This is a genomic window from Sanguibacter keddieii DSM 10542 (assembly GCF_000024925.1).
Taxonomy (GTDB): Bacteria; Actinomycetota; Actinomycetes; order Actinomycetales; family Cellulomonadaceae; genus Sanguibacter; species Sanguibacter keddieii.
In genome coordinates this window covers 688,032-745,702 of sequence record NC_013521.1, presented here as the reverse complement: position 1 = coordinate 745,702, position 57,671 = coordinate 688,032, and the positions used below count along the sequence as shown (strand labels likewise).

At 71.6% G+C, this 57,671-nt stretch carries 44 protein-coding genes and 1 pseudogene (2 of these 45 cut by a window edge); 19 read left to right on the top strand and 26 right to left on the bottom strand.

Annotated elements, in window-relative coordinates:
* On the top strand, positions 1 to 847 hold the 3' portion of the coding sequence (locus SKED_RS03180; RefSeq protein WP_012865682.1) for a Gfo/Idh/MocA family protein. 317 nt of this gene lie to the left of the window's left edge; the window shows 847 of its 1,164 coding nt (coding positions 318–1,164); its start codon lies off the left edge, out of view; its stop codon occupies positions 845 to 847.
* Between the two features lie 320 nt (positions 848 to 1,167).
* On the opposite strand, the gene SKED_RS03175 is transcribed toward SKED_RS03180, so the two are convergent.
* From SKED_RS03175 to SKED_RS03145, 7 genes are all read right to left on the bottom strand, one after another.
* Positions 1,168 to 3,870: an RCC1 domain-containing protein gene (locus SKED_RS03175; RefSeq protein ID WP_012865680.1), complete on the bottom strand. Its 2,703-nt coding sequence runs from the start codon at positions 3,868 to 3,870 to the stop codon at positions 1,168 to 1,170.
* A gap of 157 nt (positions 3,871 to 4,027) precedes the next feature.
* Positions 4,028 to 4,879 carry an ABC transporter ATP-binding protein gene (locus SKED_RS03170; RefSeq protein ID WP_012865679.1) on the bottom strand — a complete coding sequence of 284 codons (852 nt, stop codon included), beginning with the start codon at positions 4,877 to 4,879 and terminating at the stop codon, positions 4,028 to 4,030.
* A complete protein-coding gene (locus SKED_RS03165; protein WP_012865678.1) occupies positions 4,876 to 5,991 on the bottom strand; it encodes a FecCD family ABC transporter permease in 1,116 nt (371 codons plus the stop codon). The genes SKED_RS03170 and SKED_RS03165 overlap by 4 nt, the downstream gene beginning before the upstream one ends.
* Complete coding sequence (locus tag SKED_RS03160) at positions 5,988 to 7,028, bottom strand: FecCD family ABC transporter permease (protein ID WP_012865677.1); 1,041 nt, start codon at positions 7,026 to 7,028, stop codon at positions 5,988 to 5,990. Before SKED_RS03160 ends, SKED_RS03165 begins: the two co-directional genes overlap by 4 nt.
* Entirely contained in the window at positions 7,028 to 8,089 is a 1,062-nt protein-coding gene (locus SKED_RS03155) for an iron-siderophore ABC transporter substrate-binding protein (protein ID WP_012865676.1), read from the bottom strand. Before SKED_RS03155 ends, SKED_RS03160 begins: the two co-directional genes overlap by 1 nt.
* Positions 8,090 to 8,336: 247 nt before the next feature.
* Positions 8,337 to 10,700 (bottom strand): FAD-binding protein, encoded by a 2,364-nt coding sequence (locus SKED_RS03150; RefSeq protein ID WP_081447904.1) that lies wholly within the window; start codon positions 10,698 to 10,700, stop codon positions 8,337 to 8,339.
* Positions 10,672 to 11,460: a 3-ketoacyl-ACP reductase gene (locus SKED_RS03145; protein ID WP_012865674.1), complete on the bottom strand. Its 789-nt coding sequence runs from the start codon at positions 11,458 to 11,460 to the stop codon at positions 10,672 to 10,674. Before SKED_RS03145 ends, SKED_RS03150 begins: the two co-directional genes overlap by 29 nt.
* 313 nt (positions 11,461 to 11,773) lie before the next feature.
* Here SKED_RS03145 and SKED_RS03140 point away from each other — a divergent pair, with 313 nt between their 5' ends.
* Positions 11,774 to 12,676: a sugar phosphate isomerase/epimerase family protein gene (locus SKED_RS03140; protein WP_012865673.1), complete on the top strand. Its 903-nt coding sequence runs from the start codon at positions 11,774 to 11,776 to the stop codon at positions 12,674 to 12,676.
* A 325-nt stretch (positions 12,677 to 13,001) separates the two neighbouring features.
* Here the strand turns inward: SKED_RS03140 and SKED_RS03135 are convergent, their stop codons facing one another.
* The 8 genes from SKED_RS03135 to SKED_RS03100 form a co-directional block, all read right to left on the bottom strand.
* A complete protein-coding gene (locus SKED_RS03135) occupies positions 13,002 to 16,439 on the bottom strand; it encodes a cellobiose phosphorylase (protein WP_012865672.1) in 3,438 nt (1,145 codons plus the stop codon).
* Positions 16,440 to 16,607: 168 nt separating this feature from the next.
* Positions 16,608 to 18,356, bottom strand: coding sequence for an ABC transporter ATP-binding protein (locus SKED_RS03130; protein WP_012865671.1), 1,749 nt, complete (start codon positions 18,354 to 18,356; stop codon positions 16,608 to 16,610).
* The gene (locus SKED_RS03125; protein WP_012865670.1) at positions 18,353 to 19,315 is read right to left on the bottom strand and encodes an ABC transporter permease; all 963 of its coding nucleotides are present in this window, start codon (positions 19,313 to 19,315) and stop codon (positions 18,353 to 18,355) included. Before SKED_RS03125 ends, SKED_RS03130 begins: the two co-directional genes overlap by 4 nt.
* On the bottom strand, positions 19,312 to 20,292 hold the full coding sequence (locus SKED_RS03120; RefSeq protein WP_012865669.1) for an ABC transporter permease: 981 nt from the start codon (positions 20,290 to 20,292) through the stop codon (positions 19,312 to 19,314). The genes SKED_RS03125 and SKED_RS03120 overlap by 4 nt, the downstream gene beginning before the upstream one ends.
* Before the next feature lie 155 nt (positions 20,293 to 20,447).
* On the bottom strand, positions 20,448 to 22,106 hold the full coding sequence (locus SKED_RS03115) for an ABC transporter substrate-binding protein (RefSeq protein ID WP_012865668.1): 1,659 nt from the start codon (positions 22,104 to 22,106) through the stop codon (positions 20,448 to 20,450).
* Positions 22,107 to 22,334: 228 nt separating this feature from the next.
* Complete coding sequence (locus SKED_RS03110) at positions 22,335 to 23,444, bottom strand: LacI family DNA-binding transcriptional regulator (RefSeq protein ID WP_012865667.1); 1,110 nt, start codon at positions 23,442 to 23,444, stop codon at positions 22,335 to 22,337.
* A 141-nt stretch (positions 23,445 to 23,585) separates the two neighbouring features.
* Positions 23,586 to 25,748: an RCC1 domain-containing protein gene (locus SKED_RS19400; RefSeq protein WP_169310127.1), complete on the bottom strand. Its 2,163-nt coding sequence runs from the start codon at positions 25,746 to 25,748 to the stop codon at positions 23,586 to 23,588.
* Positions 25,749 to 25,988: 240 nt separating this feature from the next.
* Positions 25,989 to 27,926, bottom strand: coding sequence for an amylo-alpha-1,6-glucosidase (locus SKED_RS03100; protein ID WP_012865665.1), 1,938 nt, complete (start codon positions 27,924 to 27,926; stop codon positions 25,989 to 25,991).
* A 168-nt stretch (positions 27,927 to 28,094) separates the two neighbouring features.
* On the opposite strand from SKED_RS03100, the gene SKED_RS03095 reads away from it, so the two are divergent.
* From SKED_RS03095 to SKED_RS03080, 4 genes are all read left to right on the top strand, one after another.
* On the top strand, positions 28,095 to 29,150 hold the full coding sequence (locus SKED_RS03095; protein WP_012865664.1) for a LacI family DNA-binding transcriptional regulator: 1,056 nt from the start codon (positions 28,095 to 28,097) through the stop codon (positions 29,148 to 29,150).
* A gap of 41 nt (positions 29,151 to 29,191) precedes the next feature.
* Positions 29,192 to 30,421: a sugar ABC transporter substrate-binding protein gene (locus tag SKED_RS03090; protein WP_012865663.1), complete on the top strand. Its 1,230-nt coding sequence runs from the start codon at positions 29,192 to 29,194 to the stop codon at positions 30,419 to 30,421.
* A gap of 86 nt (positions 30,422 to 30,507) precedes the next feature.
* Positions 30,508 to 31,614: a carbohydrate ABC transporter permease gene (locus tag SKED_RS03085; protein ID WP_012865662.1), complete on the top strand. Its 1,107-nt coding sequence runs from the start codon at positions 30,508 to 30,510 to the stop codon at positions 31,612 to 31,614.
* Complete coding sequence (locus SKED_RS03080; RefSeq protein WP_012865661.1) at positions 31,611 to 32,507, top strand: carbohydrate ABC transporter permease; 897 nt, start codon at positions 31,611 to 31,613, stop codon at positions 32,505 to 32,507. Before SKED_RS03085 ends, SKED_RS03080 begins: the two co-directional genes overlap by 4 nt.
* A gap of 40 nt (positions 32,508 to 32,547) precedes the next feature.
* Here SKED_RS03080 and SKED_RS03075 read toward each other — a convergent pair whose 3' ends face one another.
* A complete protein-coding gene (locus SKED_RS03075; RefSeq protein WP_012865660.1) occupies positions 32,548 to 33,057 on the bottom strand; it encodes a MarR family winged helix-turn-helix transcriptional regulator in 510 nt (169 codons plus the stop codon).
* A gap of 97 nt (positions 33,058 to 33,154) precedes the next feature.
* On the opposite strand from SKED_RS03075, the gene SKED_RS03070 reads away from it, so the two are divergent.
* The 3 genes and pseudogenes from SKED_RS03070 to SKED_RS03060 all read left to right on the top strand — a co-directional run.
* The gene (locus SKED_RS03070; RefSeq protein ID WP_012865659.1) at positions 33,155 to 34,054 is read left to right on the top strand and encodes an LLM class flavin-dependent oxidoreductase; all 900 of its coding nucleotides are present in this window, start codon (positions 33,155 to 33,157) and stop codon (positions 34,052 to 34,054) included.
* A 65-nt stretch (positions 34,055 to 34,119) separates the two neighbouring features.
* Positions 34,120 to 36,324: an LLM class flavin-dependent oxidoreductase gene (locus SKED_RS03065; RefSeq protein WP_012865658.1), complete on the top strand. Its 2,205-nt coding sequence runs from the start codon at positions 34,120 to 34,122 to the stop codon at positions 36,322 to 36,324.
* A 172-nt stretch (positions 36,325 to 36,496) separates the two neighbouring features.
* Positions 36,497 to 37,342: pseudogene (locus SKED_RS03060) on the top strand (alcohol dehydrogenase catalytic domain-containing protein); the annotation flags it as partial.
* Positions 37,343 to 37,754: 412 nt separating this feature from the next.
* On the opposite strand, the gene SKED_RS03055 reads toward SKED_RS03060, so the two are convergent.
* Positions 37,755 to 39,227 carry an MDR family MFS transporter gene (locus SKED_RS03055; RefSeq protein ID WP_012865656.1) on the bottom strand — a complete coding sequence of 491 codons (1,473 nt, stop codon included), beginning with the start codon at positions 39,225 to 39,227 and terminating at the stop codon, positions 37,755 to 37,757.
* Between the two features lie 185 nt (positions 39,228 to 39,412).
* Here SKED_RS03055 and SKED_RS03050 point away from each other — a divergent pair, with 185 nt between their 5' ends.
* The gene (locus SKED_RS03050) at positions 39,413 to 40,027 is read left to right on the top strand and encodes a TetR/AcrR family transcriptional regulator (RefSeq protein ID WP_042437723.1); all 615 of its coding nucleotides are present in this window, start codon (positions 39,413 to 39,415) and stop codon (positions 40,025 to 40,027) included.
* Between the two features lie 49 nt (positions 40,028 to 40,076).
* The gene (locus tag SKED_RS03045; protein WP_012865654.1) at positions 40,077 to 40,994 is read left to right on the top strand and encodes a ketopantoate reductase family protein; all 918 of its coding nucleotides are present in this window, start codon (positions 40,077 to 40,079) and stop codon (positions 40,992 to 40,994) included.
* Positions 40,995 to 41,070: 76 nt separating this feature from the next.
* Here SKED_RS03045 and SKED_RS03040 read toward each other — a convergent pair whose 3' ends face one another.
* The gene (locus tag SKED_RS03040) at positions 41,071 to 41,721 is read right to left on the bottom strand and encodes an SGNH/GDSL hydrolase family protein (RefSeq protein WP_012865653.1); all 651 of its coding nucleotides are present in this window, start codon (positions 41,719 to 41,721) and stop codon (positions 41,071 to 41,073) included.
* 231 nt (positions 41,722 to 41,952) lie between these two features.
* Here SKED_RS03040 and SKED_RS03035 point away from each other — a divergent pair, with 231 nt between their 5' ends.
* Positions 41,953 to 42,462, top strand: a complete 510-nt coding sequence (locus SKED_RS03035; protein WP_012865651.1) for a MarR family winged helix-turn-helix transcriptional regulator — start codon at positions 41,953 to 41,955, stop codon at positions 42,460 to 42,462.
* A 103-nt stretch (positions 42,463 to 42,565) separates the two neighbouring features.
* Positions 42,566 to 42,988: an organic hydroperoxide resistance protein gene (locus SKED_RS03030; RefSeq protein ID WP_012865650.1), complete on the top strand. Its 423-nt coding sequence runs from the start codon at positions 42,566 to 42,568 to the stop codon at positions 42,986 to 42,988.
* 146 nt (positions 42,989 to 43,134) lie between these two features.
* Here the strand turns inward: SKED_RS03030 and SKED_RS03025 are convergent, their stop codons facing one another.
* On the bottom strand, positions 43,135 to 44,613 hold the full coding sequence (locus SKED_RS03025) for a xylulokinase (RefSeq protein ID WP_012865649.1): 1,479 nt from the start codon (positions 44,611 to 44,613) through the stop codon (positions 43,135 to 43,137).
* Positions 44,613 to 45,794, bottom strand: a complete 1,182-nt coding sequence (gene xylA, locus SKED_RS03020) for a xylose isomerase (protein ID WP_012865648.1) — start codon at positions 45,792 to 45,794, stop codon at positions 44,613 to 44,615. Before xylA ends, SKED_RS03025 begins: the two co-directional genes overlap by 1 nt.
* Before the next feature lie 105 nt (positions 45,795 to 45,899).
* Here xylA and SKED_RS03015 point away from each other — a divergent pair, with 105 nt between their 5' ends.
* Positions 45,900 to 47,120, top strand: a complete 1,221-nt coding sequence (locus SKED_RS03015) for an ROK family protein (RefSeq protein ID WP_012865647.1) — start codon at positions 45,900 to 45,902, stop codon at positions 47,118 to 47,120.
* An 18-nt stretch (positions 47,121 to 47,138) separates the two neighbouring features.
* Here the strand turns inward: SKED_RS03015 and SKED_RS03010 are convergent, their stop codons facing one another.
* Positions 47,139 to 47,840: a hypothetical protein gene (locus tag SKED_RS03010; RefSeq protein WP_042437719.1), complete on the bottom strand. Its 702-nt coding sequence runs from the start codon at positions 47,838 to 47,840 to the stop codon at positions 47,139 to 47,141.
* Positions 47,841 to 47,910: 70 nt separating this feature from the next.
* Here SKED_RS03010 and SKED_RS03005 point away from each other — a divergent pair, with 70 nt between their 5' ends.
* Both SKED_RS03005 and SKED_RS20830 read left to right on the top strand, forming a co-directional pair.
* Entirely contained in the window at positions 47,911 to 48,135 is a 225-nt protein-coding gene (locus SKED_RS03005) for a hypothetical protein (protein WP_012865645.1), read from the top strand.
* A gap of 239 nt (positions 48,136 to 48,374) precedes the next feature.
* Positions 48,375 to 48,503 (top strand): hypothetical protein, encoded by a 129-nt coding sequence (locus SKED_RS20830; protein ID WP_012865644.1) that lies wholly within the window; start codon positions 48,375 to 48,377, stop codon positions 48,501 to 48,503.
* A gap of 21 nt (positions 48,504 to 48,524) precedes the next feature.
* On the opposite strand, the gene SKED_RS03000 is transcribed toward SKED_RS20830, so the two are convergent.
* The 5 genes from SKED_RS03000 to SKED_RS02980 form a co-directional block, all read right to left on the bottom strand.
* Positions 48,525 to 49,895: an acetamidase/formamidase family protein gene (locus tag SKED_RS03000; RefSeq protein ID WP_012865643.1), complete on the bottom strand. Its 1,371-nt coding sequence runs from the start codon at positions 49,893 to 49,895 to the stop codon at positions 48,525 to 48,527.
* A gap of 125 nt (positions 49,896 to 50,020) precedes the next feature.
* Positions 50,021 to 50,761, bottom strand: coding sequence for a ThuA domain-containing protein (locus tag SKED_RS02995; protein ID WP_012865642.1), 741 nt, complete (start codon positions 50,759 to 50,761; stop codon positions 50,021 to 50,023).
* Positions 50,758 to 51,768, bottom strand: coding sequence for an aldo/keto reductase (locus tag SKED_RS02990; protein ID WP_042438491.1), 1,011 nt, complete (start codon positions 51,766 to 51,768; stop codon positions 50,758 to 50,760). The genes SKED_RS02995 and SKED_RS02990 overlap by 4 nt, the downstream gene beginning before the upstream one ends.
* Before the next feature lie 181 nt (positions 51,769 to 51,949).
* The gene (locus SKED_RS02985) at positions 51,950 to 53,551 is read right to left on the bottom strand and encodes a methyl-accepting chemotaxis protein (protein ID WP_012865640.1); all 1,602 of its coding nucleotides are present in this window, start codon (positions 53,549 to 53,551) and stop codon (positions 51,950 to 51,952) included.
* 104 nt (positions 53,552 to 53,655) lie between these two features.
* Positions 53,656 to 54,342, bottom strand: a complete 687-nt coding sequence (locus tag SKED_RS02980) for a class II aldolase/adducin family protein (RefSeq protein ID WP_012865639.1) — start codon at positions 54,340 to 54,342, stop codon at positions 53,656 to 53,658.
* 333 nt (positions 54,343 to 54,675) lie between these two features.
* On the opposite strand from SKED_RS02980, the gene SKED_RS02975 reads away from it, so the two are divergent.
* From SKED_RS02975 to SKED_RS02965, 3 genes are all read left to right on the top strand, one after another.
* Positions 54,676 to 55,677, top strand: a complete 1,002-nt coding sequence (locus SKED_RS02975; RefSeq protein ID WP_012865638.1) for a TerC family protein — start codon at positions 54,676 to 54,678, stop codon at positions 55,675 to 55,677.
* Between the two features lie 250 nt (positions 55,678 to 55,927).
* Positions 55,928 to 57,562: a peptide chain release factor 3 gene (locus SKED_RS02970; protein ID WP_012865637.1), complete on the top strand. Its 1,635-nt coding sequence runs from the start codon at positions 55,928 to 55,930 to the stop codon at positions 57,560 to 57,562.
* Between the two features lie 76 nt (positions 57,563 to 57,638).
* On the top strand, positions 57,639 to 57,671 hold the 5' portion of the coding sequence (locus SKED_RS02965) for a ribonuclease J (protein ID WP_012865636.1). It continues 1,638 nt past the right edge of the window; only the first 33 of its 1,671 coding nucleotides appear in the window; its start codon is at positions 57,639 to 57,641; its stop codon lies beyond the right edge, outside the window.

Genomic DNA, 57,671 nt, shown 5'->3' with positions numbered 1-57,671 from the left:
CAAGCACATCTTCACGGAGAAGCCCACGGCGGAGACCCTCGACGAGGCCGTCGAGCTGGCCAGCATCGCGCAGGAGGCGGGCATCACCGCGGGCGTCGTGCACGACAAGCTCTACCTGCCGGGGCTGGTCAAGCTCCGCCGCCTCGTCGACGAGGGCTTCTTCGGCCGCATCCTCTCGATCCGCGGTGAGTTCGGCTACTGGGTGTTCGAGGGCGAGACCCAGGCCGCGCAGCGCCCCTCGTGGAACTACCGCAAGGAGGACGGCGGTGGCATGACCACCGACATGTTCTGCCACTGGAACTACGTCCTCGAGGGCATCATCGGGACCGTGAAGTCGGTCAACGCCACGACGGTCACGCACATCCCGACCCGCTGGGACGAGCAGGGGTCGGAGTACGCCGCGACGGCCGACGACGCCGCCTACGGCATCTTCGAGCTCGAGACCCCGGGCGGCGACCAGGTCGTCGGGCAGATCAACTCGTCGTGGGCCGTGCGCGTGTACCGCGACGAGCTCGTCGAGTTCCAGGTCGACGGCACGCACGGCTCCGCTGTGGCCGGGCTCAACAAGTGCGTCGCGCAGCAGCGCGCCCACACCCCCAAGCCCGTGTGGAACCCCGACCTGCCGGTCACCGAGTCCTTCCGCGACCAGTGGCTCGAGGTCCCGGCGAACGGCGACCTCGACAACGGCTTCAAGGCCCAGTGGGAAGAGTTCCTCCGCGACGTCGTCGCCGGCCGCGAGCACCGCTTCGGGCTGCTGTCCGCCGCCCGCGGCGTCCAGCTCGCCGAGCTCGGCCTGCAGTCCTCCGCCGAGCGCCGCACCCTGGACGTCCCGACCATCTCGCTCTGACCCGCGCTGGTCGACGGCACTCGCCGAGGCCCAGACTCGGAGTCGCGCCGCACGACCGCACCGTCAGGACGCCTCACCCCAGCAGGAGTGAGGCGTCCTGCTGTGTTGCGGCGGCGCTCACACCTCGCCCGGGGCGACCGCGAAGGTGCGGGCGAGCACGATGTCGTGCACCTCTCCGTGGGTGAGTACTGACCTCTGCACTGCGGCGACCTGGTCGGCGAGGTTCACGGGAGACCTCCTCTGCGTCGGCGGTCCGCGCAGGCGCGACGGCGTCGGCGGTCTGAGACCAACCTAGACCCGTACCGCGGGCGAGGTGTCGCTCAGCCTCCGCCGTAGGTGGCCCGGGGTGTCACCTGCAGGACAGCGTCGGGTGCGCGGGAGACCACGACCGACGACTCGTGGACGGCTCCCGCGGCCGAGGTGACGACGACGGTGTGGACGCCCTCGTCCGGTCGCTCGGAGACGACGTGCGACCACCTCCCGTCGGACCCGACGGCGACCTCCGAGACCTCGGCGTCGACGTCGTCGAGAGCTCGCGAGAGCGTCACGACGGTGTCCGGAGCCGCTCTGCCGTCGACCACGAGCGGCTCCCCGGACCAGGCGAGCGCGCCGTCGGCCGGCGAGTCGACCGTGACGAGGTCGACCACCGCGAGACCACGGACCCTGCCCGCGCTCACCTGCACGACGCGCTGCAGCTCGATCGCCCCGGGCAGGTCGAGGAGACCGTGCTCGTGGGATCCCCACGCCACGACGCCCTCCTCGGCCGTGGTCACCATGGCGACGTCGAGGCCGGCTCCGACGCCCTCCACCCGTCCCTGCACCTCGTCGGGCACCGTGAGCTGACCCTGAGCCCCCTGCCCCCAGACCGCGACCCTGTCGCCCTGCAGTCGCGCCACCACGAAGTCGTCCCCCGCCTCGACGGCGACCGCCTCCCCTTGGACCTCGGTAGGCACGTCCAGCTGGCCCGCCTCGCCCGCACCCCAGGCGCGGACGAGCCCACCGGCAGTCACCGCGGCGGCGAACCGCCCACCCCCGGCGACCTGGACCACGCTCTCGACCCCGTCCGGGACACGGGCCTGCCCGTCGCCGTCCTCGCCCCAGGCGACCACCGTCCCGTCGTCGAGGAGCGCGTAAGCGGTGCGCGCGGCAGCCGCGACCTGCACGGCCCGGCGACCCCCGAGCGCGGGAGGGACCGCCAGCGACGGGTCGCCCCACGAGACCACCGTCCCCTCGCCCGTGAGCGCCAGCGCGAAGGTCTCCCCCGCGGCGACCTGCACGACACCTGCGTCGAGGTCCGGGGGTACGGCTACCTGCCCGTGGGTGTCGGTGCCACGGGCGAGCACCGCCCCGTCCCCGGTCAGCGCCACCTCGAAGTCGACGTTCACCGCGTTCTTGGCGACCTGGACCACCCGGCGGTCTCGGAGGTCCTCCAGCTCGCCGAGGACGCCCTCGTCGGCGCCCGCGCCCCACGCGGTCAGCGCGTGGCCCACCACCCCGACCTCGGTCGTCGCAGCCGAGCCGTCAGACCCCTGCGACGCGGTGATGGCCCGGTCGCCGAGCGCGAGCACGTGCGGGACCCGCAGCAACCACCGTCCGTCGCCCCCGACCCGCGCCGACCCGACGGGCACGTCGTCGACCGCGACCGTCACCGTCGACCACGCGGTCCCCTCTCCGCCGAGCAGCGGGGCGGCCTCGCTCGACGCGCGCCCCAGCACCTCGAGCGAGACGGGGACGGGCGCACCGACCACGACCGGGACGTTCGACCCTCTGCCCGTCCCGTTCCCGAGCTCGCCCGACAGGCCCTGGCCCCAGGCGTAGACCTGTCCGTCACGGCCCAGCGCGACCGTGTGCCTCTGCCCGGCGGAGACGTGTACCACCTCGACACCGTCCAGGACCCCGTCGGTGCCCACCGCGACAGCATGCCAGGACGTCGCAGACGCACCGTTCCCCAGCTGACCACCGGTCCCGTTGCCCCAGGCCGCGAGCCTGCCGTCCGCGCCGAGCACCACCGAGAAGTTCTGGCCCGACGTGATCTGCACGGGCCTGATACCGAGCTGGTCGAGCGCCTCCATGTCGGCGAGCACCGGTGTCGGTGCGTTGGCCGTGCCACCTGTCCCGAGCGCCCCGTGGTCCCCCGCACCCCAGCCGTAGGCACGACCGTCGTCATCGATCACGGCGGTGCGGCGCAGCCCGCTGCCCGCGTCGACCAGCCGTGCACCCGACAGTGCACCGCCTCCCACGACCGGGGTCGGCCCGAGCTGGACACCCGACGTCAGGCCGTCACCGACAGCGCCGTTCACGCGTGAGCCCCACGCGAAGGCGCGTCCGTCTGCCGTCAGCGCCACCCCGGTGACATGGCCGGCCGCCACACGCACCGCACGGTGGCCCTCGAGCGCACCGGCCAAGGCTGTCGGCTCGGTGAGCACCAGGTCCTCCACGGCGTGCCCGGCACGGCCGCCGAGGTTGCGCCCCCACGTGTACACGGTGCCGTCGTCGACCACGGCGAGGCTCGTCGACGCGTCGTCGGTCCCTGCCGCCTCGACCTGGACGACACGGCGCCCGTCCAGGTCCCCGGCGACGCGCACGGGGACGGTGGAGCCCTCGACGGAGCCGTGGCCGAGCTGGCCGCTCGTGCCGCTGCCCCAGGCGTAGACCGCACCGTCGTCCGCCAGCGCCAGGCTGTGCTCTGGTCCGGCTGCGACCTGGACCACGCGGACCCCGGCGAGGGCACCGTCGACCGCGACGGGGACCGGGACGAGGGACCTGCCGGTCGTGCCGTCGCCCAGCTGGCCGCTCGCGTTGGCGCCCCAGGCGTGGACGCGCCCGTGGTAGTCGACGAGGAGGCTGTGGTTCCAGCCAGCCGCGACGCGCTGCTGGGAGCCGTGGTCCCCACCAGCCGTCGGTGCGTCCCCCTGGTCACGGTGCGTCTGGCTCGCGGGGTCGGCGCCCGGGACCTGCGCCGGCGCGGCGCTCGCGACGAGAGAGAGCGAGAGGATGACGACCGTGACGGAGGCCAGGCGCACGACAGACGACCTTTCCTGAGGGTGCTGTCGTCGAAGTCTCACACCGTCCGTCGGCGCCCCCGTCGGGTTGACGGCCTTCTGCGTATGGCGCGGCTCACATCTGCGCGTCGACGGTCAGACGCGCAGCCGTCCCCCGCCGGCTCGTGCTGGCCCGGCGTCACCGGGTGACGAGCGGGACCACGAGCGGCGTCTCGCTCTCGGGGTCGGTGATGATGCGGCAGCGCAGGCCGAAGATCTCCTCGACACCCTCCGCCGTGACCACCTCGTGCGGGGTGCCGGTGGCGACGACCTCGCCGTCGCGCATCGCGATCATGTGCGTCGCGTACCGGGCAGCGAGGTTGAGGTCGTGGAGGACCGCGACCAGGGTCCGTCCCTCCCGGTGCATCTGCGCGCACAGGTCGAGGACGTCCACCTGGTGCGTGATGTCGAGGAAGGTGGTGGGCTCGTCGAGCAGCAGCAGGTCGGTGTCCTGGGCGAGCACCATCGCGATCCACACGCGCTGGCGCTGCCCGCCCGACAGCTCGGACACCTTCCGGTCGGCGAGGTCGGTGGTCCCGGTGGCCTCCATGGCGGCACGCACCGCGACACCGTCGGACGCCGACCACTGGCGCAGGAGCGTCTGGTAGGCGTAGCGGCCGCGACCCACGAGGTCGCGCACCGTGATCGCCTCGGGGGCGACCGGTGTCTGCGGGAGCAGTGCCAGCATCCTGGCGATCTGCTTGTTGCCGAGCGACGCGAGCGGTTCCCCGTAGAGGTCGACGTGCCCGGCGCGCGGGGTGAGCGTCCGGCCGAGGGCGCGCAGCAGCGTCGACTTGCCGCACCCGTTCGGGCCGACGATCACGGTGAACGACCCCGCGGGGATCTCGACGTCGAGACCGTCGACGACCACCCGCTGGTCGTAGGCGAGGCGCAGCCCGGTGCCGCGCACGGGGGCGACGGCCGGCGCAGCGCCCGACGGGGCTGCCGATGACGTCGAGTCCTCCGGGTCCGGGGTGTCGGTAGCAGTCACAGGGATCCACGTCTCCATTCACGGGTGAGCAGGACGGCGAGGTAGAGCCCGCCGATCCCGGCGGTGAGCACGCCGACGGGCAGCGAGCCGAACCACGGCTGGTGCACGGCCACGAGGTCGGCCCCGACGAGCAGCAGCGCGCCGGTGGCCCCGGCGGCGACCATGCCGGGCCCGGCCGACCCCGTCACGCGGCGCGCGACCTGCGGGGCGACGAGCGCGACGAAGGCCACCGGGCCGCAGACCACGACCGCGGCGGCGGCGAGGCCGACCCCGACGGACACGGCGAGCAGCCGCACTCGCCGGGCCGGGACACCGAGGGCGACGGCGGCGTCGTCGCCCATCTCGACCTGCTGCAGGCCTCGGCTCAGCGCGAGCGCCGCCGCGCCGAGCACCACGAGCGCGACGGCGACGATCGTCACGTGCTCCCAGCTGCGGGCGTTGAGCGAGCCGTTGAGCCACGCGGCCATCTCCTGCGCCTGCTCGCGACGGGTGCGGGTGATGGCGAACTGCACGAAGGCGAGCGACATGGCGCCCACACCGATCCCGATCACCACCATGCGCAGCGGTGCCTGCAGGCCTCGCCCGGCGCCGAGCAGCACGAGGGTGACGGCCACCGCCCCGCCGAGCAGCGCACCCACGGGCGCGGGGAGGATCCCGGGCCAGACGAGCGTCACGGCGGCGGCACCCGCGGCAGCACCAGCGTTGAGCCCGATGATGTCGGGGCTGCCGAGCGGGTTGCGGGTGACGCTCTGGAAGATCGCCCCGGAGATCCCGAGGGCCGCGCCCGCGCAGATGCCGACGAGCGCGCGCGGCAGCCGGTTGGTGAAGACCACGAAGTGCTCGGTCTTGCTGCCCTCGCCGCGCAGCACCGCGGGGAGGTCGACCAGCGCGATGCCCAGCCGTCCCAGGGTGAGGGAGAGGACCAGGGTCGTCAGGACGAGCACCAGGGCACCGGTGACGACGAGCGTCGCCCGACGGTTCCAGGGGACGACGACGCCGACCACGCTCAGGTGCCCCTCGTCGACGACGGGGAGCAGGCGGCGCGTACCACGCCGGCCCGCGCTCTCGGCCTGCTCTGCGACGGCCTCGGCGACCGTGGTGGGGCGGTTCACAGCCCGCTCCCGGACCTGCGGACGGCCACGTAGAGGAAGGGGGCGCCCACGAAGGCGGTCACCACCCCGACCATGAGCTCGCCGGGCCGGGCGACCACGCGCCCGAGGACGTCGGCGCCGAGCAGGAGCACGGGGCCGAGCGCGACGCAGTACGCGACGAGCCAGCGGTAGTCGGACCCGGTGATGGTCCGCACGATGTGCGGCACGGCGAGGCCGACGAAGGCGATGGGGCCGACGGCCGCGGTCGCGGCACCGGCGAGGAGGGTCGCCACGAGGGCCCCGAGGAGGCGGGTGCGCCCGGCGTTGCCGCCGACGGCGCGGGCTGTCTCGTCGCCGAGGGCCAGGGTGTTGAGCGGTCGCCCGAGCGCGAGCCCGGCGAGCAGGCCGACGAGGATGATCGGCCAGACCATGTCGACCGTCGAGGCCGGGCGCCCGGCGAGCGAGCCCACCACCCAGAACCTGTAGCTGTCGAACACCTCGGGGTTGGTGAGCGTGACGGCCTGGATCGCTGCCGACAGCACCGCGCCGATGGCCGCGCCCGCGAGCACCAGGCGCACCGGGGTCGGGCCGGTCCGGCCAGACCCGATCGCGTAGACGACCACGGCGACGACGAACGCGCCCGGGAGCGCGAAGAAGATGCTGCGCTGCCCGAGCGCACCGAAGGCGACGGTCCCGGCCACGATCGCGGCCGAGGCCCCGGTGTTGACCCCGAGCAGGCCCGGGTCGGCCAACGGGTTGCGGGTGATGCCCTGCATGAGCGCGCCCGACACCGCGAGGGCGGCGCCGACGAGCAGACCGAGGACGGTGCGCGGCACCCGGGACGCGATGACCGTCGCCTCGAAGGTGTCGTCGGGCGCGAACAGGCCGCGCCAGACCGTGCTCAGGGGCAGCTGGTTGCTGCCGACGGCGAGGCTCAGCCCGGCGACGAGCGCTGCGAGCGCGACCGCGAGCACGAGGCCGGCGCCCAGCCCCCAGGGCCGAGCAGGGCCGGACGCGACGGTCCGGCCCTGCTCGGGTGCGTCGACGTGCGCTGTCATCACCCGACCTGGGCGACGGCCTCGGTGATCATCGGGACGTACTTGTCGATGGCCCACGGGACGCTCAGCGGCGTGGAGACGGACACGGCCATGCCGAGCTGGCGGTCGACCATCGGCACGTAGGCGCCCGAGGCGAAGGCGGGGATCGAGGCGAAGAGCGGCTGGGCCTCGGTCGCGGCCTGCTCGGTCTCGTCGTTGAACCAGGTGAACAGGACGTCGGCGTCGGAGAGCACGTCGGAGTTCTCGAGGCCGATGTCGGCCGTGAAGAGGCCCTCGGGCGCCGTGAGGTCGGCGACGGACGGGGCCAGCTCGAAGCCGAGGCCGGTGAGCATGTCGACGCGGGGGTCGCCGGGGACGTAGGCGGCGAGGGTGCCGAGCTCCTGCGAGGCGACGTACGCGATGGTCTTGCCCGCGAACTCCGGGTGCTCGGCGGCGGCGTCGGCGAGGGTGGTGTCGATCTCGTCGAGCAGCGGCTGCGCGGCGTCGGGCACGCCGAGCGCCGTCGCGGCGATCTCGACCTGCTCGTCGAGGGGCGTGATCCACGGGCCCTCGGGGTACGCGACGACGTTCGTGAACTCGGAGAGCTGGTCGAAGGTCGCCTGGTCCAGCCCGGACTGCGGGGCGAGGATCAGGTCGGGCTCGAGCGCGATGACGGCCTCGACGTCGAGCTCGGGGTACATCTCGATGGTGGTCGGCAGCTCGGCGCCCTGGGCCTCGACGGCGTCGCGGAACCACGGCTGGTAGCCGTCCTCGTCACCGGCCCAGGCGTCCGTCTCGATGCCGACGGGCACCACGTCGAGGGACAGCGCGATGTCCGAGGCTCCCCACCCGAGGGTGACGACGCGCTCGGGCGCCTCCTCGATGGTGGTCTCGCCGAGCGCCCCGGAGATCGTCACGGGGAACGCACCGGCCTCGGCCGCAGGTGCCGTGCTGCCGGTGGCCTCGTCGGACGAGTCGTCGGAGCCGCAGGCGGCGAGGGCGAGGACGGCGGTCGCCGTGGTGGCGGCGACGAGGGCCCGGCGCAGGCGCGCGGACGGGAGTTGCAGGGGTGTCGCGGGCACGGGTGCCTCCGGAGGACGTCGGTGGGGTCGACCACCGGTCGGGAGGTCTTTGGTAAGCCTAACCTCGGCTGCGCACGCGACGAAGAGCACCGGGAGATCCCCCGCGTGACCTAGCCCACAGGCGCGCAACCCGAGACGCCCACCAGGGGCGAGCGGCCGGACGTCGCCGCCCGGGACAGCACGACGGCCCAGTCCTCCCCCTGCGGAGCCCTGAGCCGTCGTGGTCTGTGTCGTCGACGTACGAGCGTCAGACGATGTTCCTGTTCTCACGGTAGCTGCGCCAGACGTTCTCGAAGAAGTCGTCGTCCTCCGGGATCGGACGCACCGGACGCCAGGTGAAGTCGCAGGTCCCGGCTGCGCCCCGGGATCCTGCGGCAGCTGGCCGCGCCAGCCCCTCTGAGCCCTGCACAGCCTCCTCCCAGATTTCACCCGCTGCACCCTGGGAAGCGCTCTCCTGGTCCGGAGACCAGGCGGCCTCCTGGACCACGTCGTCGAGCGCACCGCCGTCGAGCGCGAAGCGGAAGATCTCCGGCAGGTCGAGCTCGGCCTCCGGGGTGTCGCCGAACCCCACCCGCGGGAGGTGCCCGGAGGCGTCCGTGTAGAGGACCGAGCCACGGCTGCGCCCGCCGTGGTCGACGTAGTCCGCCATGGCCGAGAGGTACACGTACTGCGTGGTGAGGATGTCCCGGACCAGGAAGGTCCGGTTGACCGACCGGCGGCTCGACGGGTCCGCCACCACGAGGTCCTCGTACGAGGCGAGCCACTCGGTCACCTGGGCGAGCGCCTCGGTGATCGACTGCGCCGAGCGTACCGGGCCGGCCTTCTCGCTCATGAGGGAGCTCGCGGCCCGCAGCAGCTCGCCGGTGTTGTCCGGCTCCCCCGCCGCGACGCGACCTGCGGCCCTGGCCACCAGCGCGGCAGCCTCCTCGACGAGGGGCGCGGCCGCCGCCTCGAAGGCGGCGAGGTCGACCGGCTCGTCGGTCCGACGGACGGCGATGTACTGCGCCGCACGCGTCGCACCCACCTGGCCCGAGTTGAGCGCCGCGCCTCCCGGACGGTAGATGCCGTGCGCGCCGCCGGCCTCCCCGACGGGGAAGAACCCGGCGACGTTGGACTGCCACCACGCGTCGACCACGAGCCCGCCGTTGTTGTGCTGGGCGCACACGTCGACCTCGAGCCAGTCCTTCTCGAGGTCCACGTACGGGTTCTTGCCGAGGTAGAGCTCGTAGGAGGGCATGTTCATGTGCTTGAGGCGCTCGATGGGCGTGCCGAACAGCGCACCGCCCTTCTCGAGGTAGGCGTGCGCCTCCGGCGAGATCTTCGAGGGGTCGAGCTCGGGCTGGACGGGGTTGCGCGTGAAGTCGAGGTAGACCTTGCGACCTCGCAGCACCGTCTCCTGGTAGACGAGCAGGTCGATGAGCGACGACCCGTCGAGCGCCTTGCGGATGTCGAAGGGCCACTGGTAGCCCTTAAGGAAGATCATCGAGAGCTGGCGCCCGTAGTCGGGGATGGTCTCGCTGAGGAACTCACGCTCGTCGCCGCCGTCGGTGTCGGTCGACACGAAGCGGGGCATCACCTGCATGTAGGTGCCCGAGACGTTCCACCGCGGCTTGGTCGACGCGAGGCCGAACTGCCACTCCGTGAGGTTCTTGCCGTGCACGCCGGCGCGGTACGCAGCGCCCGACGCACCCCACTGGCCGTTGGGGAACACCGAGGTCGCGTACATGCCGGCAGGCCCGCCCGTCGCGTAGACGAGGTTGCTCGCCCGGAACAGGACGAAGGGGCTCTGCGAGCCGTCGTGGACGACGTCGGTCCGCAGGCACAGCAGGCCGACGACCTCGCTCGTCGCGCCCTCGGGTGCACCGTCGGGCGCGCTTCCTTCCACCATGCCGCGCGTGACCACGTCGACCACGCGGCACTGGTCGTAGATGCGGGTGCCGTTGCGGTGCACCTTCTTCTCGAGCTGCTCGACCATCGACCGCGAGGTGTACGGACCGACGGAGGTGGCCCGGCGTCGGGGGTCGTGGTCCGTCTTGTAGCCGATGAACTCGCCGTACCGGTTCTGCGGGAAAGGCACACCGAGCTCGCAGAGCCGGAGGAACCCGCGTGCCGAGAGCGCCGCCTCGCAGAGCGCGTTGTCCCCGTCCATGGCGCCGCCGGAGAACAGCGTCTCCGCCATCTCGCGGACGGAGTCTCCGTCGCCGCCCGAGAGTGTCATCTTGTAGTAGGTCTGCTTGTCGGACCCGGCGTTGCGCGACGACCCGGCGTTGACCTTGTCGGCGACCATGACGACGTCCTCCTGGCCGAACTCCCAGAGGCGGTCGGCGGCGCAGAAGCCGGCCGAGCCGGTCCCGACGATCACGGTGTTGGCGCTGACGACCGGCACGTCGTGGCCGGCGACGCGCACGGTCTCGACGTCGAAGCTCGCGTTGACGGAGTGGTCGCCCGCGTCGCGCGCGGGCGCGGGCGTGTTCGGGTCGTTCGTCTGGGGTGTGGCGGGGGCGGTCACGGTGACTCCAGGCAGGACGGTCTCGGGCGGCCCGAGAGAGGTGAAGAGGTACGAGAGTGTGGCGGCGGTGTGGTCAGAGCCGTGGGATGTGCTGCCCGCCATCGACGTGGAACACCTCGCCGGTCGAGTAGGGCGTCTGTCCCGAGGCGAGGATCGCGACCGCTCCGGCCACGTCGCTCGGACGGCCCCAGCGCGGCATGGGCGCCAGACCGTCGGCGAAGAGCTTGTCGTACTTCTCCGTGACGCCAGCGGTCATGTCGCTCGCGATGACGCCGGGACGCACCTCGTAGACGACGATGCCCTCGGGGGCCAGGCGTGCCGCGAAGAGCTGGGTCCCCATGGACACCCCCGCCTTGGACACGCAGTACTCGCCGCGGTTGGTCGACACGGTGGTCGCCGAGATCGACGAGACGTTGACGATGGTGCCGACAGGGCGGTCGACGCCGGTCGCGTCTCCGCGGCCCGCGATCATGGCGTTGGCGACGCGCTGCGTGAGGAAGTACGGGCCACGCAGGTTGATGCCGAGCACGCGGTCGAAGCTCTCGGGCTCGGCCTCGAGCAGGTCCGCACGGACGGTCGGCGCGACGCCTGCGTTGTTGACGAGCAGGTCGATGCGTCCCCAGGCCTCCAGCGCAGCGTCGACGTAGCGGGCGTGGTCGGCGACCTCGGCGACCGAGCCCTGCACGTAGATCACCTGGGCAGCACCGCCGTCAGGCCCGCTGGCGCGGAGCTCGTCGAGCAGCTCGGTGGGCTCGGGGCGGGTGGCGAGGATGGCCACGGCGTAGCCGTCGGCGAGGAGCCGGCGCGTGATGCCGAGCCCGATCCCGCGGTTCCCGCCGGTGACAAGGGCAACCTGGGTCATGCGTGCGTCCTCCGGTCTGTCCGGGCTCCGTCGCCCGAGGGTGGGTGAGGGCGTCCGGTCACCGGACGCCCGCGCGTCCCCCGATGCTCTCAGACCCCCACCCCTCCCGGCAAGCGCTTTCCCTCTCCTTCCCCCCTCCCGCCCGACTCCCACGCCCTCATGCTCGTGGCGCGCTCGCGCAACCCTCCGCGGAGGGTTGCGCGAGCGCGCCACGAGCATGGGAGGGCGCTTGACCTTCGAGGGTGCGCTCCTTATGCTCGGCGGAAAGCGCATTCCTCAGGAGCGCGCCACGGCTCAGCGAACGGACTCGACGATGACCTCCGGTGCAGACCTCTCCCGGCTCTCCCTCAACACCGCGACCACCAAGGGGCTCACCCTGGTCGACGCGGTCGACGGTGCGGCACGTGCCGGGTACGGCGCGGTCGGGCTGTGGCGCGACCGGGTCCAGGAGATCGGTGCGGACAAGGCCGCGAAGGTCGTCGCCGACGCGGGGCTCCGCGTGTCGTCGCTGTGCCGCGGCGGGTTCCTCACCGCCGCCGACGACGCCGGCATCGCCTCCGCGCTCGAGGACAACAAGACGGCGATCGTCGAGGCGGCCACGGTCGGGACTAGCGAGCTCGTGTTCGTCGTGGGTGGTCTGGGAGCCAACCCTGGACCGGGCGAGCCGGCGCGGACGCCGACCGACGCCGCCGAGCGGGACGCCGGCAGGGACGTCGTCGCCACCCGCCAGCGCGTCGCCGACCGCATCGGCGACCTCGCACCCTTCGCCGCCGAGCACGGGGTGCGCATCGTCCTCGAGCCGCTGCACCCGATGTTCGCCGCCGACCGCGCCGTCGTGTCGACGCTCAAGCAGGCGCTCGACCTCGCCGCCCCGCACCCGGCTGACGTGGTCGGCGTCGTGGTGGACACGTACCACGTGTGGTGGGACCCAGACCTCGAGGCGCAGGTCGCCCGGGCCGGGGCCGAGGGACGCATCGCCTCGTACCAGGTGTGCGACTGGCTGCTCCCCCTCGCCGCCGACCCGCTGCTGTCCCGCGGGTACATGGGCGACGGCTACGTGGACTTCCCGACGATCACCCGGTGGGTGACCGCAGCGGGGTACACCGGTGACGTCGAGGTCGAGATCTTCAACCAGCAGATCTGGGACACCGCAGGGGACGCGGTGATCCGGACGGTCGCCGAGCGCTACGCAGCGCTCGTGCAGCCGTACCTCTGAGCCGCCTGCCGCGGCCCGGAGACACCGACGGCCCGGTGGTCACCTGCACGTCCCCTCCTCGGGCGCAGGCGGCCACCGGGCCGTCGTCATGCTGCGGCACGCACCCCGCCGAGGTCGCACACCCGCTGCCCAGGTCGTACAGACACGCCAGATCCGCCCCTCCAGGGGACCGATCTGGCGTGTCTGCACGACCTCGCGGGCTGCTGTACGACCTCGCGGGCTGCAGTACGACCTCGCGGGGTCAGGTGGTGCTGTGGGTCAGGCGCCGCTCTTGCGTCAGGCGTCAGGCGTCAGGCGTCAGGCGTCAGGCGTCAGGCGTCAGGCGTCAGGCTCCCAGCGTGCTGCGGTCGAGGCCGACGTAGACGTCGACGTCGCCCGTGAGCTGCTCGGTGGCGACGAAGAGACCGCCCGAGCGGTAGTGCGCGGGGACCTCGGAGCCCTCGACGGTCACGCCGCCGACCTCGACGCGGACCGGGGCGTCGCCGGCCACCACGTGCAGGGTCACCCGGCGGTGCACGCCGGCCAGGTCGATGCCGAGCTCCGTGCCGTCGTCCTCGGCCGCGAGCACCGGGTCGAAGACCACGCCGCCCGCACGCTCGGTGATGCCCAGCGCACCGTGCACCAGCTGGCGCAGGTAGATGCCGGGGCCCGAGGAGTACACGCGCCACCCACCCTTGACCGGGACGGACCCGTCACGGAGCTTGCCGAAGTTCTCGGCGAAGTCGTACCGGTCGGTGAAGCCGGCGTCGGAGGACGAGTAGAAGCAGTTGCGCTGACGCGGTGCGCTGTGGTCCAGGCGGCCGAACTGCCCCACGGGGCTGATGCGCAGCAGCTCGGTGACGAGGCGCTCGCGCCCCAGCGTCGCCAGGGCCTGCGTGTAGCGGACGTGGGCGTGGGTGTACATGAGGCCGATCTCTCGACCGACGTTCGCCGCCTGCTCACCGCGACGGAAGTACTTGGTGATCCCGTCCTGGAACGGCGCCGGGCGGTCCATGAGGCGCACGCCGTCGGGGAAGTGCAGGTTGTCCTCGACGAGCGCCTCGTGGCGCAGCACCTGCTCGGGCGTGAACAGCCCGGCGATGATCGAGCGCGTCATGGGGATGAGGCGGTACTGCAGCCCGGTGCGGTCGTCCGTCGGGTGGATGACCGGCCACGGGCCCTCGGGGGCGAACACCACGTAGCCGGCGAGCACGTCGTCGATCATCAGGCGGTCGGTGAACTCGGCCGCGATGACGTCGGCCTCGGCCTGGAGCTCGTCGGCCAGGGCGTCGTGCGCCCCGCCGCGCAGCAGCGCGGACAGCGTCGAGGTCGCCTGGAAGAGGAGCGCGACGGTCCACGCCGACGCCATCTCCTCCTTCATGGACTCCTGCGCGGGCTGGAGCGTGTCGTCCCAGTCGCCCTCGCCGTACGAGAGCAGCTGGGTGCCCGGCGCGCGGTGGGTGCGGATGTACTCGAGCGAGGCGCGCACGTGCTCGAGGACGGGCACCGCCTCGGTCCCGGCCTGGCGGGTCGCGTTGTCCCAGAACGGCAGCTCGACGTCGAGGACCGACGTGTCGCCCGTCGCGGACAGGTACTCGCCGAGCGCCATGAGCGGCCAGACGACGACGTCGCCGTGCGCCTCGTCCGAGTAGCGCTCGGAGTACGCGTCGAACATGAACCACTGCGGCAGGGTCCCGTCGGCATCCTGGTGGCCGAAGACTCGCAGCACGATCTCGCGGGCGGTGTCGAAGCGACCGAAGGCGAGGTTGAGCTCGAGCGGTCCCTGGCACACGTCGCGGGTGCCCCACGCGGCGCCGGAGTACTGCTCGAGGCCGTGCGGCACGAGGAAGTGGATGAGCGCGTTCTGCGTGAACCACGGGAGCAGCAGGTTGACCTCGGCGAGGCGGCCCGAGCCCTCGACGTGCAGGTTGCGCGTGAAGTCGCCGACGTAGCGGCGGTGCGCCGCGAGCTCGGCGGGGACGTCGAGCGCGGAGCCGAGGGTCTTCTCGGCGGCGGCGAGGGCCGGGGCGCGTCCCTCGAGGTCACCGGTGAGCACGACGGACGCGGAGGTCGTCGCGTCGAAGGCGACGGTGACGACGCCCGTCCGGCGCGGGGCGCCGTCGGCGAAGAGCACCGAGTCGTCGCCGATGCGTCCGGTGGAGGAGCCGAGGACGTAGGTGAGGTCAGGGCAGTGCGCCGCGACGTCGGTCCCGGCGTCGGCCGTGAAGACCAGGGCGCGGCCGTCGAGCGCGGGCTCGGCCGTCCACGCGTGGTCGCCGAGCTCGACGTCGACAGTCACGAGCAGCTCGACGGGGTTCTCGGAGTCGACACGCACCTCGAGGGCACGGTCGTCGGCGCTGGCCGTGGTGCGGACCTCGATGCGGCCGACCGGCGTCTCGTAGACCCAGCGGAGCCCGCCGAGGTCCATGACGAGCGCCGAGGGCACGCCGAGCAGCTGCCACGTGCCGTCCACCTGGACGAGGGCACGGACTCCGCTCGAGCGGAGCAGGTTGAGGTGGTTGCGCTGGACCGACACGAAGCGGTTGACCGAGGTGTTGCCGACCACCACGTGCGAGGCGAACACGCCGTAGACGTAGGAGGTCGACGAGAGGATGTTGTCCTCGGGCGCGACGTCGGTGCGTGCCTTGACCACGTGCCCGTGCGGGCGCTCGACCGCGAGCTCCTTGGCGCGCGAGACGACGTGGGTGGCGTCGGCCGTGAAGTAGGAGAGCAGCGAGCCGTCGGCCGCGCGCTCCGGCTGGAAGACCGAGCCGGCGCCGAGGGAGACGAGCTCGTCCTCGGTGAGGTCACGGCCGGCGAGCAGCGGCGCGGAGACGAGCAGCGACCGCGGTGCGGTCGAGGCGTCGGCCGTGCTGTGAGCGCCGGGGTCTCCGGCTGATGCCGCTGCCGCGACGGCGCGCCCGAGCATGTCCGGGACGGCGTCGAGGGCGTCGTCGAGGTCGCCGCGGTAGTCGGGCACGAACGCGGTCACCGCATGCACGGTGCGGGGCTCAGAGAGGTCCAGCTCCGGGCCGAGCAGCGTGGGCATCGCGAGCTCGTACTGGTAGACGAGGGAGTCCCACGCGGCGGTGTCGAGGGCGTGGGCGTGCCCGTCGAGCTTGCTGTCGAGTCCGTAGAGAGAGAACCCGTCGGTCAGGTGCGCGCGGGCGCCCTCGACGATCGCGCTCACGGCGAGCGGGAGGACCGGTGCGGTCGCCATCGTCTGGCGGCTGGCGAGCACCGAGCCGGCGCCCGACCCGTCGACCACGTGGTGCACCAGGTACTGGCTGACGTAGGGCTCGCTGCTGAGCGACATGCCCTCCGGGGCGAGGGCGAGGTCCTGCGCGACGACCACGTCGTAGGTCCCGCCGGTGCCGTCGGTCGACTCGAGGTCGACGCGCCACACCCAGAGGTCGCCCGCCGGGTCGAGCGCGAGGGTGACGACGTAGCGCGCGCCGAGGGCCTCGCCGGCCCAGCGGGCGACGCCGTCGGAGACGGTTGACGTGCCGGAGGCGTGCGCGCCGACGAGCGGTGCGCTCTGCACGCCGTGCGCGGAGTGACGGCGCAGGAAGACGCCGCCGACCATCGCGTCGTGGTCCGAGGGGCTGTACTGGCTGACGAGCGTCGACTCGCCGTGGCGGATCGAGCGGACGTCACCCGTGGCGCTCAGCGCGATGCGCGTCGGGCCGGCCTGGAGCACCTGGTCGACCGGGGCCGAGGGGCTCGACGGCGTGGTGAGCACGGCGGCGGACGAGGCGGACGGGTGGGCGGGTGAGCTGTTCACAGCGGGAGTCCCTCGGAGGTCGTGGGGTGGGTCGGTGCGTCGCGTGCGCTGCTCGCAGGGCACGGCGCGGCTGGGCCCGTGGCGTCCACGGGTCCGTCGGTCGTTCTCGGGGGGTCGTGCGGAGCGTGCGGTCCGGCCGGCACGCATGGGTGCCGGCCGGACGACGGGTCAGCGGCCCTGGCCGGCCCGGGCGGGCTGCGGGATCGCGTCGAGCAGCTCCATCGTGTAGCTGTCCTCAGGGAACCGCAGGACCTGGGCGGTGTTGCCCGACTCGACCACGCGGCCGGAGTTGAGCACCATGATCTGGTCGGTGACCAGACGCGCGGAGAGCAGGTCGTGCGTGATGTAGAGCATGGAGACGCCGAAGGTCGCACGGAGGTCGTCGAGGAGCGCGAGCACCCCGGCGCGGAGCGAGACGTCGAGCATCGAGACGGGCTCGTCCGCGATGATCACCTGCGGGTCGCAGGCGAGCGCTCGGGCGATGACGACGCGCTGGCGCTGGCCGCCCGAGAGCTGGTGCGGGAGCTTCGCCGCGAACTGCTCGACAGGCGTGAGGCCCACGGTCTCGAGCAGCTCGAGGACGCGGGTGCGCGCCGCGGTGCCCTTGAGCCCCGTGTAGTTCACGACGGGACGCATGAGCGTGTACTCGACCGAGTGCAGCGGGTTGAGCGCCGAGTACGGGTCCTGGAACACCATCTGCACCTCGCGGCGCAGGTCCTTGAGGCCCTTGCGACGGAGCTTGTCGACGCGTGCGTCACCGAAGTGCACCTCGCCCGACGTCGGGCGCTCGACACCCGTGATGAGCTTGGCGAGCGTCGACTTGCCCGAGCCGCTCGCACCCACGAGGGCCATGGACTGGCCGGGCTCGAGGGTGAACGAGACGTGGTCGACCGCGGTGACCGGGTCCTGGCCGCGGCGCGGCGGCGGGTAGACCTTCGAGACGTCCGAGACGACGACGGCCTTGTCCGCGACACGTCCCGCGCGGCGGCGGGAGCCCGAGGCCCCGCCGGCGGTGAGGGTGGCCGGCTCGCCGTCGGCAACGGCGTCGGCCGCGACGGACTCGGCGATCGAGCTCGTACCCGTGGTCTCGATGGTCGCGCCACGGACGACGAGGCCCGGGACCTCGACGACCTCGGCACGCGGGTCGGCGTAGTGGCTGAGCAGCATCTGCGTGTACTCGTGCTTCGGCGCCTGCAGGATCTGCTGCGAGGTGCCGTCCTCGACGATCACGCCCTCGCTCATCACCATGACGCGCGACGTCGACTCGAGGACGATGCCGAGGTCGTGGCTGATGAGCAGCGCGGTGAAGTTCTCGGTCTTCTGCAGGTCACGGATGGTGCCCATGACCGCGTGCTGCACGAGGACGTCGAGGGCCGTGGTCGGCTCGTCGAAGACCATGAGCTGCGGCTCGAGGGACAGCGCGAGCGCGATGGAGACGCGCTGGCGCATGCCGCCCGAGAGCTCGCCGGGGAAGCGGTCGAGGACCGTGCGGGGCAGCTCGACCTTCTCGACGAGCTCGTAGGCCCGCTGCAGGCGCTTGGCCTTGGGGACGTGGCCGTGCGCGGCGAAGATGTCGCCGAAGTGCTTGCGGATCGAGCGCACCGGGTTGAGCGCGTTCATGCCCGACTGCAGCACCATCGCGAAGCCGCCCTGGCGCTGGTGGCGCAGCTCTTCCTCTCCCATGCCGGCGATGTCGCGGCCGTCGAAGAGGATCTTGCCGTCCGAGATGCGCGCGGGTGCCTTGGCGAGGCGGGTCACGGCGAAGCCGAGGGTCGACTTGCCCGACCCGGACTCCCCCACGAGGCCGACGAACTCGCCGCGCTCGAGGGAGAAGCTCGCGTTCTTGACCGCGTAGGTCGGCTCTGCGCCGCGCGGCTCGTAGACGACCGACAGGTCTTGGACCTCGAGGAGGCTCATCGTCCCGATCCTTCCCGTAGGCGGGGGTTGGACAGTCCGTCCACCCCGAAGTTGATGAGGGTGAGCGACGTGGCGAGCAGCGCGATGCACAGACCGGGTGCGAACAGCAGCACCCACTGGCCGGTGAGCAGCGCGTTGGAGTTCGACGCCCAGAAGAGCATGGAGCCCCAGCTGACCGTCGTGGTGTCGCCGATGCCGAGGAACGACAGGCCCGACTCGGCGAGGATCGCCGAGGTCGCCGCACCGAAGAAGCTGCCGGTGATGAGCGAGGTCATGTTCGGGAGGATCTCGCGGAAGACGATGCGTGCCGCACCGTCGCCGGAGAACTGCGCCGCGGTGATGAAGTCACGACCGCGGATCGACTGGGTCTGGGACCGCAGCACGCGGGCGCCGTAGGCCCAGCCGGTGAGGACCACCACGAAGATGATCATCGTCATGCCGCCGTTCTGCAGGTACGCAGCGATGACGATCATGAGCGGCAGGCCCGGGATGACGAGCACGAGGTTGACGACGAAGTTGATGACGTCGGCGAGCGGCCCGCGGATGTAGCCCCACGACAGACCCACCACGACGGCGATGAGCGTCGAGAGGAACCCGGCGATGAAGCCGACGAGCACCGAGATCCGGGCGCCGAAGACCACCTGCGAGAAGACGTCCTCACCAGCGGCGGTCGTGCCGAACCAGTGGCTGCCCGAGGGTCCCTGGTTGCGGCCGAAGCCGTTCTCGCTCGCGCCGTAGGGCGCGATGAGCGGCGCGAAGACCGCCATGAGCACGAACAGCAGGAGCAGGACCACGCCGATGCGGGCCTTCTTGTTGCTCCAGATGGTCGAGGCCCCGCGGGACAGGACCTTGAGCGGCGAGGCCGGGCCGTGAGGAGTGGGAGCGACGGTGTCACCGCGCTCCAGCTCGTGAGGAGGTGTCGAGCCCGTGGGCTCCGGGAGGTTCGCTGCAACAGTCATCGGCGGGTCCTCGGATCCAAGAGTCCGTACAAGATGTCAACAAAGAAGTTCGCCATCAGCACGCTGATGGTGATCATGAGGAACAGCGCCTGCATGAGCGGGAAGTCCTGGTTCGTCACCGCGTTGAACAGCAGGTAGCCGACACCGGGGTAGTTGAACACCTGCTCCACGAGCAGCGACCCGCCGACCACACCACCGAGCGCCAGGCCGAAGCCGGTGAGGTTCGGGAGGATCGCGTTGCGGGCCGCGTACTTGACCGCGACGGTGCGGCTGCGCAGACCGTTCGCCTCGGCGAAGGTCACGTAGTCGTCGCCGAGGGTGTTGATCATGTTGTTGCGCATCCCGAGGATCCAGCCACCGAGGGAGGTGATGAGGATCGTCAGGGCGGGCAGCCAGGCGTGGCCGATCGCGTCGCTGATGAACGCGAGGCTGAGGTTCGGCGTCGAGTCGCGGCCGTAGGCCCCCGAGGTCGGGAACCACTTGAGCTGGTACCCGAGGAAGAAGACGAGCAGCAGGGCGGTCCAGAAGTACGGGAACGCCGAGGTGAACGTGCCACCGAGGGTGGGGAGCGTGTCGAGCCACGTCCCGCGCTTCCATGCGGCGAGGACACCGAGCAGGGTCCCGACGATGAAGGCGACGATCGTCACGAGACCGACCATGACGAGCGTCCAGGGGAGCGCGTTCATGATGAGCGTCGAGACGTTCTGGGGGAAGAACGTGTACGAGACCCCGAAGTCGAGGCGGAACACGTTGCCGAGGTACTGGACGTACTGCGACCAGGCGTCGCCGGTCGGGACGCCGAGCTGAGCCTCGATGGCTGCTCGGGTCGCGGGGTCCACGGGGCCGTTCTGCGCCAGCTTCGCGATGGCCGCGTCAGCCGGTGTGCCGGGCATGAGCCGCGGCAGCAAGAAGTTCAGCGTGATCGCGGCCCACGCAGTGAGGAGCAGCAAGCCAAGCTTGCGCAGGAGATACCACACGGGGTGCTCGCCTTCGGTCGGGAGGTTGCGGGTACAGCAAGGGCTGAGCGAGGTGCTCCGGGGGTGCGTCGCACCTCGCTCAGCCGTGAGCGGACTAGGTGAGGCCGTGACGTCTGCCGCGGCTAGCCGTCAGCGGTCTCGAGGGACCAGGCCTCTCAGCCGTCAGCCTTCGTGATGGTGGTGAGGACGACGAGCGCCGATGCTGCGTACGGCGTCGGGGTCATGTACGGGTTCTCGGCGTCCGGCCAGCCCGTGAAGCTCTTGTCGGAGAAGAGACCCCAGAGTCCTGCGTAGTAGACCGAGACGACCGGGACGTCGTTGTACATGACCTCCTGGAGCTCGCCGGCGAGCTCCTTCTGGCGGTCCTCGTCGACGGTCGTGCGGAACTCGGTGAGGAGAGCGTCGACGTCAGGGTTGGAGTACCGCTGGTAGTTGGAGGGCGCGGTCTCCCCGAGCGGACGGTTGAAGTCCGAGCTCAGCAGGTTGTAGTAGCCCTGGTAGACCGAGCCGTTGCCACCGAAGGACGTCATCGCGACGTCGAAGTCGCCGTCCTGGACCGCCTTGAAGTACGCGGCAGGCTGCGGCTGGTTGACCTTCACGTCGATGCCGATGGCCATGTACTGCTTCTGGATCTCCTGCACGGCGCGGAGCCAGTCGGTCCAGCCGTTCGGCGTGGTGATGGTCATCGTCGCCTGGTTGCCCTCGGCGTCGACGAGCTTGCCGCCCTCGAGGGTGTAGCCGGCCTCGGCGAAGGCCGCCTCGGCGGCGGCGGTGTCCTGGGTGACCATGCCCTCGTCGGGGATGGCGTCGGTGAGCCACTCCTCCTGCGTCGGGAGCAGCAGACCCTGCTGGCCCGCAGCGCCGACCGTGCCCTCCGAGGCGTTCTCGGCGATGATGCCGCGCTCGAGCGCGAGCGACATGCCCCGACGGAAGTTGACGTCGTCGTAGGGGGCCTTGGTGAGGTTCGGCGCGATGCCGACGGTGCCACCGGCGGGGAACCAGTACTCGTTGCCCTCGTCCGCGGCGTTCCAGGTGTTCTCGACGTCGGACATGAACGCGTAGGCCCAGTCGTAGCCGTTGTTGACGACGTCCAGCTGCGAGTTCGCGGCGGGGAGGACGAGCTCTTCGGCAGCGACCTTGTCGGCCTGCCAGTAGGTCTCGTTCTTCTCCATCTTGTACTGGTTGGCGTTGAAGTCGCCCAGCACGTAGGGGCCGGTGCCCACGGGGTTCTCGTTGGTGAAGGTGACCGGGTCGGCCTGGTCTGCCCAGACGTGCTCGGGGACGATCGGGACGGCGAGCACGATGATCGGCGCGGACGAGTCCTCGGACTTCAGGGTGAACGTGACGTCCTGGCCCTCAGCGGTGACGGACTCGACGCGCGACCAGATGCCGGTGGTGTCGAGAGCCGGGAACTCCTTGAGGAGGTTGTAGGTGAAGACGACGTCGTCGGCGGTGAAGTCCTCGCCGTCGCTCCACGTCACGCCCTCACGGAGGGTCGAGACGATCGTCTTCGCGTCAGGCTGCGTGTAGTCGCTCTGCAGGAAGTTGGTGGACTTGCCGTCGAGCGCGTTCACGACCATGAGGGGCTCGTTGATGATGAGCGACATGGTGCGCTTCTCGATCACGAACGGGTTGAAGTTGCGCGTGAAGGTCGGCGAGCCGTTGTCGGCCGCGAGCATCAGCGAGCTGGAGCCGGCGGTGCCGCCTCCGGTGGACTCCGGTGCCGCACAGGCGCTGAGAGCGAGGGCCGCTACGAGGCCCAGCCCGAGCGCGGAGGTCAGGCGCTTGCGCGTCCGACGGGTGCCATCGGTCATGGCTGTCTTCTCCTTCGTGTCTTCTTCGTCACGTCGACCGGGCGGTGCGCAGCTGTGCGGCTCGCGTCGGTGATCAATGCTGTCCCGAGCAATGTATGCGCATACATGACGCTGTGCAAACCCTGGACGTCGCTCGAGGTGCGACGTCGTGCAGGATGTGGCAGGACGGTCGCGGGTGCTGCACGAGCACCTGCGTCCGCGCCAGGGACCAAGGTCACCTGCTGACTGTCAGGCAGCCTGGGCCGGCAGGCAACCGCAGCTGTCCCGCAGCAGCACCCGGACGGGGAGCGAGCGGGTCTGCGGGGGCAGCTGCGTGTCACGCAGCCGGTGCAGCAGGGTGTCGACGGCGGCGCGGCCCAGGTCGCGCATCGGCTGGTAGACCGTGGTCAGGCGGGGGCGGGACATCTCGGAGGCGTCGATGCCGTCGAAGCCCGTGACGATCACGTCCTGCGGGACGCGGATCCCCGCCCCGGTGAGGACGTCGAGGACACCGAGCGCGGTCTGGTCGTTGGAGCACACGAGCGCCCGGGGCACCCCGCCGTCGGCGACGAGCCGCCGTCCGATCGAGCGACCCTGGACGCGCGTGTAGTCGCCGCGGGCGACCGGTGCCGACGGGACCGGCAGGCCTGCCGTCCGCAGGGCCTCGCAGAAGCCGCGGAAGCGCGCGTCGTCGTCGGGCGAGTCGGCCGGCCCGCCGACGAAGGCCAGGTCGGTGACGCCGTGCGCCTCGACGACGTGGGAGGTCATGACGCGCATGCCCTCGCGGTTGTCCGTGGTGATGTGGTCGTACTCGTCGCCGGCACGCGGCCCGGCGAGGACGACCACGGGGACGCGGCGGGCGATGTGCGCGAGCTGCTGGTCCGGGATGGTCCGGGCGAGGGTGACGATGCCGTCGACCCGGCCGGCGAGGTTGTCGAAGATGTCGGTCCCGCGGGAGCCGCGGGCGACGGCGATGGTGACGGCCAGCCCGTGCTGCCACGCCTCGATCTCGGTCCCGAGCATCACCTCGGAGATGTACAGGTTGTCGCCCAGCTCGACGTCCTCGGGGAAGTCGAGCACCGTCGGCACCTGACCGTCGGAGAACGTGACGGGCGCCAGCGCCGGGTCGTCGTCGATCCCGTCGAAGTCGGGCAGGCACAGCCCGATCGCACCCGCTCGCCTGGCGGCCAGGCTGCGGGCGCTGCCGCTGGGCACGTACCCGAGGTCCAGGACGGCCGCGTTCACCCGGTCTCGGGTGGCGTCTGCGACCTCGTGGGGCTTGCGCAGGACGCGCGACACCGTGGCGATCGACACGCCTGCCAGCTCGGCGACGTCGTAGACGGTAGGAACCTTCTGCATCACACCATCCTTCGCGTCACGGGCACGATGTTACGACACCGTGACCGGAGGGGCGCAGGCCGAGGTGAGCGACGCACGCGCGACGACGCCCCGGAGCCGTGCTCTGAGGCAGGCTCCGGGGCGGGTGCGGACACGCCGCGGTCAGGCGAGCTCGGGCTCGGTGACCAGGCGGGTTGTCGGGGTGACGGACAGGTGTGCCTGAGGTGCTCGGAGCACGACCTGCAGGAGGGCGCTGTCTGTGGTGGCGGCCCCGGCGGGGTTGGTGAAGACCGCGCGGAACAGCGCTCCGTCGAGGTCCTCGGTCGCGACGAAGGTGTGCGTCTTGTCCGTGGCACCTACGAGGTCGACCCAGGTGGATCCGTCGTCGGCGGACGACTGCCACTGGACCGTCATGGGGGTCGGGCTCACCGCGTCGGCGGTGAGGGTGACCTCGAGATCGACCAGCGAGCGGACGCGGTTGACCGGGTGGAGGGTGATGAGCGGCGGGTCCTCGAGCTCCTGGACGGTGAGGGTCGCGGCGCGCGAGACAACCGTGTTGGGAAACGGCGACGCGCTCGTGAAGACGGCCCGGAACTGCGTACCGGTCATCTCACGCGTGGTCGCCAAGATAATCAGGTCGCTAGAGATCTCGCCGATGATAGGTGCCCACGTGTGGCCACCATCGGTCGACGACTGCCACTGGACGGTGGCGGTCAGTTCATTCGACGAGGCCATGAACTTCGCGTCGTCACCTTCAGTCACGCCGATGTCTTCCGGCTGTATTGTCGTTCGCAGACCACCGACCTGCACAGGAGCATTCGCGTTCGAGCTACTACCGTTCCCAAGCCCCCCGCTGCCTCCTATTCCCCAGGCGAACACCCTTCCATCGTCAGCCAACGCAAGCGTCGTGCCCGACGACGAGTTGGTGACTTGAATTATGTTCGCCCCGACCATGACTCCGTCGACCCTTACCGCGACCGGCCGAGAAGCATTCACGTTGGTTCCCGCGCCAAGCTGCCCGCTAGTGTTGAGTCCCCAGGCGGCGAGGCGCCCATCAGCCCCAAGCGCCATGTAAAACGCTGGACCGGCAGAGGCCTGAATCGGGCGATTCCCAAGCGCTTCAAGCGCCCCCATATCTACGCGGGTTGGGACCGTCGAGTTCGAAGTCGTGCCGTTTCCAATCTGACCAGCATTGTTCCAACCCCAGGTGAATAACTCCCCGGTGACGCTCCTCGCAATGCTTCCCAGCTGCCCCGCATCTACTTGCGAGATGGACACACCGGACAACACTCCAGTCATCGTGACAGCAACCGGAGATGCGCTAGTCGTGGTCGTTCCATTTCCGAGCGCACCGTAAGAGCCGTCACCCCATGAAAAGAGCCGGCCGTCGGAACTGAGCACGACTGCATTGTTTGTGCCGAAAGACGCATCGACGATGTGCTGGTCTGCGATGAGTCCACCTACCAAGGCCGGCGTGGCAATTGATGCCGGACTCGTGCCGATTCCCAGCCGACCTCTCTCTCCTGCACCCCAGGTGTACACCCGACCGTTGGCACCTAAGGCAAGGCTGTTCCCTTGGATCCCTGCGTCTGTGGTATTGCCACCCCCGGAGATCCTTTCGACTGGTTGTTCAGCCAAGAGCCCGCCCACGCGGACAGGGGTCGACCTATCCACGCGGGTGCCGTCGCCCAACTCACCGAAGCCGTTCCGCCCCCAGGCGAAGACGTTTCCCTCCGAGTCCAGCGCCAAACTGTGCCGCGCACCAGCGGCAACTGCGACCATTTCGGAGTTTGCCATCACCCCAGTCATATCCACAGGAACTGGCGTGGTTGAACTTGCCCTAGTCCCGTTGCCCAGTTGACCACTCGAATTGAGGCCCCAGGCCCAGATTTGTCCTTTCGAGTCGAGATACAGTCCATGACTATGCCCTGCAGCGATGTGCGTGTCTCGTCCCGTCGACGCCGCGGTGCTCAGCGTCGGGTACTTGGCGTGCTCCGGAGCATCCGACACATCGGTCTCATCAGGCGATTCAAGATCCGCGACAGTGATCTCTTCGTCTTCCGTCGCGCTCGCCACGACTTCCTGCTCGTCGTCAGGAGTCAGTGCATGGGGCGGGGGGGGCGAAACCGCGTCAGGGAGCTCCACCGGCGTGGGTTCTTCGAGGAGCCCTCGGTCGATCTCCTCGACCACGGGCGCCCCGTCGACCTCGTCCGTGGCCACGAGCTCGTCGGGCAGCACGACGGCCCCTGCTGCCAGGGGCATGACCAGTGCGGCCACGAGTGCGAGGACCAACGTGACGAACGTCCTGTGGACGGCGACAGACATGTGACGGGACCTTTCGGAGGACCAGGGGAGCACGGCAGATCGCGTGCTCATCCAACCTATGAGAGGCCTGTTCACCAGGACGTCCGATCCCTGGATCTAGGCGAGGCGCGGCATAAAGACCCCAGCTGGCACTCGAGCAGCACCCGTGCCAAGCGCCCGCCTACGTGGTGCCCGACCGACCCGCAGGCCCGACCGGCTCCATCCCGGAGACCGGGGTCTCACCAGTCTCAGGATGTGGCCCTAGACCTCGAGACCGAGCGCACCTGACGCCGCCAGGACCACCACCGCCGACGCCGCTGACCAGGCCTGGGGCCGGCACGCGGCCGGGTACGGGACCGCCACGGGTACGTCGTCTGCGGCGTCGCCCGAGTGGAGCTCGGGCACCCGGTACCCGAAGTCCGCGGCCGCGCGCAGCAGACCCTCGGACAGCACGGCGGCCTCGTCGGCGAGGCCCTCGCGGACCAGGCCGGCCACCACGACCGCGGTGTCGTGGGTCCACACAGAACCGCCGTGGTAGCTGAGCGGCCAGTACCCGCCGGAGGTCGTGGCCATGGTGCGCAGGCCGAAGCCCGAGCTCATGGTCGGGTCGACCAGGCGGGCCGCCACGGTCGCCGCCTCCTCCGGCGTGAGGATGCCCGTCCCGAGCAGGTGCCCGACGTTGCTGGTCAGCGTGTCGACGACCCGCTTCTGCCCGTCGAGAGCGATGCCCGGGTAGCGGCCGTGCGCGTCCTCCAGCCAGAAGGTCGCCCGGAACCGCTCCGCCATCTCCGCGGCCCACGTGCGCCACGAGTCGCCGCCCTCGCGCCCGAAGGCGTCGAGCAGCGCCGCGCCGCTCACCGCGGCCTCGTAGGCGTAACCCTGCACCTCGGCGAGGGCGATCGGCCCGACCGCGAGCGTCCCGTCGGCGAACTGGATCGAGTCCCCGGAGTCCTTCCAGCCCTGGTTGGCCAGGCCGTGGCCAGTCTCGTCGGCGTACTCGAGGAACCCGTCGCCGTCGGCGTCGGCGTGCTCGCGGAGCCAGCCGAGCGCCGCCTCGAGGTGGGGCAGGAGCGCCTCGACCTCTTCGTCCGGCAGCCCCGCGCGCCAGGCGTCGTGCAGCAGGCACACCCACAGCAGGGTCGCGTCGACGGTGCCGTAGTACACCGGCGGCAGGACGACACCCTCCCCCTCGATCGCGAGCTCTTCGCGCCGGAGCTCGTGCAGGATCTTGCCCGGCTGCTCGGCGGTCGCACGGTCGACGCGCGTCCCCTGGTAGGCGGCGAGGGTGCGCAGCGTGCCGGCGGCGAGCCGGGTCCCGAGCGGCAGCATCATGCGGGCCGCGATGAGCGAGTCGCGGCCGAACAGCGTGAAGAACCAGGGCGCGCCCGCGGCGAGGAACACGTCGTCGGGGGTGCGCGCGCTCACCATCTGCAGGCCCTCGAGGTCGTCGAGAGCCTGGTCGACCCACCGCGTCAGACGGTCGTCGGCGGTCGCCCCCGCCGTCGGGCGGGACCACAGCTCGGCACGGTCTGGCGCACCGGCGACCACGGCCTCGTCGTCGACGGCGGTCACGGTCCAGGTCAGCGTGACGGGAGAGCCTGCCAGGAGGCGAACGGTCCAGGTGACCGTGGGTCGGGTCGGGTCGGTGGTGTCGACGAGCCCACCGGGGGCCGCGACGCGTGCGGTGACCGGGCCGTCGGACCAGACGAGCTCGTCCCCGTCCACCCGGACGGGGCGGAGGCGGGTGGGGCTGCCGCTCTTCACCTGCTCCATGGTCGCGAGGTCGGAGCCGAGCTCGAGGCGGACCGTCGCCTCGACCGGCTCGGCCATCGCGCAGCCGAGGGTGAGCGTCTCGGTGACGGTCCCGGCCGTGACGGTGCGTCGCCGGTCGAGGCGGGCGGTCGGGTCGGCGCCGGGGCCGTCGACGGCGCGCAGCAGCGCGGTGACCAGCACCTCCCCCGGGCCGTCGGGTCCGGCGGCGACGGTCTCGGGCTCCTCGCCGCCGACGAGCACGGTCGCGAGCGAGAGGACGCGCAGGTCAGAGTGGTAGAAGCCCTGCCCGCCGTGGCTGCGGACCTGCCCGTCGGCAGCAGACCAGGCCTGCGTCGGCGCGCAGAGCGCCGGGAGGAGGTCGTGCAGGAGCGGCTGGCGCCGTGGCAAGACGGGGGGCGCGTCGACAGCGGTGGTCGGATCAGACATCGGTGTCCTCCAGACGGGTGGGCCGTCAGGTCGTCGGTCTTGACAGGGCGGCAACGGGCGTTCATTCTGGGCGCATCCCGATTTGATCGTTCAACACCACCTCGGCCGAGCGTAGTTGATCGATCCAACCGGGCCAAGAGACCTCACCGATCGCGAAGGAGCGACCCCATGGCCAGGACCGACGGTGCCCGCCCCACCCTGGCCTCGGTCGCGGCCCTCGCCGGCGTCTCCCGCCAGACGGTCTCCAACGTCCTCAACGAGCCGGCCCGCGTCCAGGCGCAGACCCTCGCCCGCGTCCGCGCCGTGCTCGACGAGGTCGGCTACCGGCCTCACCTCGCGGCGCGTCAGCTGCGCACCCGTCGCTCCAACGTCATCGGCCTGCGCCTCGAGCCCGTCACCGACGGCATCAACGGCGCCGTCCTCGACCGGTTCCTGCACGCCCTCACCGAGGGGGCCCAGGACCGCGGCTACCGGGTGGTGCTCTTCACCGCCGACGACGACACCGGCGAGATCGCGCGGTACCGCGAGCTGCTCGACACCACCGACATCGACGCCTTCGTCCTCACCGGCACGCACCACGGCGACGCGCGGACCGCGTGGTTGACCGAGCGCGACATCCCCTTCGTCACCTTCGGACGCCCGTGGACCACCGACGGAGCCCACGACGACCCCTCGCACGCCTGGGTCGACGTCGACGGCTGCGCCGGGACCCGCGCCGCCACCGAGCACCTGCTCGAGGCCGGCCACCGACGCGTCGCCTTCGCCGGGTGGCCCGTCGGCTCGGGCACCGGGGACGAGCGCCGCCTCGGCTGGCGCACCGCTCTCGAGGCCGCGAGCGCCGACGCTGGACCTGCCGCCGACTGCTCAGACCTGGACCACCAGACGCCCGACGGTGTCGCCGAGGGCGCCCAGGTCGTCGAGCAGCTGCTCCGGCTCGACGACCCGCCGACGGCTCTGGTCTGCGCGTCGGACTCGCTCGCCCTCGGCGCCCTCGAGGCGTCCCGGGCGCACGGCGTACCGCTGGCGGTGGTCGGCTTCGACGACACCCCGGTCGCGGCTGCCGTGGGGCTCAGCTCGATCGCCCAGCCTCTCGTCGACGTCGCCGAGGCCACCCTCGAGCGTCTCGTCGCGCAGCTCGCCGGCGGGCAGGCTCCTGCCACCCCCGCCCTCCTGCACCCACGGCTCGTGGTCCGCAGGTCCTCGACCCCCGGGCCGCTCCGGTAGCCCTCCCCTCCCCTGCCAGCTCGGATCAAAGGAGAACCCTGATGCGCACCACGACACGGCTCGCCACGGCAATGACCGCCGTCGGAGCCCTCACCCTGACCGCCTGCGGAGGGTCGGGGTTCGACGACGACACCTCGACCGAGGACGCCGCAGGCCGCTCGATCTCCGTCCTCATCGGGTCCTCGGGCGACGCCGAGACCGCCGCGGTCACGGCCGCCGTCGACGCGTGGTCGGCCGAGTCCGGGGTGGACGCGACGGTCAACGTCGCGTCCGACCTCAGCCAGCAGCTGTCGCAGGGCTTCGCGGGAGGCAGCCCGGCCGACGTCTTCTACCTCACCAACGACACCGTGGCGACGTACGCCTCGAACGGCTCTCTCGACGCCTACGTCGACGGCCTGGCGAACGTCGACGACTTCTACCCGAACGTCCTGGACTCGTTCACCTACGACTCCGAGGTGTACGCCGCGCCCAAGGACTTCTCGACGCTGGCGCTCATCATCAACACCGACCTGTGGGCGGCGGCCGGCCTGACCGACGCCGACGTCCCGACGACCTGGGACGAGCTCGAGACCGTCGCCGCCGCGCTGACCACCGACACGACGGTCGGCCTGGCGATCAGCCCGGAGTTCGCGCGGGTCGGGGCGTTCTTCGCCCAGAACGGCGGCTGGCTGGTCGACGAGGACGGGACGCCGGCGGCCGACTCGCCCGAGAACGTCGAGGCCCTCACCTACGTCAAGGACCTCATGGCTGCCGGGTCGCTCAAGTACGCGACCGACGTCGGTGCGGGCTGGGGCGGCGAGGCCTTCGGGACCGGTGCCGCGGCGATGACCATCGAGGGCAACTGGATCACCGGGGCCCTGACCAACGACTACCCGGACGTCGCCTACACCGTCGCCGAGCTCCCGGCCGGTCCCGCGGGCAAGGGCACCATCCAGTTCAACGGAGGGTGGGGCGTCGCCGCGGACTCCCCGTCCAAGGACGACGCGACCGCGCTGGTCGAGTACCTCACGCAGCCCGAGCAGCAGCTCGGCTTCTCGGAGGCCTTCGGGGTCATGCCCGCGGTGCTCTCGGCGGCCGACACCTGGAAGACCGACAACCCCGACCTCGCGCCGTTCCTCGAGGGCGCGGACTACGCGCGGTCCATCCCGAGCGTCGTGGGCATCTCGGACGTCGTCGAGGACCTCAATGCGCAGCTGCAGGCGCTGAGCAGCGGCGACCCGCAGACCATCCTCGACTCGACGCAGCAGAACCTCGAGGCGATCGTCCCCTGACCTGCTCTTCCTCCCCCGTGCGCCGCCCTGCCCCCCCTGCGGGGCGGCGCACGTCCCCCTCAGCTCGACGACGAGACGAGACAGCGATGACCACGACGCAGGACCGTCCGCAGACCCGGACGCCACGCCCCCGGAAGAGCCGCACCCACGGCCGCGAGGCCGCGGCGGGCTGGCTGTTCATCTCCCCGATGCTGGTGCTGCTCGGGCTGTTCCTCGTCGTCCCCGTCCTCATGGCCGCGTGGGTGTCGGTGTCCGACTGGTCGGGTCGCGGGAGCCCGTTCTCCTCCGACGTGAGCTTTGTCGGGACCGACAACTACAGCGCGCTGCTGTCCGAGCCCGGGCTCGCCCAGTCCGACTTCGGACGGGCGCTGCGCAACAACGGCTACTACGTGCTGTTCGTCATTCCGCTGCAGACCGCCGTGTCGCTGTTCCTCGCCGTGATGGTCAACCGGCGGATCCTGCGCGGGCGCGGGTTCTTCCGCACCGCCTTCTACTTCCCGTCCGTGACGAGCTCGGTCGCCATCACGGTGATCTTCCTCTTCCTGTTCTCGACCACGGGAGCCGTCAACAAGGCGCTCTCGTGGCTGGGGGTCAACGGGCCCAGCTGGTTCTCCGACCCCGGCGGGATCATCCACGTCGCGCTGCGCGGCCTCGGCGTCGACACGCCACCCGCGGCCCTCGCGGAGCACGGGCTGCTCGGCAACAGCTGGTGGGACTGGCTGTCCGGCCCCAGCCCCGCGATGAGCGTATTCATCATCATGGCGGTGTTCACCACGTCGGGGACCTTCATGCTGCTCTACGTCTCGGCCCTGCAGAACATCCAGGGCGAGATCGAGGAGGCCGGGATCATGGACGGCGCGAACGGCTGGCAGCGGTTCCGGAGCATCACGCTCCCCATGCTCAAGCCCACCACCTTCACGGTCCTGACGCTGGGTCTCATCGGCACGTGGCAGGTGTTCGACCAGATCTACGTCGGGACGCAGGGCGGACCGGCCAAGACCACGCTGACGCCGGCGTACCTGTCGTACACGTCGTCGTTCCAGAACAACCAGTGGGGCCGCGGTGCCGCGATCGCCTTCGTGCTCTTCGCGATCATCGTGACGATGACCATCGTCCAGCGGATCCTGCTTCGCGAGCGCACGGCCGTGCCGCGGCGCCGCAGGTTCTACCCCGACGGGAAGGACGAGCGATGACCACGACACTCGAGCGGCCGACAGGCGACGCCCGGACCAGCCACGAGCGCGCCTACGACCGGTCGGCGGGCCGCCGCCGCGCCGGGACCATCGCGGTATACGTAGGCCTGGCGGTCCTCGCCGTGATCTACGTCTACCCGTTCCTGCTGTCGATCGCGAACTCCTTCAAGGACAACGCCGACGCGGCCGCGAACCCGATCAGCCTGATCCCGCAGACCTTCACGACGGCGGCCTACGAGCGGCTGTTCGAGGCCGACTTCCCGACGTGGTTCAAGAACTCCGCGATCGTCACCGTCGTGGTGACCACCGGGCGCGTGTTCTTCAGCGCCCTCGCCGGCTATGCGCTGTCGCGGCTGCGGTTCCGCGGGCGTGCCCTCGTGTTCGCCGGCCTCGTCGCGGTGATGTCCGTGCCCTCCGTGGTGCTGCTCATCCCGCGGTTCCTCGTGATCAACCAGCTGGGCATCTACGACAGCTACGCGGGCATGATCATCCCGCTGCTCGCCGACGCCGCCGGGATCTTCATCATGAAGAACTTCTTCGAGTCGATCCCCACCTCCGTCGAGGAGGCGGCACGCATCGACGGAGCCGGGGTGTTCCGACGGTTCTGGTCGGTGGTGCTGCCGATGGCCCGCCCGGCGGTCGTCACCATCTTCATCCTGTCGTTCCAGGGCTCGTGGAACGAGCTGTCGCACATGATCGTCGCGACGCAGTCCCCCGAGCTCTTCACGCTCACCAAGGGCGTGGCGCAGCTGGCGTCCGGCGCGCTGAGCGCCGGCTCGCAGTTCCCCATCAAGCTGGCCGCCGCGACGGTCATGACCATCCCGGTGGCGGTCCTGTTCTTCGTGTTCCAGCGCAAGATCATGAACTCGTCGGCGGGCGCGGTGAAGGAGTGACGCGCCAGTCGGCCGCCGGTCTGGGGCGAGCGGTCCTGGGCTAGGAGCGGCCCCCGAGCACCTCCGACGCGACGACGCAGGGGTCGGTCTCGGCGTCGACGTCCTGGACGGAGGTGGCGACGCGCTGGAGCATGTCGCGGAAGGCCGAGCGCTCGGCCGGGTCGAGGGCGGCGAGGACGCGGTCCTCGGCTGCTGACACGCGGGTGCAGGTCTCGGCGAGCCGGGTGTGGCCGAGCTCGGTCGCGACGACCTTGCGCTGCCTGCGGTCGGCCGGGTTGGGCTGACGCTCGACGAGGCCCTCGGCGACGAGGTCGTCGATGAGGTAGGTCATCACGGTGCGGTCGATGCCGAGGTGGCCCGCGAGTGCGAGCTGGCTGGGCTGGTCTCCGTGGACGACCTCGCGCAGCACCTGGTACCCACGGTGGCGGTGCGGCAGTCCGTCGAGCTCGGTGCCGACGACGGCCTCGTAGCCGCGGAGCAGGACACCGAGGGGCCAGCCGAGGCTCTGGTCGGCGTCGGTCGGCGCAACAGGAGGCGCAGCGATGTCCATGCCCTGAAGCCTACGAGCGCACAAGTGGTTGCACAACTCTTCTGCGAGCCATATCGTCTGTTGTGCAGATGATTACCGGCGACCCGAGCGAGGACACATGACGGACTACGGCCACGACCTGCTCTTCGGGTCCTTCATCACCCCCACCAACGCCGACGTCCCCCGCGTGCTCGAGCTCACCGCAGCCTCGGAGGCCGCCGGCCTCGACCTCGCGACCTTCCAGGACCACCCCTACCAGCCCGGGTTCCTCGACACCTGGACGCTCCTGTCGTTCCTGGCAGCGCGCACGACGACGCTGCGCCTCGTCCCCAACGTCATCAACCTCCCGCTGCGACCGCCCGCCGTCCTGGCCCGCGCGGCCGCCAGCCTCGACCGCCTCAGCGGAGGGCGCATCGAGCTCGGGCTCGGAGCCGGTGCCTTCTGGGACGCCATCGTCGCGATGGGCGGCGAGCGCCTCACCCCCGGCGAGAGCATCGTGGCCCTCGGCGAGGCCGTCGAGATCATCCGCGGGGTGTGGGACGCCGACGACACCTCGCTGCTGCGCGTCGACGGCACCCACCACCGCGTCGACGGCGCCAAGCGCGGGCCCGCCCCCGCCCACGACATGGGGATCTGGCTCGGCGCCTACAAGCCGCGCATCCTGCGGCTGACCGGCCGCGCCGCCGACGGCTGGCTCCCGTCCCTCGCCTACATGAAGAGCATCAAGGACCTCGTCGACGCGAACGAGATCATCGACGGCGCCGCCGAGAAGGCGGGACGCCAGCCCTCCGACGTACGACGCCTGCTCAACGTCACCGGTCAGCTCACGACGTCACCGACGGACCAGATGCTCGTCGGGCCGCCCGAGCAGTGGGTCGAGCAGCTCGCGACCCTCACCCTCGAGCACGGGTTCAGCGGCTACGTCCTCGGCGGGGACGACGCGCGGGCGATCGCCGTCCTGGGGCAGGAGATCGCGCCGGCGCTGCGCGAGCTCGTCGCCGCCGAGCGCGGTCGCTAGACCGAGCAGCACCGCCACGGCCCCCACCGCACACCGCACCGCACCGCACCGCACGAGAGAAGACCATGGACTACGCACACCCGCTCGTCGTCGGCCTGCAGATCCCCGCGGGCGGAGGCGAGGAGACCCTCCCCCTCGCGACGCTCGCCGAAGAGGCCGGGCTCGACCTCGTCGTCAGCCCGGCCTCGCCCGAGGGCGGGCTCGACGACTGGACGGCGCTCGCCTGGGTCGCCGGGCAGACCACCCGCCTGGACGTCACCCCGGCCGGGCTCGACGCGACCGCCGGTCCTGCGACCGTCCTGGGCCGCGCCGCAGCCTCCCTCGACCTGCTGACGGGCGGGCGGCTCGACCTCACGCTCGCCTCGAGCGACGCGACAGCCCTCGCCGAGACCGTCGAGGTGGTGCACGGCATGTGGGCGACCGGCGAGGACCGGCCGCTCGCCTACCGCGGCGAGCACCATGTCGTCCCTGCCGCGCCTCGCGGTCCGTCGCCCGCGCACCCGGTGGGCGTGTGGGTGGCGGGGACGAGCACCGGGACGCTCGATGTCGCCGGGCGACTCGGTGACGGGTGGAGCGTCCGCTGGGACCAGCTCGCCGCCACCGACCTGGCCGCCGCCTCGGAGGCCGTCGACCACGCAGCCCGGGCAGCGGGACGCGACCCGCGCGAGGTCCGTCGCCGGCTCGTCCTGCCGGCACAGCCGGACGGCGACCACCCGGGGTGGACCGCGCCCGACGCCGTCGAGCAGCTCGTCGGGCTGGTGGTCGGGCTCGGGTTCAGCACGCTCGTCGTCGAGACGGACGACCCCGCTGTCGTCGAGCACGTCGGAGGCGTGGTCTCTCCGGCACTGAGGGAGGCCGTCGAGGCTGCTCGCGCCGCTGACGGGACCACACCGGCCCTCGTCCGGCCGAGCCGTGTCCGTGCCCGACGCCACCCCGGCATCCGCTACGACCAGATCCCTCCCACGCTCGTGCAGATCGCCGTCGAGCCCGGCGACGTCGGCTACGGCGACGTGCGGTCCACCTACATGCGTGGCGGCTCTCCCGGCCTCGTGCTGCGCCCGCGCTCGGTCCCCGAGGTCGTCGACTCGCTCGCCTTCGCCCGCACGCACGACGTCCCCCTCGCCGTGCGCAGCGGCGGTCACGGCATCAGCGGCCGGTCGACCAACCGCGGCGGGATCGTCCTCGACCTCGGGCGCCTGGACGGCATCGAGGTGCTCGACCACGCGACCCGGCGGGTGCGGCTGGGCCCCGGGGCACGCTGGGGCACCGTCGCGCGCGAGCTCGCGCCGCTCGGGTGGGCCATCAGCTCGGGCGACTACGGCGGTGTGGGCGTCGGCGGGCTCGCGACCTCGGGCGGCATCGGCTACCTCGTCCGCGAGCACGGGCTGACCATCGACCACGTCCGCGCCGTGGAGATGGTGCTCGCCGACGGCAGCGTCGTCCGCGCCAGCGACACCGAGAACACCGACCTCTTCTGGGCCGTCCGCGGTGCCGGCCACACCGTCGGCATCGTCACGTCCTTCGAGCTCGAGGCCGACGAGGTCGGCGACGTCGGCTTCGCCCAGCTGGTCTTCGACGCGACGGACACGGCGGAGCTCCTCGAGGCCTACGGCGCCGTCGTCGAGGCAGCCCCGCGAGACCTCACGGCCTTCCTCCTCATGGGGCGCCCGCAGCCCGGGCAGCCGCCCGTCGCGCAGATCATGGCGGTGGTCGACTCCCCCGAGCCCGACGTGATCATCGACCGGCTGGAGCCGCTCGCCCGCATCGCCCCGCTGCTCCAGCAGTCGGTCCGGCTCGCGAGCTACGACCAGGTCGTCGCGGCGCCCGCACCCGGCCCCCACCAGGGGCAGGGCGAGCCGGTGACCCGGTCCGCCCTCGCCGACCACATCACCCCGGCCCTGGCGCGCGCGGCGGCCCAGCTGGTGCGCAGCGGGCAGAGCTACTTCTTCCAGATCCGGTCCGTCGGCGGGGCCGTGGCCGACGTCCCGGCCGACGCCACCGCCTACGCGCACCGCGACGCCGGCTTCAGCCTCGTCGCCATGGGGGCGAGCCGCGATCGGCTCGACGCGCGGTGGGACGCGATGGCCGAGCACTTCACCGGGCTCTACACGAACTTCGAGACCGACCAGAGGCCCGAGCGCCTGCTCGACGCCTACCCGCCGGCCACGCTCGAGCGGCTCCGCGAGATCAAGCAGCGCCACGACCCCGACGACGTCTTCCGTGACAACTTCGCCCTCGGTGCGCCCGCCGTGACCTCCGCCGCTGGCTGACGAGCGGGACGGGTCCGTCCTGACGTCCCTCCGGGCTGACGTCCCTCCGGGCCCGCGACCCGCGGGGAACGAGAGGTCTGCGAGGTTACCTGTTGCGCGCTCGGTCCCGCGGCCGTCGACTGGGGGTACCGCAGGACAACCGCGTCCCACCCGGACGCACGGAGGGAACACCATGAAGGCACTCATCTACGACGCCGCGTTCGACGTCTCGGTCAAGGAGGTCCCCGACGCGACGGTCGAGCGACCCACGGACGCCGTCGTCCGCATCACCTCGACCAACATCTGCGGATCTGACCTGCACATGTACGAGGGCCGCACCGACATGGAGGCCGGGCGGGTCCTGGGCCACGAGAACATGGGGATCGTCGAGGCCGTCGGTGACGGCGTGGACCGCATCAAGGTCGGCGACCGTGTGAGCCTGCCCTTCAACATCGCGTGCGGGTCGTGCGACCACTGCGTGCAGGGCAAGACGGCGTTCTGCCTGCGCGCCAACCAGGCGGGGACCGCCGGGGCAGCCTTCGGCTTCGCCTCGATGGGCGACTACGCGGGCGGTCAGGCAGAGCTGCTGCGGGTCCCGTGGGCCGACTTCAACTCCCTGGTCCTGCCCGAGGGCACCGACAAAGAGCTCGACTACACGATGCTCTCCGACATCTTCCCGACCGGGTGGCACGGCGTCGAGCTCGCCCAGTTCGAGCCCGGGGACTCGGTCGCCGTATGGGGTGCCGGCCCCGTCGGCCTCATGGCCGCGCACAGCGCCCGCATCCGCGGCGCCTCCGAGGTGTTCGTCGTCGACCAGCACGCAGACCGGCTCGCGCTGGCCGCGAGCATCGGTGCGACGCCCGTCGACTTCTCGGCCGGTGACCCGGTCGAGCAGATCATGGAGGCCACCGGCGGCCGCGGTGTGGACCGCGGGGTCGAGGCGATCGGGTACCAGGCCCACGACTCCTCGGGCACCGAGGACCCGACGCTCGCGCTCAACCAGCTCGTCGCCGTGGTCAAGGCCACCGGCGGCATCGGCGTCGTCGGCGTGTACCTGCCGCAGGACCCCGGGGCGAAGGACGACCTGGCCAAGGAGGGCAGGCTCGCCTTCGACTACGGCACGTTCTGGTTCAAGGGCCAGGGCATGCGGACCGGCCAGGCCAACGTCAAGGCCTACAACCGCCAGCTCCGCGACCTCATCACGAGCGGCGTCGCGACCCCGTCGTTCCTGGTGAGCCACGAGCTCGGCCTCGACGAGGCCCCAGCGGCGTACAAGAAGTTCGACGACCGCGAGGACGGCTGGACCAAGGTCGTCCTGCACCCGGGCGAGCTCACCACCGCCCGCTGACCACCCCCTCCCGAGGTACGGGGCGCGCTCGCGAGCGCGCCCCGTACCTCGCGGAGGCTCGTGGAGGCTTGCGCCTCCCGTGCCTTGCGGAGTGGTGACGGGGTCAGTGGACGGGGACGTCGACCAGGGTGTTCTTCGGGCGGCGGACCAGGAACGACGCGGCGACGGCCACGAGGGCGAGGCCGGCTCCGACGAGGAACGCCGAGTGGATGCCGGACGCCAGGGCGTCGAGCGGCGCCATGCCGTCCTCTGCGGCGGACGCCGAGCGGGTGGTCATGATCGCGACGAACAGCGCGGTGCCCGCGGCCCCGGCGAGCTGCTGGAGCGTGTTGAGCACGGCGCTGCCGTGCGAGTACAGCGCCTTGTCGAGCGACCCGAGGGCCGAGGTCATGAGCGGCGTCATGACGAGCCCGAGCCCCATGCTCAGCACCACGTGGATCGCGATGACCATGCCACGGCCCGAGGTCTCGTCGAGGAGCGTCATGCCGGCGAGCGCCAGAGCGACGACCATCGTGCCGGGGATGACCAGCGGGCGCGGCCCCACCTTGTCGAAGGCCCGGCCGACGAACGGCGCGAGCAGACCCATCATGAGCCCGCCGGGCAGCAGCACGAGACCGGTCTGCAGCGTGGTGAGGCCCTGGACGTCCTGCAGGTAGATGGGCAGCAGGATGAGCGTGCCGAACAGGGCGCCCATGGCGACCAGCAGCACGATGATGCCGACCACGAAGGACCGCTGCTTGAAGGGGCGCAGGTCGAGCAGCGCGGAGTCGGTCCGCTGCAGCAGGAGCTGGCGCCACACGAAGAGCGCGAGCGCCACGGCACCGACGGCGATCGGCACGGCCGGCGGGACCGGGGTCCCGTGGCCGGCCGCGGACTCGCCGATGCTGCTCAGCCCGTAGATGAGACCGCCGAAGGCCGTGGCGGACAGCACGATCGACAGCAGGTCGAACTTCACCGCCTGCGGCGTGGTGATGTTCTTGACGAAGGTCGCACCGAGCGCGAGGGCCGCGAGGGCGATGGGCAGCACGATGATGAACAGCCAGCGCCAGCTCAGCTGCGACAGGATGAGACCGGAGAAGGTCGGCCCGGTAGCAGGTGCCACCGCGATGACGATGCTGATGAGGCCCATGGTGCGCCCGCGGCGCGACTCGGGCACGAAGGTGAGCACCGTGGTGATGAGCAGCGGGATCATGATCGCCGTGCCGCTCGCCTGGATGATGCGGCCGACGAGGAGCACGGGGAACCCGGGCGCTGCGGCGGCGAGCAGCGTGCCCGCGCTGAACAGCGACATCGCCGCGATGAACACGCTGCGGGTCGAGAACCGCTTGAGGATCAGCCCGGTGGTGGGGATGACCACGGCCATGGTGAGCAGGAACCCGGTGGTGAGCCACTGCGCGGTCGAGGCGGAGATCTGCAGGTCCCCCATGAGCTGGGGCAGCGCCACGCCCATGATGGTCTCGTTGAGGACGACCACGAAGGTCGCGACGAGGAGCAGCCCGATGACGAGCTTGATCTCGCGCGGGAGGGAGTCGTCCTGCTGGGGTGCGGTGTCTCGGGTGCCGAGGTCGGCTGTCATGTGCGGGGCCCTTGTCGCCTGAGGTTCGGTCGGTCGGTCGGCCGGCGCGCGGGCATGACTGCTGCCCGGTGCCGTGCGTGGTGGTCTGCGTGGTCGCGACTCCGTCGGGCGACTGCATGTTCGTCAACAGGTTACGTCACCCGTGTCAGCGACTGTCAACCCTGTCGGCTGCTATCGTCGGGGTCGTGAACACTGCGAGCAGACTGCGGGACGTCTCCCGCGCGGCGGTGCGCTCCGAGATCGCCGAGGCGGCCGAGGCGCTCTTCGCCGCGCAGGGCTTCGACGCGACCACGGTCGACCAGATCGCCGCCGCCGTCGGCATGTCGCAGCGCACCTTCTTCCGGTACTTCCCGTCCAAGGAGGACGCCGCCCTCGACAGCTTCGAGCACCAGACCGAGCTGTTCCTCGAGCGACTGTCGGAGCGTCCCCTCGGCGAGGACGAGTGGGCGTCCCTGCGGTCGGTCTTCGACCTCGTCGTCGACCAGTGCGCCGACGCGACGCTCGGTGCACGGATCTCGTCGCTGCACTCCCTGCTCGAGTCGAGCCCGACGCTGCTCGCCGCGTACCTCGAGCGCAGCGCGTCCCTGCAGAAGCGCATGGTCCAGACCCTCCACGACCGCGCCGCAGAGCGCGGCGACCGGGCCGAGAGCGACGCGGTGCTGCGCGCCGTCGTGGGCTCTGCCTTCGCGTGCCTCGAGGCCGCTATCCTCTGCTTCACGGACGGCTCCGTCGACGGGCCCGTCCTCGCCGGTAGGCTCGACGACGTCATGACGGCGCTGCGCCCCGCGCGCTACCTCTGACGGCCCCGGGACGCCCGCCCCGGGGGCACCACCACCCCTGGGAGTCGTCGTGAAGATCCTCGTCGTCGGAGCCGGTGCCACCGGCGGGTACTACGGCGGCCGCCTGGCCCAGGCGGGGCGCGACGTGACCTTCCTCGTCCGCGAGCGCCGGGCGGCGCAGCTGCGCGAGCGCGGCCTGCGGATCACCGGTCTCGGGGACGACGAGGTGGTCGAGCCCGCGCTCGTGACCGCCGCCGACCTCGACCACACCTACGACCTCGTCCTGCTCACCGTGAAGGCGACCGGCCTCGAGGCCGCCCTCGACGACCTCGCGCCCGCGGTCGGCCCGGGCACCGTGGCGCTGCCGGTGCTCAACGGCATGGCGCACCTCGACTCCCTCGACGCGCGGTTCCCGGAGGCGGAGGTGCTCGGCGGCGTCGTGCGCATCGTGGCGACGCTGACCGACGACGGCGACGTCCGGGTCATGGCCCCGCTCGCCCAGGTCCGGGTCGGCCCGCGCGGCACCACCACCTCACCGGCGCTCGAGGCGGTGCAGGAGGCGCTCGACGTCCCCGGCATCGAGGTGCAGCCGGTGCCCGACGTCCTGGCGACGATGTGGCACAAGTGGGTGTTCATCGTCGCTACCGGCGCCGTCACCGGGCTCGCCCGCGGTCCCGTCGGTCCCATCGTCGCCGCGCCTGGCGGGGAGGGCTTCGTGCGGGCGGTCCTCGCCGAGGCGACGGCCGTCGCCGAGGCTGCCGGCTACCCGGTGCCCGAGCGCGAGACCGACGCGTCGCTCGCCCTGCTCACCGAGCCCGGCTCGTCGTTCACCTCGTCCCTGTACCGCGACCTGGTCGCCGGGCGGGCCACCGAGGCCGAGCACCTGCTGGGCGACCTCACGCTCCGCGCCCGCGAGCTCGGCGTGGCGACCCCGCTCGTCGACCTGGCGCTGCTGCAGATGCGCGTCGCAGAGGCGCAACGCGCCTGAAGAAGGCAGTCGCGGCGCGCCCGAGGCGGCCAGGCGCAGCACGCCTGAACGAGGCAGCCGCAGCGCGCCCGGGTCCTCAGACCGCCTCGGTGCCCGCGATCCAGGCGGCGGCGAGGACGTCGGCGCCCTCGTCGGTGAGGTGCACGCCGTCGTCGGCGTAGCGGGCGAAGCCGGAGACGACGGCTCCTCCCCCGGTGTTCACGGCGAGCTGGTTGAGCATGCCGTCGGCGGCGAGGAGGGTCGCGTCGTACTCGGCCGCGAGGCGGCGCACGACGGCGATGCGCGGGTCGAGGTCCGGGCGCCAGTCCCACTGCTCGGGGGTGACGGGGAGCAGGAACGGCTCGACGAGCATCAGCTGGGCGGACGTGCCCGAGACGAGCCGGTCGAGGCTGTGCCGGTAGTCGACCTCGTAGGCCTCGGCGGTCGTGACCTCGCCGCTGTCCATGGCGCGCCAGGTGTCGTTGATGCCGATCATCACGGTGACGACGTCGGGCTGGACGTCGATGGCGTCGCGGGTCCAGCGGTCGCGGAGGTCGGCCACGCGGTTGCCGCTGATCCCCCGGTTCACGACGGTGACCGGGTGGTCCGGGTGGGCGGCGGCCCAGAGGTCGGCGGCCTTGCGGACGTACCCGTGGCCGAGCGAGCCGGTCGCGTCGTCCCGGCCCCACTCGGTGATCGAGTCGCCGATGAACAGCACGGTCGACCCGGCCTTGATGGACAGCGTCATGTCACGTCCTCGTGTGTCTGCGTGGTGGTCGCGCGTCAGGGCAGGGCGGGGTGGGCACGGAGTGATGAGCGTGGCCCTGTCGAAGGCTATCGCCGTCAGGTGCGGTGACGCGACGCGCACCGCCGACCCGTCGGGCGAAGTCTCGGAGCCTCGGCCCTGGTCAGACCAGGTGACGCAGCAGACAGACCGGTTTAGGTTGTGCACAACCTAAACCGGTCGTAGGGTCGAGACATGACCACGCAGCCGCTCCCGACAGACCCCGGGCTGCTCCTCGACGCCCAGCTCTGCTTCCGCCTGTACCGCAGCGAGCGCGCCGTCCTCGCGACCTACCGCGAGCTGCTCGCCGACCTCGGCGTCACGTACCCGCAGTACCTCGTGCTGCTCGTGCTCTGGGAGACCGACGGCGCCACCGTCTCCCACCTCGGCTCGCGCCTCGCGCTCGAGAGCGGCACGCTCTCGCCGCTGCTGCGCCGCATGGAGGACGCCGGTCTCGTGAGCCGCACGCGGTCCGGGGACGACGAGCGCGTGGTGCACGTGCGCCTCACCGAGGCGGGTCGCGACCTCCGCGAGCGCGCGCACGGCGTGCCGCAGGACCTGTGGCAGCGCGGCGGCCTCGACGCTGGCGAGACCGCCGAGCTCGCCCGCCTGCTCGACCGTCTGAGCAGCAACCTCGCCGGCGCAGAGCCAGCCCGAGACCCCGCGATCGACGCGGCCTTCGGGCCAGCGGCCGTGCGGACCTGAGCCACCCGCCGCTCAGCCCCCTCGTCCACCAGACCGCTCACCCCACCAGACCCCTCACCCCGACAGCGCCCGCACCCGGACGCACCGACAGATGGAGACCCTCATGGACACCCTCTACTCCGCAGAAGCCCTCGCGACCGGCGACGGCCGCAACGGCCACGTCGCCACCCCGGACGGCCGCCTCGACATGGGCCTCGCGATCCCCAAGGAGATGGGCGGCTCCGGCGACGGCGCCAACCCCGAGCAGCTCTTCGCCGCCGGCTACTCCGCGTGCTTCCACTCGGCGCTGCAGTCGGCCGCCCGCGAGGCCAAGGTGAAGATCACCGGCTCGAGCGTCGGCGCCCGCGTCAACATCGGCCCGCTCGACAACGGCGGCTTCGGCCTGTCGGTCGCCCTCGAGGTCGTCATCCCCGAGGTCCCGCACGACGAGGCCCAGGCTCTCGCCGACCGCGCGCACCAGATCTGCCCGTACTCGAACGCGACGCGCGGCAACATCGAGGTCACGGTCTCCGTCGTCGAGGACTGAGCCTCGTCGAGGACCGACCTCCCCCGCGGACGCGCCGCGCCTGCCTCCTCGGGGCACGACGCACCCGCAGCAGACGCCGACGGCGCCCGCCCCCTCGCAGGGACGGGCGCCGTCGGCGTCTTCGTGCGCAGGTCTCGGTCCAGCACTCAGACCAGGTCGCGGACCGCCGCGTACTGGTCGCGGACCACCGGGGTCGCGGGAGCGTCGTAGACCTCGGTCGCACCGTCCGTCGCGGTCCACTCCGGAGGCCCCTGCGCTCCGGAGAGGACCCACGCAGCCTGGCGGGCGGCGCCGTCGGCCACGTACTCCCCCGGCTCGGGGACCTCGACGGGCACGCCGAACACCTGCGGTGCGATCTCCCGCACCGCCTGCGACCGCGCACCCCCGCCGATGAGCACCACGCGGCTCGCGACCGCACCCTGCGCCACGAGGGCGTCGAGACCGTCCGCCAGGGCGCACAGCATCCCCTCGACCGACGCCCGCGCGAGGTGCGCGGGGTCCATCGTGCCGAGCGTCAGGCCGTGCAGCGTCCCGGTCGCGTCGGGGCGGTTCGGCGTGCGCTCGCCCTCGAGGTACGGGACGAGCACGAGGCCGTCGGCCCCGGCCGGTGCGGACAGCGCGAGCCGGGACAGCTCGTCGTGATCGACGCCGAGCACACGGGCCGCACCGTCGAGCACCCGGCTCGCGTTGAGCGTGCAGGCGAGCGGCAGGAACGCACCGGTCGCGTCGGAGAAGCCTGCGACGAGCCCCGAGCCGTCGGCCGACGGCTCGACGGCGATCGCCGAGACGACCCCCGACGTCCCGATGGACACGGCGACGTCTCCCGCGACCATCCCGAGCCCGAGGGCTGCGGCCGCGTTGTCCCCAGCACCCGGTCCGAGGACCAGGCTGCCGGCGTCACCGTCGCGCTCCACGACGCCCGCGCGCTCTGCGGGACCGAGGACCCGCGGGAGCGACACCCGCTCGGACGCACCCTCGCCGAGGGCGAGGTCGAGGAGCTCGGGCAGGTACTCGTCGGTCGTCCCCGAGAAGTACCCGGTCCCCGACGCGTCCGAGCGGTCCGTGGTGATCGCCGAGAGGTCGCGGGCGCCCCCCGGCACACCGCCAGCCCCGGAGATCTGCCACGTCAACCAGTCGTGCGGCAGGCAGACGGCCGCCACCCGGGCGGCGTTCTCGGGCTCTGCACCGGCGAGCCAGCGCAGCTTGGTGACGGTGAGCGAGGCGACCGGCACGGTGCCGATCGCGTCGGCCCACGCCTGCTCGCCCGAGCCACCGCGCCGCTCGCCGAGCTCGGTGATGAGGTCGGTCGCCGCGCCGGCGGAGCGGGTGTCGTTCCACAGCAGCGCGGGACGGACCACCTCGCCGTCGGCGTCGAGCACGACCATGCCGTGCTGCTGCCCGCCGACGGAGAGCGCCGAGACGTCGTCGAGCCCGCCGGCCGCCTCGACGGCCTCGAGGTAGGCGTCCCACCAGGCCGAGGGGTGCACCTCGGTGCCCTCGGGGTGGCGCGCCGACCCGGACCGCACGAGCTCGCCGGTGCGGGCGTCACGGACGACGACCTTGCAGGACTGGGTCGAGGAGTCGACCCCGGCGACCAGCACCGGGCGCGACGACGCGTCGGCCATCAGCCGATGAGGTGGCGCAGGGCCAGCTGGTTGAGGCGCACGAAGCCGAAGTCGCGCTCAGCGGCGGCCTCGGGGTCGAAGTCCTCGAAGGCCGAGCGGTCGGCGAGGAGCTCGTCGACGGTCTCGCCGGGGTTGAGGGTCGGCGTGGCGAGCTCGAAGATGCCGGCGGTCGTGAAGGCCTCCTGCACCTCGGGGTCGGCGCGGTACGCAGCCGACTTCTTGGCGAGCATCTCGTACATCTCCATGTTGGCCGACGCAGAGTCCCAGACGCCCGCCTCGACCTCGGTGCGCGAGGGCTTGTAGTCGAAGTGGCGCGGACCCGTGTAGCGAGGAGCGTCGGGCGACCCCGGGAAGCCGTTCTCGACGAGGTCCACCGTGAAGAAGGCCGACAGCAGGTCTCCGTGACCGAAGACGAGGTCCTGGTCGAACTTGATCGAGCGCTGACCGTTGAGGTCGATGTGGAAGAGCTTGTCCGACCACAGCGCCTGGGCGAGCCCGTGCGTGTAGTTGAGGCCGGCCATCTGCTCGTGGCCGGTCTCCGGGTTGAGGCCGACGATGTCGCCGTGCTCGAGCTGGGCGATGAACCCGAGAGCGTGGCCGATGGTCGGGAGGAAGATGTCTCCGCGGGGCTCGTTGGGCTTGGGCTCGAGCGCGATGCGCATGTCGTAGCCCTTCTCCTTGATGTACCCGGCGACGAGGTCGATGCCCTCGCGGTAGCGCTCGAGCGCGGCGTGCAGGTCCTTGGCGCCGTCGTACTCGGATCCCTCGCGGCCGCCCCACATGACGAAGGTCTTGGCGCCGAGCTCGGCGGTGAGGTCGATGTTGCGGAGCACCTTGCGGAGCGCGAAGCGACGCACGGAGCGGTCGTTCGACGTGAAACCGCCGTCCTTGAACACGGGGTGCCCGAAGAGGTTCGTCGTGACCATCTCGATGGTCATGCCACTCTCCTCGGCGGCCGTCTTCACCTCGCCGAGCAGGCGGTCGCGGGTGGCGTCGTCCGAGCCGAAGGGGACGACGTCGTCGTCGTGGAAGGTGAAGCCCCAGGCACCGAGCTCGGCGAGCTTGCGGACCGCGCGCGCCGGGTCGAGGTGCGGGCGGGACGCGGAGCCGAACTGGTCCTGGGCGTTCCAGCCCACGGTCCAGAGGCCGAAGGAGTAGTTGATGCCTGATGCGTGCGCCATGGGAGGTCTCCTCGTCGAGAGTTCGCACCGCCGGGCCGCAGCAGCGCGGGACAGCGGATTAGTTGTATGGATGAACTTATCCCCGTCCGACGGTATGGTCAACACATGATCGCCACCCCGGCCGCAGGGCAGCACTCGCTGCGCGAGCAGAACATCGCGCTCGTCGCCCGGGCCGTCGTCGACGCCGGGGGCACGCCGTCGCGGTCCGACGTCGCGACCGCCACGGGTCTGACCCGGGCCACGGTGTCCTCCCTCGTCGACCGCCTCATCGAGGCGCACATCGTCACCGAGCTCCCACCCGTCGCGTCACGCCGAGCCGGCCGGCCGGCCGTCCCCCTGGTCCCCGCCCGCGGGACGCTGGTGGGCGTCGGGCTCGAGGTCAACGTCGGGCACCTCGCCGGGGTCGTCCTCGACCTGGCCGGCGACACGCTCGCGACCGAGACGCTGCACGGCGACTTCCACGGCAGCGACCCCGCCGCCACGCTCGCGCTGCTCGGGGACCTCACCGGGCGCCTGCTCGCGACAGCCCGCGCCACGCACCCGGGCCTGCGGGTCGCCGGCGTGCAGGTCGCCCTCCCCGGCCTCGTCGAGCCCGGGACGTCGACGCTGCGCGTCGCACCGAACCTCGGCTGGGCAGAGCTCTCCGTCGACACCTCCGCCGTCGCCGCCCACACCGGCGACGCCCCGATCACGCTCGGCAACGAGGCGAACCTCGCCGCCCTCGCCCAGGTCCCCTGGCAGGGCCGGCACGACGACGTCCCCGACTCGTTCCTCTACGTCTCGGCCGACGTGGGCATCGGCGCCGCGATCGTCCTCGACCGCGAGCTGTTCGTCGGAGGTCGCGGCTGGAGCGGCGAGCTCGGGCACGTGGTCGTCGACCCCGCGGGCCCGCGGTGCCCCTGCGGGGCTACCGGGTGCCTCGAGCAGTACGCCGGGACCGACGCAGTGCTCCGCGCGGCCGGGCTGCCGCGGGGGTCCGATGTCGCCGAGCTCGTGGCCCCGGCCGCAGGTCATGACGCGGCAGGAGACCTCGCACCCACCGCGAGCGCAGCCCTCGACCGCGCCGGTCACGCCCTCGGCGCGACGCTCGCCGACTTCGTCAACCTCATCGACGTCCCCGCGATCGTCCTCGGCGGCGCCTACTCCGAGCTCGCCGACCACCTCGCGCCCCTCGTCCACGCCGAGCTCGCCACCCGCGTGCTGTCCGCGCCGTGGTCCACCTTCAGCGTCGTCCGCGCCCCCGTCGCCGGGGCCGCCGCGACCATCGGCGGTGCGCGTCAGGTGCTCCGCCGGGTGATCGACGACCCGAGCGCCTGGCTGGGCTGACGGCGGCACGCCCGTTCCTCAGCAGGAGACGCGCCAGGCCTGAGGTCCGGTGGGCTGGCTCGGGTCGACCAGGGCCACGTCGGCCTCGGCACCGCGCCACGTCAGCTCGTACCCGCCGTCGGTGAACGGGCGGTACCCGTCGTCCGAGCCGTACGTCCCCTGCCAGTCCGGGACCCAGCCACCCTCGCCGAGGACCCCGACCCTGCCGCTGCCGCTCATGAGCCCGCGTGACTCCTCGACCACGACGGTGCACCCGCCCGGGCTCGAGGGACCGAGCACCGTGACGACAGTCTCGCCCTGGAGAGACGCGACGACTGCGAGCGTCACCGTCAGCAGGGCAGCACCGGCCACGGTCGCCACGGTCCGGCCCGTCCGGCGGCGGCTGCGCGGCAGGACCCGCAGCTCTGCCCTGCGCAGTGCGCCGGTCCGCAGCGAGAGAGCTGCCGCGACGCCCAGGCACATGGCTCCCAGGAGCGCGAGCACCGGCGCGAGGTGCCACCACATGACCCAGGTGTCGTCCACCCGGGCCACGGTCCGCGCCCGGCCGACCGTCACGCCCCAGCACCAGACGACGGCCCCGCACCAGGCCCCCAGGCCGACGAGCCACCAGCGGTCCCGGCGGCGCCCTCTCGTGGCGAGCTCGCGCTCCGACAGCACGACAGGAAGGCGACCTGACGGCTGCACCGACCGACGCCCGTCGGCGTCCTCCCCTGACGACATGGCACGAGAGTAGGCGAGTCTCTCGACAGATCACCCGACCTGCCGCCGCTGGTGTCACTACGGTGGTGGCATGCGATGCGACCAGTGCGACTCGAAGATCACCGGCACCCCGGTGAAGACCGCCACCCGCACCCTCTGCAAGAAGTGCGGCGACAGGCTCGACGGGCTCACCGCCGGGGTGATGTCAGGCGGCGGCGTCGGCGAGGCGATCGCGACCGCTGGCTGGTACAGCTCCCTGCGCGAGAAGCGACGCGAGGCCCGCGAGAAGAAGCGCACGTCGGGTTCCTCAACCTGACGTCCTCCACGAACCTCACCCCAGCCAGCCAGGTCGCACGTCTACCGCCCAGGTCGCACCCCTGACACCGAGGTCGCAGAGACACGCCAGGTGTCCGGCGGAGCGGCCGGGACTCGGCGTGTCAGTGCGACCTCGTCTGCGATCGTGCGACCTCGTGAACCACGGTGCGACCTCGCCGGTGCGGGCAGACGATCCCGTGGCCGGTGCACCCGCCCCGACCCTCCCGCTACCGTGGCTGCATGCGATGCGACCAGTGCGACTCGAAGATCACCGGCACCCCGGTGAAGACGGCCACCCGCACCCTCTGCAAGAGGTGCGGCGACAGGCTCGACGGGCTCGCCGCCGGGATGGTGTCGATCGGGTCGTGACGAGCCTGCGGGCGTCCCGGACTACCCGAAGTGGGACTTCGAGATGAGGCCGTGGACGCCGACGGTGCGGTCGACCACCTGCGTGACCGTGAAGTCGGCGGCTGCGGACAGGTAGGCGTAGGCGGTCGCCCGGTCCATGCCGCGGTCGTGCTCGAGGAAGTCGAGGGCGTTGACCACCGCGCGGCGCATGGCGACGTCGAGGTCGCTCACCTGCCCGTCGACCGCCCCGTCCGGGTCGGACAGCCCGATCGGGATCCACGCGTCGTCGGTCTCCGCGAAGGGGTAGCCGTAGGCGACCGAGGGTGCGTCACCGGACCCGGGCTTGCAGACCGTGAGCCGGAAGGTGCCGCGCAGCGAGCCCTCCATCGCGGTGAGCGCGACCTCGCCGTCGCCCATCGCCATGTGCGGGTCGCCCACGTAGAACAGCGCGCCGTCGGCCGCGACCGGCAGGTAGAAGGTGGAGCCCACGCCGAGCTGGCGGATGTCGATGTTGCCGCCGCCGAGGGTGGGCGGGATCGAGTTGGCGCTCGGTGCCGTGGGGTCGGTGTCCTGGGAGAAGGCGACGCCCATCATCCCCATGAACGGCCGGAGCGGGAACCGGACCGTCCCGGCACTGTCGCCCGACCCGAAGGTCATGACGCCGTCGTCGCCGTCGACCGCGGTGAAGGTCGAGATGTTGCCGAAGGACTCGGGGTCGTCGGACTCACGACCGTCGGTCGCGACGGGCGGCATGACCTCGTCGAGGGTGATGCCCGCCGGCGGGGTGCCGTCTGCGGTGAGCGCGAGCGCGCCCTTGCCGTGCCGGCTCGACACGACGCCGTAGGGGACGCGCGGGATCGCCTCGAGCGTCTCGATCTTGAGGACGTCGCCCGGCTCGGCCCCGTCGACGTGCACCGGGCCAGTGACCACGTGCGGGCCGTCGGTGACGAAGTCGCGCGGGGTGCGGTCGTACTCGGCGGCGATCGAGATCGCGTCCTCGAGCACGTCCGACGACGCGATGCCGTGCTGGGCGAAGTAGCTCACCGGGTCGCGGCCCTGGTCCTCGAGGATCCCCTCGTGCGAGACGGCGTCGATGGTGATGGTCTGCCCGGACCGCATCCGGGCCACGGGCGAGGAGTGCACGGTCGGGACGTAGCCCCACAGCACGTCGTCGGGCGTCGAGCCGAGGTAGTGGTCCCCGGTGACGTCGCCCGCGCCGGGCTGCAGGATCCCGCGCTGCGCCGGGGTCGTGGTGGGGCGGGGCGTGGACGCCGACGAGCCGGGGGCGCACGCGGCGAGAGCACCGGCCACGGCACCGCCCGCACCGACGGCGGCGGCCGCGCGCAGGAAGTCCCGCCGTCCGAGGCCTCGGGCCAGGACCGTCGCGGCTTCTCGGGGGTCGATCTGAGGCATGCGTCCTCCACGGGGCGGTCGTCGCGACACCCCGCGCGGGTGCGGCGGGGTGTGGCGACGACGCTAGTGAGAGGGTGTTTCTCACCCGTTTCCGGGAGTTGACACGCAGGTACCAGAAGGCCCCGTCAGGCTCCGGCGAGGAGCCAGGCGACCTCGGTGCGGAGCAGCGCCTGGCGCGACGGGGAGTCGTAGGACCGCACGTCGTGACCGAGCGCGTCGTAGACGCAGCGGACGCCCTCGGCCCCCGAGACCCACACGACCGGGTGGTCGATGCCGTCGTGCACCGTGGTGACCAGGACCGTCGAGCTCTCGGCGACTGTGAGGTAGCTGTAGCGCTCGTCGAAGGCCGTGACGGTCCCCGAGGTGGCCTCGCGCAGCTCGCCGGTGAGCGGGTGGCCCGCACCGGTGAGCGTGAAGGTCGCCTCGTCGATCGGCGGGTGCATCGACGTGCCGTCGACCCAGCGCCCGCCGAGGACCCGCTCCCAGGCGGGTGAGTCCGCGAAGCTGTTGGCCGCCTGGTGCACGGCGAGCACCGGCCGCCCGGCGTCGGCCCACGCGCGCAGGCGCTCGTGGAACCCGGCCCAGCGCTCGTCATCCCCGTCGAACCCGGGGTCGGCGCGCCCGGACCCGGTGTTGACGACCAGCAGGTCGACGTCGTCGGTCGTCGGGTCGAGGTCGTCGAGCGCCCCGGGGAAGGACCCGCGCACCGTCACCTGGTACGCGGGCCCGGCGAGGTCGTCGGTGCCGTCGAGCCGTGGCGCCGTGAGGACCTCGGCGATGCGGTGCGACGTGGCGGCGCCGTCGTGCCAGGGGTCCTGGTACCGGCCGTGACCGGACAGCACCAGGACGTGGGGCACGGACGTCACCGGTTGGTCCCGTCGACCGCGAAGGGCTCGATGGCCGCGATCTCGTCGGCCGTGAGCGGTGCCGCGTGGGCCGCCTGGACGTTGTTCTCGAGCTGCGCGACGCTGCTCGCACCGATGAGCGTCGACGTGACACGGTCGTCGCGCAGCAGCCAGGTGAGGGCGAGCTGGGCGAGGGTCTGCCCACGGCCGTCGGCGATCTCGTTGAGCGCGCGGGCCCGCTCGAGGTACGTCTCGCTGATCGACTCGCCCTTGAGGAAGTGCCCGACCGCAGCACGCGAGTCCGACGGGACGTTGCCGTCGAGGTAGCGGTCGGTGAGCATGCCCTGCGCCAGCGGGGAGAACACGATCATGCCGATGCCGAGGTCGCCGACGGTGTCGAGGAGCGACTGGCCCGTCGCGTCCGGGTCGTCGGTCTTCCCGGCATCGGGCATCTCGACGTGCCGGTTGAACATCGAGTAGCTGGGCTGGTGGATGAGCAGCGGGGTGCCGAGGTCCGCGAGGACCTCCTGCGCGACGCGGGTCTGCGCGGGGCTGTAGTTCGAGATGCCGGCGTAGAGCGCGCGGCCGCTGGTGACGGCGGTGTGCAGCGCACCCATCGTCTCCTCGATCGGCACCGTCGGGTCGGGGCGGTGGGAGTAGAAGATGTCGACGTAGTCGAGGTTCATCCGCTTGAGCGACTGGTCGAGCGAGCTCAGCAGGTACTTGCGCGAGCCACCGTCGCCGTAGGGTCCGGGCCACATGTCGTAGCCGGCCTTGCTCGAGATGACGAGCTCGTCGCGGTAGGGGCGGAAGTCGTCGACCATGTGGCGGCCGAAGTTCTCCTCTGCGGAGCCGTAGGGCGGGCCGTAGTTGTTCGCGAGGTCGAAGTGCGTGATGCCGAGGTCGAAGGCGCGGCGCAGGACTGAGCGCTGCGTCTCGAAGGGGGTGGTGTCACCGAAGTTGTGCCAGAGGCCCAGCGACAGTGCCGGGAGGTCGAGTCCGCTGCGACCTGCGCGGCGGTAGGGCATCGAGGAGTAGCGGGAGTCATCAGCGTTGAAGAGGGTCACCCCACGATCCTCCCAGACCCAACCCCCCGGGGGGAAGCGATATCCCGGCCGTCCGCCCCCTCTCATGCCCGTGGCGCGACCGCGTGACCCTCCGGAGAGGGCCCTGCTGTCGCGCCACGGGCATGAGGGTGTGTGGGGTGGGTCAGTAGCGGAAGCGTTCGACGCGGGCGCGGAGCTCGGTGGCGAGGCCGGCGAGCTCGGAGATCGCGCCGCCCATCTGGCCGACGACCTCGGTCGACGACGAAGCCGACGTCGCGACGCCGACGATGTTCGCGGCGATCTCGCCGGAGCCCGTCGCCGCCTCGGCGACCGAGCGGGACATCTCGTTGGTCGTCGCGGTCTGCTCCTCGACGGCCGACGCGATGGTCAGCTGGTAGTCGTTGATGCTCGCGATGATCGAGGAGATCTCGGCGATCGCCGCCATGGCTCCGCTGGTCTCGCCCTGGATGGTCTCGACCTTGCGCGCGATGTCCTCGGTCGCGCGGGCGGTCTCCTGCGCGAGCTCCTTGACCTCACCGGCCACGACTGCGAAGCCCTTGCCGGCCTCCCCGGCGCGTGCGGCCTCGATGGTCGCGTTGAGGGCCAGCAGGTTGGTCTGCTCGGCGATCGAGTTGATGGTCTTGACCACCTGGCTGATCTCCTGCGACGAGTCGCCGAGGCGGCCGACGGTGACGTTGGTGGTCTCGGCCATGGTGGTCGCCTGCGCGGCGACCTTGGCCGCGTCGGACGAGCTCTGCGCGATCTCGCGGATCGACGCGCTCATCTCCTCGGCACCGGCCGCGACGGTCTGGACGTTGCGCGAGACCTGCTCTGCTGCCGACGCGACCACACCGGCCTGGCTCGAGGTCTCCTCCGAGCCGGCGGCGACCTGGCTCGACGACGCGGCGAGCTCCTCGGCAGCGGCGGCGACGGTCTGCGAGGACTCGACGACGTCGCCCATCACGGTGCGCAGGTTGGCCTGCGCCTCGTCGAGGGCGGCTGCCATCTGCGCGACCTCGTCGCGACCGGTCACCCCGGATCCCACGGTGAGGTCACCGTCGGCCATGGCGACGAGCGCGCCACGGACACCACGGAGGTCACCGAGGATGCGACGGACGACGAGCACCGCGAGGACGGTCGGCAGGACCAGACCGACGAGCAGGGCGAGGAGCACCAGGCGGATCGCGAGCTGCGCAGAGTCGTGCGAGGCGTCCGAGCGCTGCTCGGCCTGGGCGATCTCGGCCTCGAACTCGGCCTTGAGCGGGTCGAGCACACCGGTCGAGAGGGACCGGAGCTCCGCGGTGAGCTCGCTGAACTCGGCGAGGTCGCCCGAGTCGGCCGCTGGCATGAGCGTGGAGTCGGCGAAGGAGTAGTAGGAGTCGAGCGCGGCGTCGAAGTCCGCCATGGCCTGGGTGTCGACGACGAAGCGGTCGTAGGACGTCACGAGGTCGTCGAGGTCGGCGCGGCGGGTCGCGAGGTCGTCCTTGAGCTCCTGCCGTCCGGCCGCGTCGGCGAGGCCGTACTGGAGGTGGCGGGTGCGGTCGCCCTGGTAGCTGCGCTGGATCTCGTTGAGGACTCGCGTCGACGCGATGTTGTCCTCGGCCAGCTGCTTGCCCGCGGCGTCGAGGGCGTTGAAGCGGAGGATGGAGATCGTCGCGATGACGATCATCATGAGAGCCATCCCGCCGAGGACGAGCATGATCTTCGTCCCGACTGGCAGGTCGCGGAGCGGGTTGGTCCGCGTGAGGCTGGTCGTGCGTGTCATGGGCTTTCCGTTCGGAGCAGGGGGACGTCCGCTCCTTATCGGCTCAGGGCACGCGAGAAGTAGCGGATCCCAGCCAGCATCCAGACTCTGGACCGCCCCCTGCGTCAGGGCAGGCGAGCCCCCTCCGGCACGTCGATGTCGTCGTAGACGAGCACGTTCGGCGTCCCCGCAGCGCTCGCCCGGAGCAGGACCTCGGCGTTCTCCTCGACGGCCACGGCCACCTTGAACGCGAGCTTGAGGGAGGTCCCGACCGCCAGCAGCCCGTGGTTGCCCCACACGACGGCGTTCACCGCGTCGCCCATGAGCTCGGCGCTGCGGCGCCCGAAGTCGGCGTTGGTCGAGAACTCGAAGGGCATGGTCTCGACCGGCCCCTTGGCGTAGAGCACCATGTTGAGCAGCACGGGGTCGATCCTCCGGCCGAGCGCACCGAGGACGTTGACGAAGGTGGACTCCGTGTGGACGATCGCCTGCACGTCGGGGCGGCGCAGGTAGTGCTCGAGGTGCACCGGGAGCTCCGTCGACGGGAGCAGGTCTCCCTCGAGGACGGTGCCGTCGAGCCCCACGACCACCATGTCGTCGACGCTCATCGCGTCGTACCGGACGTCGGAGGGCGTGATGACGATGGCGTCGGCGCCGTCGTGCGTGCCCGGGAGCCGCACGCTGATGTTGCCCTGGGTGTTGAAGTTCAGGCCGACGCGGACCGACTCGCGGCAGCAGTAGAGGATCTCCTCCCGCACCGCGCGGCTCGCGCGGCTGTCCGTCCGGGGGTTCGCTGGTGCCACGGTCGTCATCGTCCGGCCTCTCGTAGTGAATCGATTCAACACCTCGATCTTCCCAGCCAGATCCGCGCGGTCCAGGGACGAACGTCCCGCCGCGGACGGTCTTCGCGATCTCTCCACACGTCTGACGGGCGGATGTGACACCCCGTCGGTACAGTGAGCCATCGTGAAGGGGAGTATTCCCTCGCGGTGACGTCGTCAACACGGCCGGTGCAGATGCCGACCCGGCGCCACCGGTCACGTGACCTGCACGGACCCGATCTCGGGGTCCGGGACGGCACGCGGCGGAAGAGACCTTCGGTACCCCGTCGTGCCCGCTCAGGCACACGTACCGAGAGGCCCCCCATGGACGTCCCCCTCTGGATCTGGCTCGTCACCGTCGGCGTGATCGTCGCGATGCTCGCCGTCGACTACGTCGGCCACGTGCGCACACCGCACGCCCCCACCATCCGCGAGGCCGCCTGGTGGTCCGCCGCCTACGTCGGCGTCGCCGTCGTGTTCGGGCTCATCGTCTGGTGGGTCTGGGGCGGCACCTACGGCGGTGAGTACTTCGCCGGGTACGTCACCGAGAAGAGCCTGTCGATCGACAACCTCTTCGTGTTCGTCCTCATCATCTCCGCGTTCCGCGTGCCGCCGATCATGCAGCAGAAGGTCCTGCTCATCGGCATCACGATCGCGCTCGTGCTGCGCACCGCGTTCATCTTCGCGGGCGCCGCGATGATCGAGAACTTCAGCTGGGTCTTCTACATCTTCGGCGCGTTCCTCGTCTACACCGCGTGGGCTCAGGTGAAGCACGCCTCCGAGGAGACCAAGGAGTTCTCCGAGAACGGCCTCCTGCGTCTCGTCCGACGCATCTTCCCGACGACCGACACCTACGTCGGCGACAAGCTCACCACCAAGATCGACGGCCGCCGCTACATCACCCCGATGCTCATCGTGATGATCGCCATCGGCAGCGCGGACCTGCTGTTCGCCGTGGACTCCGTCCCCGCGATCTTCGGGCTCACGCAGGAGACATACCTCGTGTTCGCCGCCAACGCGTTCTCGCTGCTCGGCCTGCGCCAGCTGTACTTCCTCATCGACGGCCTGCTCGACCGCCTCGTGTACCTCGCGTACGGGCTCGCCGCGATCCTCGGGTTCATCGGCGCCAAGCTCCTCATCCACGCCCTCCACAAGAACGAGGTGCCGTTCATCAACGGCGGCGAGCACATCACCGTGATCCCCGAGATCCCGACAGCACTGTCCCTCGGGTTCATCCTCGTGACCCTGGCGGTCACCACCGTCGCGAGCCTCGCCAAGGACCGCTCCGACCGTCGAGCGGCGGCCGAGGTCGGCGCCGAGAAGTAGGACGAGCGTGGGCGCCCGGTGCACACCGGGCGCCCACGGCGCCCTCCGACGACCTCGACTGACAGGGCACTCTGCGAGGCCACCTCTGTCGCGTCTCGGCACCCGCAGCGCACCGGACCGTGGGACGCGCCGCGGTGATAGTGTGGACGCGAAGATACTAGGCCCAGCAGGTGTGCGCAGGACGCCCCGACGGCGGCCCCTCACCGGTTATCTCCCTAGTCACTCGTCGGTCAACGTGCAGGAAGTCTCAGTGCCTCAGGCAGCCCCCGAAAGCCCCGCTCTCGCCGAGAGCGGCACCACCTCGTCACGCGACAGCGCAGCCGTCCTCACCGAGGCTCGCCGCCGACGCTCCTTCGCCGTCATCAGCCACCCCGACGCCGGGAAGTCGACGCTCACCGAGGCGCTCGCGCTGCACGCCAAGGCGATCCGCGAGGCCGGCCGTGCCGACGGCAAGGCCGGCGGCAAGCGCACCGTGTCCGACTGGATGGACATGGAGCAGGCCCGAGGCATCTCCATCACCTCCGCGTCGCTCCAGTTCACCTACCGCGACGCGGTCATCAACCTCGTCGACACCCCCGGCCACGCCGACTTCTCCGAGGACACCTACCGCGTGCTCTCCGCGGTCGACGCGGCCGTCATGCTCGTCGACGCCGCCAAGGGCCTCGAGGTCCAGACCATGAAGCTCTTCGCGGTCTGCAAGCACCGCGGCATCCCCCTCATCACCGTCATCAACAAGTGGGACCGCCCGGGCAAGGACGCCCTCGAGCTCATGGACGAGATCCAGGAGCGCACCGGCCTCGTGCCGACCCCGCTCACCTGGCCCGTCGGCGTCGGTGGCGACTTCCGCGGCGTCCTCGACCGCCGCACCGGCGAGTACACCCGCTTCACGCGCACCGCGGGCGGCACGACCATCGCCCCCGAGGAGCACATGGGCCCCGACGCCGCGCTCGAGCGCGAGGGCGACGCGTGGACCACCGCGGTCGAGGAGGCCGAGCTCCTCGAGGCGTCGGGCGCCGACCACGACCTCGACTCCTTCCTCGGCGGCGAGACCACCCCGGTGCTCTTCGGCTCGGCCGTGCAGAACTTCGGCGTGCACGCGCTGCTCGACGTCCTCGTCGACGTGGCACCCTCCCCCTCGCCGCGCGAGACCGTCGCCGGCGACACCCGCCCGGTCGAGGCTCCCTTCAGCGCCTTCGTCTTCAAGATGCAGGCCGGCATGGACACCGCGCACCGCGACCGCCTCGCCTTCGCGCGCATCTGCTCGGGCGTCTTCGAGCGCGGCATGGTCGTCACCTCGACCCGCACGGGCCGCCCCTTCGCGACCAAGTACGCGCAGCAGGTGTTCGGCCGTGAGCGCACCGTCGTCGACGAGGCCTACCCGGGCGACGTCGTCGGCCTCGTCAACGCGGCGAACCTGCGCGTGGGCGACACGCTGTACCTCGACAAGCCCGTCGAGTACCCGGCCCTGCCGACCTTCGCGCCCGAGCACTTCGCGGTGATGCGCGCCAAGGACGTCTCGCGCTACAAGCAGTTCCAGCGCGGTGTCATGCAGCTCGGCGCCGAGGGCGTCGTCCAGGTCCTCCGCTCGGACCTCCGCGGAGACCAGGCCCCCGTGCTCGCCGCGGTCGGACCCATGCAGTTCGAGGTCGCCGAGCACCGCATGGCCACAGAGTTCAACGCACCGGTCACCCTCGACCGGCTGCCGTACGAGATCGCCCTGCGCACGACGCAGGAGTGGGTCTCGACCCTCGACGCCCAGCTGGGCGTCGAGGTCCTCCAGCGCGAGGACGGCGAGCTGCTCGCCCTGTTCCCCGACCGCTGGCGCGTGACGTCAGTCCGCAACCGGCTCCCTGACGCGGTCCTCGAACCGCTCGTGGCCACCTGATCTCGTAGCAGCACCCCAGGGCCCGGCGACGGGTCGCCCCACACCACGAAGGCACACAGTGATCACAGCAACCAGCATGAACCTCTCAGCGCCCCCCGCGCTCCCCCGC

Coding starts and splice junctions, on each gene's coding strand:
- SKED_RS03030 (WP_012865650.1), top strand. CDS start 42,566: ATGGACACCCTCTACTCCGCAGAAGCCCTCGCGACCGGCGACGGCCGC.
- SKED_RS03005 (WP_012865645.1), top strand. CDS start 47,911: ATGCGATGCGACCAGTGCGACTCGAAGATCACCGGCACCCCGGTGAAG.
- SKED_RS03130 (WP_012865671.1), bottom strand. CDS start 18,356: ATGAGCCTCCTCGAGGTCCAAGACCTGTCGGTCGTCTACGAGCCGCGC.
- SKED_RS03095 (WP_012865664.1), top strand. CDS start 28,095: ATGGCCAGGACCGACGGTGCCCGCCCCACCCTGGCCTCGGTCGCGGCC.
- SKED_RS02985 (WP_012865640.1), bottom strand. CDS start 53,551: ATGACACGCACGACCAGCCTCACGCGGACCAACCCGCTCCGCGACCTG.
- SKED_RS20830 (WP_012865644.1), top strand. CDS start 48,375: ATGCGATGCGACCAGTGCGACTCGAAGATCACCGGCACCCCGGTGAAG.
- SKED_RS03115 (WP_012865668.1), bottom strand. CDS start 22,106: ATGACCGATGGCACCCGTCGGACGCGCAAGCGCCTGACCTCCGCGCTC.
- SKED_RS02980 (WP_012865639.1), bottom strand. CDS start 54,342: ATGACGACCGTGGCACCAGCGAACCCCCGGACGGACAGCCGCGCGAGC.
- SKED_RS03100 (WP_012865665.1), bottom strand. CDS start 27,926: ATGTCTGATCCGACCACCGCTGTCGACGCGCCCCCCGTCTTGCCACGG.
- SKED_RS03015 (WP_012865647.1), top strand. CDS start 45,900: ATGATCGCCACCCCGGCCGCAGGGCAGCACTCGCTGCGCGAGCAGAAC.
- SKED_RS03040 (WP_012865653.1), bottom strand. CDS start 41,721: ATGACGCTGTCCATCAAGGCCGGGTCGACCGTGCTGTTCATCGGCGAC.
- SKED_RS03025 (WP_012865649.1), bottom strand. CDS start 44,613: ATGGCCGACGCGTCGTCGCGCCCGGTGCTGGTCGCCGGGGTCGACTCC.
- SKED_RS03075 (WP_012865660.1), bottom strand. CDS start 33,057: ATGGACATCGCTGCGCCTCCTGTTGCGCCGACCGACGCCGACCAGAGC.
- SKED_RS03145 (WP_012865674.1), bottom strand. CDS start 11,460: ATGACCCAGGTTGCCCTTGTCACCGGCGGGAACCGCGGGATCGGGCTC.
- SKED_RS03010 (WP_042437719.1), bottom strand. CDS start 47,840: ATGTCGTCAGGGGAGGACGCCGACGGGCGTCGGTCGGTGCAGCCGTCA.
- SKED_RS03160 (WP_012865677.1), bottom strand. CDS start 7,028: ATGACAGCGCACGTCGACGCACCCGAGCAGGGCCGGACCGTCGCGTCC.
- SKED_RS03090 (WP_012865663.1), top strand. CDS start 29,192: ATGCGCACCACGACACGGCTCGCCACGGCAATGACCGCCGTCGGAGCC.
- SKED_RS02975 (WP_012865638.1), top strand. CDS start 54,676: ATGGACGTCCCCCTCTGGATCTGGCTCGTCACCGTCGGCGTGATCGTC.
- SKED_RS03065 (WP_012865658.1), top strand. CDS start 34,120: ATGGACTACGCACACCCGCTCGTCGTCGGCCTGCAGATCCCCGCGGGC.
- SKED_RS02990 (WP_042438491.1), bottom strand. CDS start 51,768: ATGCCCTACCGCCGCGCAGGTCGCAGCGGACTCGACCTCCCGGCACTG.
- SKED_RS03085 (WP_012865662.1), top strand. CDS start 30,508: ATGACCACGACGCAGGACCGTCCGCAGACCCGGACGCCACGCCCCCGG.
- SKED_RS19400 (WP_169310127.1), bottom strand. CDS start 25,748: ATGTCTGTCGCCGTCCACAGGACGTTCGTCACGTTGGTCCTCGCACTC.
- SKED_RS03070 (WP_012865659.1), top strand. CDS start 33,155: ATGACGGACTACGGCCACGACCTGCTCTTCGGGTCCTTCATCACCCCC.
- SKED_RS03140 (WP_012865673.1), top strand. CDS start 11,774: ATGACCTCCGGTGCAGACCTCTCCCGGCTCTCCCTCAACACCGCGACC.
- SKED_RS03150 (WP_081447904.1), bottom strand. CDS start 10,700: ATGGCGGGCAGCACATCCCACGGCTCTGACCACACCGCCGCCACACTC.
- SKED_RS03035 (WP_012865651.1), top strand. CDS start 41,953: ATGACCACGCAGCCGCTCCCGACAGACCCCGGGCTGCTCCTCGACGCC.
- SKED_RS03110 (WP_012865667.1), bottom strand. CDS start 23,444: ATGCAGAAGGTTCCTACCGTCTACGACGTCGCCGAGCTGGCAGGCGTG.
- SKED_RS03125 (WP_012865670.1), bottom strand. CDS start 19,315: ATGACTGTTGCAGCGAACCTCCCGGAGCCCACGGGCTCGACACCTCCT.
- SKED_RS03055 (WP_012865656.1), bottom strand. CDS start 39,227: ATGACAGCCGACCTCGGCACCCGAGACACCGCACCCCAGCAGGACGAC.
- SKED_RS03000 (WP_012865643.1), bottom strand. CDS start 49,895: ATGCCTCAGATCGACCCCCGAGAAGCCGCGACGGTCCTGGCCCGAGGC.
- xylA (WP_012865648.1), bottom strand. CDS start 45,794: ATGGCGCACGCATCAGGCATCAACTACTCCTTCGGCCTCTGGACCGTG.
- SKED_RS03080 (WP_012865661.1), top strand. CDS start 31,611: ATGACCACGACACTCGAGCGGCCGACAGGCGACGCCCGGACCAGCCAC.